The organism is Snodgrassella sp. B3088 (assembly GCF_026535815.1).
GTDB classification, from domain to species: domain Bacteria; phylum Pseudomonadota; class Gammaproteobacteria; order Burkholderiales; family Neisseriaceae; genus Snodgrassella; species Snodgrassella alvi_E.
Window position 1 is genome coordinate 115,344 of the sequence record NZ_JAFNPG010000004.1, and the last position, 57,671, is coordinate 173,014.

The 57,671-nt window shown below is 44.7% G+C and carries 55 protein-coding genes (1 of these 55 only partly in view); 8 read left to right on the forward strand and 47 right to left on the reverse strand.

What is annotated here, in order from left to right; genetic code table 11:
* Both hemN and J3U75_RS03745 read left to right on the forward strand, forming a co-directional pair.
* Positions 1–306, forward strand: partial view of an oxygen-independent coproporphyrinogen III oxidase gene (gene hemN / locus J3U75_RS03740; protein ID WP_267390590.1) — the 3' portion only. Its footprint begins 1,080 nt before the window's first position; 306 of the gene's 1,386 nt are visible here — the last part of the coding sequence; its start codon lies off the left edge, out of view; its stop codon occupies positions 304–306.
* Between the two features lie 441 nt (positions 307–747).
* On the forward strand, positions 748–1,383 hold the full coding sequence (locus tag J3U75_RS03745) for an NUDIX hydrolase (RefSeq protein WP_267390591.1): 636 nt from the start codon (positions 748–750) through the stop codon (positions 1,381–1,383).
* On the opposite strand, the gene J3U75_RS03750 is transcribed toward J3U75_RS03745, so the two are convergent.
* Both J3U75_RS03750 and folB read right to left on the reverse strand, forming a co-directional pair.
* On the reverse strand, positions 1,372–1,992 hold the full coding sequence (locus J3U75_RS03750) for an NAD(P)H-hydrate epimerase (RefSeq protein ID WP_267390593.1): 621 nt from the start codon (positions 1,990–1,992) through the stop codon (positions 1,372–1,374). The two genes, J3U75_RS03745 and J3U75_RS03750, sit on opposite strands and share 12 nt — an antisense overlap.
* Positions 1,993–2,032: 40 nt before the next feature.
* A complete protein-coding gene (gene folB, locus J3U75_RS03755) occupies positions 2,033–2,392 on the reverse strand; it encodes a dihydroneopterin aldolase (RefSeq protein ID WP_100151718.1) in 360 nt (119 codons plus the stop codon).
* A 58-nt stretch (positions 2,393–2,450) separates the two neighbouring features.
* Here folB and plsY point away from each other — a divergent pair, with 58 nt between their 5' ends.
* Entirely contained in the window at positions 2,451–3,053 is a 603-nt protein-coding gene (plsY, locus tag J3U75_RS03760) for a glycerol-3-phosphate 1-O-acyltransferase PlsY (RefSeq protein ID WP_267390595.1), read from the forward strand.
* A gap of 62 nt (positions 3,054–3,115) precedes the next feature.
* Here plsY and J3U75_RS03765 read toward each other — a convergent pair whose 3' ends face one another.
* The 5 genes from J3U75_RS03765 to J3U75_RS03785 form a co-directional block, all read right to left on the reverse strand.
* Positions 3,116–3,790, reverse strand: a complete 675-nt coding sequence (locus J3U75_RS03765; protein WP_267390596.1) for a DedA family protein — start codon at positions 3,788–3,790, stop codon at positions 3,116–3,118.
* A gap of 19 nt (positions 3,791–3,809) precedes the next feature.
* A complete protein-coding gene (glmM, locus tag J3U75_RS03770; RefSeq protein WP_267390597.1) occupies positions 3,810–5,171 on the reverse strand; it encodes a phosphoglucosamine mutase in 1,362 nt (453 codons plus the stop codon).
* A 299-nt stretch (positions 5,172–5,470) separates the two neighbouring features.
* Complete coding sequence (gene folP, locus J3U75_RS03775) at positions 5,471–6,331, reverse strand: dihydropteroate synthase (protein ID WP_267390599.1); 861 nt, start codon at positions 6,329–6,331, stop codon at positions 5,471–5,473.
* 379 nt (positions 6,332–6,710) lie between these two features.
* The gene (gene ftsH, locus J3U75_RS03780; RefSeq protein ID WP_267390600.1) at positions 6,711–8,687 is read right to left on the reverse strand and encodes an ATP-dependent zinc metalloprotease FtsH; all 1,977 of its coding nucleotides are present in this window, start codon (positions 8,685–8,687) and stop codon (positions 6,711–6,713) included.
* A 79-nt stretch (positions 8,688–8,766) separates the two neighbouring features.
* Positions 8,767–9,393, reverse strand: a complete 627-nt coding sequence (locus J3U75_RS03785) for an RlmE family RNA methyltransferase (protein WP_267390601.1) — start codon at positions 9,391–9,393, stop codon at positions 8,767–8,769.
* Between the two features lie 341 nt (positions 9,394–9,734).
* Between J3U75_RS03785 and yhbY the strand changes: the two genes are divergently transcribed.
* Positions 9,735–10,025, forward strand: a complete 291-nt coding sequence (gene yhbY, locus J3U75_RS03790; RefSeq protein ID WP_267390602.1) for a ribosome assembly RNA-binding protein YhbY — start codon at positions 9,735–9,737, stop codon at positions 10,023–10,025.
* 86 nt (positions 10,026–10,111) lie between these two features.
* Here the strand turns inward: yhbY and greA are convergent, their stop codons facing one another.
* The 13 genes from greA to J3U75_RS03855 form a co-directional block, all read right to left on the reverse strand.
* Positions 10,112–10,588, reverse strand: coding sequence for a transcription elongation factor GreA (gene greA / locus J3U75_RS03795; protein ID WP_267390775.1), 477 nt, complete (start codon positions 10,586–10,588; stop codon positions 10,112–10,114).
* A gap of 803 nt (positions 10,589–11,391) precedes the next feature.
* Entirely contained in the window at positions 11,392–11,922 is a 531-nt protein-coding gene (locus tag J3U75_RS03800) for a single-stranded DNA-binding protein (RefSeq protein WP_267390604.1), read from the reverse strand.
* Positions 11,923–12,003: 81 nt separating this feature from the next.
* On the reverse strand, positions 12,004–12,627 hold the full coding sequence (locus J3U75_RS03805) for a lytic transglycosylase domain-containing protein (protein ID WP_267390605.1): 624 nt from the start codon (positions 12,625–12,627) through the stop codon (positions 12,004–12,006).
* A gap of 231 nt (positions 12,628–12,858) precedes the next feature.
* On the reverse strand, positions 12,859–13,221 hold the full coding sequence (locus J3U75_RS03810; protein WP_267390606.1) for a VacJ: 363 nt from the start codon (positions 13,219–13,221) through the stop codon (positions 12,859–12,861).
* Positions 13,222–13,294: 73 nt separating this feature from the next.
* Complete coding sequence (locus J3U75_RS03815) at positions 13,295–14,224, reverse strand: VacJ family lipoprotein (RefSeq protein ID WP_267390607.1); 930 nt, start codon at positions 14,222–14,224, stop codon at positions 13,295–13,297.
* Complete coding sequence (locus J3U75_RS03820; RefSeq protein ID WP_267390608.1) at positions 14,221–14,505, reverse strand: STAS domain-containing protein; 285 nt, start codon at positions 14,503–14,505, stop codon at positions 14,221–14,223. Before J3U75_RS03820 ends, J3U75_RS03815 begins: the two co-directional genes overlap by 4 nt.
* Positions 14,506–14,507: 2 nt before the next feature.
* Positions 14,508–15,110 (reverse strand): MlaC/ttg2D family ABC transporter substrate-binding protein, encoded by a 603-nt coding sequence (locus J3U75_RS03825; RefSeq protein ID WP_267390609.1) that lies wholly within the window; start codon positions 15,108–15,110, stop codon positions 14,508–14,510.
* Positions 15,111–15,162: 52 nt separating this feature from the next.
* Positions 15,163–15,672 carry an outer membrane lipid asymmetry maintenance protein MlaD gene (gene mlaD, locus J3U75_RS03830; protein WP_267390610.1) on the reverse strand — a complete coding sequence of 170 codons (510 nt, stop codon included), beginning with the start codon at positions 15,670–15,672 and terminating at the stop codon, positions 15,163–15,165.
* A 24-nt stretch (positions 15,673–15,696) separates the two neighbouring features.
* Entirely contained in the window at positions 15,697–16,473 is a 777-nt protein-coding gene (gene mlaE / locus J3U75_RS03835; RefSeq protein ID WP_100157254.1) for a lipid asymmetry maintenance ABC transporter permease subunit MlaE, read from the reverse strand.
* Positions 16,473–17,273, reverse strand: a complete 801-nt coding sequence (locus J3U75_RS03840) for an ABC transporter ATP-binding protein (protein WP_100157255.1) — start codon at positions 17,271–17,273, stop codon at positions 16,473–16,475. Before J3U75_RS03840 ends, mlaE begins: the two co-directional genes overlap by 1 nt.
* A gap of 75 nt (positions 17,274–17,348) precedes the next feature.
* Positions 17,349–18,356, reverse strand: coding sequence for a 4-hydroxythreonine-4-phosphate dehydrogenase PdxA (pdxA, locus tag J3U75_RS03845; protein WP_267390611.1), 1,008 nt, complete (start codon positions 18,354–18,356; stop codon positions 17,349–17,351).
* A 2-nt stretch (positions 18,357–18,358) separates the two neighbouring features.
* Positions 18,359–19,318, reverse strand: a complete 960-nt coding sequence (locus J3U75_RS03850; RefSeq protein WP_267390612.1) for a peptidylprolyl isomerase — start codon at positions 19,316–19,318, stop codon at positions 18,359–18,361.
* The gene (locus tag J3U75_RS03855) at positions 19,318–21,651 is read right to left on the reverse strand and encodes an LPS-assembly protein LptD (protein WP_267390613.1); all 2,334 of its coding nucleotides are present in this window, start codon (positions 21,649–21,651) and stop codon (positions 19,318–19,320) included. The genes J3U75_RS03850 and J3U75_RS03855 overlap by 1 nt, the downstream gene beginning before the upstream one ends.
* Positions 21,652–21,710: 59 nt before the next feature.
* Here J3U75_RS03855 and amgK point away from each other — a divergent pair, with 59 nt between their 5' ends.
* Positions 21,711–22,715: an N-acetylmuramate/N-acetylglucosamine kinase AmgK gene (gene amgK / locus J3U75_RS03860; RefSeq protein WP_267390614.1), complete on the forward strand. Its 1,005-nt coding sequence runs from the start codon at positions 21,711–21,713 to the stop codon at positions 22,713–22,715.
* A 53-nt stretch (positions 22,716–22,768) separates the two neighbouring features.
* Here amgK and J3U75_RS03865 read toward each other — a convergent pair whose 3' ends face one another.
* The 20 genes from J3U75_RS03865 to mraZ all read right to left on the reverse strand — a co-directional run bounded on the left by J3U75_RS03865 (position 22,769) and on the right by mraZ (position 47,383).
* Positions 22,769–23,746 carry a hypothetical protein gene (locus J3U75_RS03865; RefSeq protein ID WP_267390615.1) on the reverse strand — a complete coding sequence of 326 codons (978 nt, stop codon included), beginning with the start codon at positions 23,744–23,746 and terminating at the stop codon, positions 22,769–22,771.
* A gap of 70 nt (positions 23,747–23,816) precedes the next feature.
* A complete protein-coding gene (locus J3U75_RS03870) occupies positions 23,817–24,578 on the reverse strand; it encodes a class I SAM-dependent methyltransferase (protein WP_267390616.1) in 762 nt (253 codons plus the stop codon).
* A complete protein-coding gene (locus J3U75_RS03875) occupies positions 24,578–26,050 on the reverse strand; it encodes a sigma-54-dependent transcriptional regulator (protein WP_267390617.1) in 1,473 nt (490 codons plus the stop codon). Before J3U75_RS03875 ends, J3U75_RS03870 begins: the two co-directional genes overlap by 1 nt.
* Positions 26,043–27,617: an ATP-binding protein gene (locus J3U75_RS03880; RefSeq protein WP_267390618.1), complete on the reverse strand. Its 1,575-nt coding sequence runs from the start codon at positions 27,615–27,617 to the stop codon at positions 26,043–26,045. Before J3U75_RS03880 ends, J3U75_RS03875 begins: the two co-directional genes overlap by 8 nt.
* Before the next feature lie 6 nt (positions 27,618–27,623).
* The gene (parC, locus tag J3U75_RS03885; RefSeq protein WP_267390620.1) at positions 27,624–29,942 is read right to left on the reverse strand and encodes a DNA topoisomerase IV subunit A; all 2,319 of its coding nucleotides are present in this window, start codon (positions 29,940–29,942) and stop codon (positions 27,624–27,626) included.
* A 317-nt stretch (positions 29,943–30,259) separates the two neighbouring features.
* Positions 30,260–31,438, reverse strand: a complete 1,179-nt coding sequence (gene ftsZ, locus J3U75_RS03890) for a cell division protein FtsZ (RefSeq protein WP_267390621.1) — start codon at positions 31,436–31,438, stop codon at positions 30,260–30,262.
* 114 nt (positions 31,439–31,552) lie between these two features.
* Positions 31,553–32,788: a cell division protein FtsA gene (ftsA, locus tag J3U75_RS03895; RefSeq protein ID WP_267390622.1), complete on the reverse strand. Its 1,236-nt coding sequence runs from the start codon at positions 32,786–32,788 to the stop codon at positions 31,553–31,555.
* 42 nt (positions 32,789–32,830) lie between these two features.
* Positions 32,831–33,610, reverse strand: coding sequence for a cell division protein FtsQ/DivIB (locus J3U75_RS03900; RefSeq protein WP_267390623.1), 780 nt, complete (start codon positions 33,608–33,610; stop codon positions 32,831–32,833).
* On the reverse strand, positions 33,594–34,505 hold the full coding sequence (locus J3U75_RS03905) for a D-alanine--D-alanine ligase (protein WP_267390624.1): 912 nt from the start codon (positions 34,503–34,505) through the stop codon (positions 33,594–33,596). Before J3U75_RS03905 ends, J3U75_RS03900 begins: the two co-directional genes overlap by 17 nt.
* 66 nt (positions 34,506–34,571) lie before the next feature.
* Complete coding sequence (gene murC / locus J3U75_RS03910) at positions 34,572–35,972, reverse strand: UDP-N-acetylmuramate--L-alanine ligase (protein WP_267390625.1); 1,401 nt, start codon at positions 35,970–35,972, stop codon at positions 34,572–34,574.
* 77 nt (positions 35,973–36,049) lie between these two features.
* Positions 36,050–37,117 carry an undecaprenyldiphospho-muramoylpentapeptide beta-N-acetylglucosaminyltransferase gene (murG, locus tag J3U75_RS03915; RefSeq protein WP_267390626.1) on the reverse strand — a complete coding sequence of 356 codons (1,068 nt, stop codon included), beginning with the start codon at positions 37,115–37,117 and terminating at the stop codon, positions 36,050–36,052.
* Between the two features lie 36 nt (positions 37,118–37,153).
* Entirely contained in the window at positions 37,154–38,308 is a 1,155-nt protein-coding gene (ftsW, locus tag J3U75_RS03920) for a putative lipid II flippase FtsW (protein WP_267390627.1), read from the reverse strand.
* Entirely contained in the window at positions 38,305–39,654 is a 1,350-nt protein-coding gene (gene murD, locus J3U75_RS03925) for a UDP-N-acetylmuramoyl-L-alanine--D-glutamate ligase (protein WP_267390628.1), read from the reverse strand. The genes ftsW and murD overlap by 4 nt, the downstream gene beginning before the upstream one ends.
* 64 nt (positions 39,655–39,718) lie before the next feature.
* A complete protein-coding gene (gene mraY, locus J3U75_RS03930) occupies positions 39,719–40,804 on the reverse strand; it encodes a phospho-N-acetylmuramoyl-pentapeptide-transferase (protein WP_100140389.1) in 1,086 nt (361 codons plus the stop codon).
* A 137-nt stretch (positions 40,805–40,941) separates the two neighbouring features.
* The gene (locus J3U75_RS03935; RefSeq protein ID WP_267390629.1) at positions 40,942–42,300 is read right to left on the reverse strand and encodes a UDP-N-acetylmuramoyl-tripeptide--D-alanyl-D-alanine ligase; all 1,359 of its coding nucleotides are present in this window, start codon (positions 42,298–42,300) and stop codon (positions 40,942–40,944) included.
* Between the two features lie 20 nt (positions 42,301–42,320).
* Positions 42,321–43,802 carry a UDP-N-acetylmuramoyl-L-alanyl-D-glutamate--2,6-diaminopimelate ligase gene (locus J3U75_RS03940; protein ID WP_267390630.1) on the reverse strand — a complete coding sequence of 494 codons (1,482 nt, stop codon included), beginning with the start codon at positions 43,800–43,802 and terminating at the stop codon, positions 42,321–42,323.
* A gap of 73 nt (positions 43,803–43,875) precedes the next feature.
* Positions 43,876–45,618: a peptidoglycan D,D-transpeptidase FtsI family protein gene (locus tag J3U75_RS03945; RefSeq protein WP_267390631.1), complete on the reverse strand. Its 1,743-nt coding sequence runs from the start codon at positions 45,616–45,618 to the stop codon at positions 43,876–43,878.
* A gap of 72 nt (positions 45,619–45,690) precedes the next feature.
* Positions 45,691–45,963 carry a cell division protein FtsL gene (gene ftsL / locus J3U75_RS03950; protein WP_100140393.1) on the reverse strand — a complete coding sequence of 91 codons (273 nt, stop codon included), beginning with the start codon at positions 45,961–45,963 and terminating at the stop codon, positions 45,691–45,693.
* Between the two features lie 26 nt (positions 45,964–45,989).
* On the reverse strand, positions 45,990–46,931 hold the full coding sequence (gene rsmH, locus J3U75_RS03955) for a 16S rRNA (cytosine(1402)-N(4))-methyltransferase RsmH (RefSeq protein WP_267390632.1): 942 nt from the start codon (positions 46,929–46,931) through the stop codon (positions 45,990–45,992).
* Positions 46,928–47,383 (reverse strand): division/cell wall cluster transcriptional repressor MraZ, encoded by a 456-nt coding sequence (gene mraZ / locus J3U75_RS03960; protein ID WP_037404983.1) that lies wholly within the window; start codon positions 47,381–47,383, stop codon positions 46,928–46,930. Before mraZ ends, rsmH begins: the two co-directional genes overlap by 4 nt.
* A gap of 286 nt (positions 47,384–47,669) precedes the next feature.
* Between mraZ and J3U75_RS03965 the strand changes: the two genes are divergently transcribed.
* Together J3U75_RS03965 and J3U75_RS03970 are read left to right on the forward strand one after the other, a co-directional pair.
* The gene (locus J3U75_RS03965; RefSeq protein WP_267390634.1) at positions 47,670–48,821 is read left to right on the forward strand and encodes a class I SAM-dependent methyltransferase; all 1,152 of its coding nucleotides are present in this window, start codon (positions 47,670–47,672) and stop codon (positions 48,819–48,821) included.
* Between the two features lie 240 nt (positions 48,822–49,061).
* Positions 49,062–50,099 (forward strand): oxidoreductase, encoded by a 1,038-nt coding sequence (locus tag J3U75_RS03970; protein WP_267390635.1) that lies wholly within the window; start codon positions 49,062–49,064, stop codon positions 50,097–50,099.
* 67 nt (positions 50,100–50,166) lie between these two features.
* Here J3U75_RS03970 and ybaK read toward each other — a convergent pair whose 3' ends face one another.
* Positions 50,167–50,655: a Cys-tRNA(Pro) deacylase gene (gene ybaK, locus J3U75_RS03975; protein ID WP_267390636.1), complete on the reverse strand. Its 489-nt coding sequence runs from the start codon at positions 50,653–50,655 to the stop codon at positions 50,167–50,169.
* Positions 50,656–50,728: 73 nt separating this feature from the next.
* On the opposite strand from ybaK, the gene J3U75_RS03980 reads away from it, so the two are divergent.
* Positions 50,729–51,079: a RidA family protein gene (locus J3U75_RS03980; RefSeq protein ID WP_267390637.1), complete on the forward strand. Its 351-nt coding sequence runs from the start codon at positions 50,729–50,731 to the stop codon at positions 51,077–51,079.
* Positions 51,080–51,141: 62 nt separating this feature from the next.
* On the opposite strand, the gene argJ is transcribed toward J3U75_RS03980, so the two are convergent.
* The 6 genes from argJ to J3U75_RS04010 all read right to left on the reverse strand — a co-directional run bounded on the left by argJ (position 51,142) and on the right by J3U75_RS04010 (position 57,551).
* Positions 51,142–52,359: a bifunctional glutamate N-acetyltransferase/amino-acid acetyltransferase ArgJ gene (argJ, locus tag J3U75_RS03985; RefSeq protein ID WP_267390638.1), complete on the reverse strand. Its 1,218-nt coding sequence runs from the start codon at positions 52,357–52,359 to the stop codon at positions 51,142–51,144.
* Between the two features lie 64 nt (positions 52,360–52,423).
* Complete coding sequence (pssA, locus tag J3U75_RS03990; protein ID WP_267390777.1) at positions 52,424–53,182, reverse strand: CDP-diacylglycerol--serine O-phosphatidyltransferase; 759 nt, start codon at positions 53,180–53,182, stop codon at positions 52,424–52,426.
* A gap of 4 nt (positions 53,183–53,186) precedes the next feature.
* The gene (gene hflX / locus J3U75_RS03995; protein ID WP_267390639.1) at positions 53,187–54,410 is read right to left on the reverse strand and encodes a GTPase HflX; all 1,224 of its coding nucleotides are present in this window, start codon (positions 54,408–54,410) and stop codon (positions 53,187–53,189) included.
* Positions 54,411–54,483: 73 nt separating this feature from the next.
* A complete protein-coding gene (locus J3U75_RS04000; protein ID WP_267390640.1) occupies positions 54,484–55,263 on the reverse strand; it encodes a phosphatidylserine decarboxylase in 780 nt (259 codons plus the stop codon).
* 162 nt (positions 55,264–55,425) lie between these two features.
* Entirely contained in the window at positions 55,426–56,955 is a 1,530-nt protein-coding gene (gene ubiB / locus J3U75_RS04005) for a ubiquinone biosynthesis regulatory protein kinase UbiB (protein WP_267390642.1), read from the reverse strand.
* An 86-nt stretch (positions 56,956–57,041) separates the two neighbouring features.
* Positions 57,042–57,551, reverse strand: a complete 510-nt coding sequence (locus tag J3U75_RS04010) for a HugZ family protein (protein WP_267390643.1) — start codon at positions 57,549–57,551, stop codon at positions 57,042–57,044.
* Between the last annotated feature and the right edge of the window lie 120 nt (positions 57,552–57,671).

Consider the following 57,671-nt stretch of genomic DNA (forward strand, 5'->3'; position numbering starts at 1 on the left):
GTAATGCGTGGATACCAGCTCAACGCTGATGATATTCTGCGCCGGCAAGTCATACAGGATTTAATGTGTCGCTTCCAGCTCAGTTTTCAAGATTACCGCGAAGCCATGCAGCAGCCTTTTCAAACCTATTTCGCAGCTGAACAGACTGATTTACAGAAACTTTCGCAATTAGGCCTGCTCAACCTCACCGATGAGCAACTTCAAGTTACCCCCAAAGGACGTCTGCTGATACGCAACATCGCCATGATATTTGACTACTACCTGCGACAAAAACGCACCGAAGCCCAATATTCGCGTACATTATAGCGAGTTGAAGCCATCAGCAAGCACTCGTTTACCCGTAGCAAAGCTAATGTTGCCAGAATTAATAAAAGCAACTGCAGCTAGGGTTTGCTTTTACTGAATAATAAATCATTTTAACTGTTAAAATTCATTCAGTTCTCAGGGCAAATCACGACGTTTGTAAACATGTTTTAACTTTTTTCATTGCGTAATTTCTGAGCTGCCTAACGTACATCATACTGCCACATATAATGCAAACTTCCTGATGCGTTTAATTCATGCTCATATTTATCTAATATATTAACATGTTATAGTTAAAGCCTTCTGGATCCAACTAAATTATTCAAAGCTACAATCAAATTTAATTTGATCATTTCGCTTTATCCATTGCTTATCTGCATCGCTTCTGGCTATTTAAGCACAAAACATATATATATTATATAAATACACATACTAGCCAATATTATGTTTCCCACAACAGACAGCCTCAACCAATTCTTGCATTACGCCAGTAATCATACATCTGCGCATACTCTACTAAACCAACCCCAGCAATCCTTGCGTCAGTTATCTGTTACCTATCGACAAGCTGCAGTGCTCATGCCCTTCGACTGGAACCAAGGCACGCCACAAATCTGGCTCAGTCAGCGCAGTCAGCAGTTGCGGCAGCATAGCGGACAAATTGCTTTTCCTGGTGGACAACTGGAAGCTAATGAAACCCCAATCTGCGCCGCACTGCGCGAAAGTAAAGAAGAAATCGGATTGAATTCCAGCCAGTGGCATCTGGCGGGCACACTACCACCTTGTTATCTACCCAGCAGATTCAAAGTCGTGCCAGTACTGGCCTGGAGTAAAGCACAATTACATTGGCAAGCCAATCAGGCTGAAGTTAGTGACATATTTGCTGTGCCCCTGTCCATTGTTCTGGATAGTAGTCTGTATCAGCAAAGCACTTTTCAATACCAACAACTTTGGTTTCCAGTTTATCATTTACACCATCAACAACGGCATATATGGGGAGCCACCGCAGCTATGTTACTGCACATGGCGCAATGTTATCAGGCATGGTGCAGCAGCAGGCCAGTGGCATCAGTCAGATAAGTCAATGCACTGTATCTCACCACATAAAGGCACTGCCTGTGCCAAGCAGTGAGCCGGTTTTAATGCCTGAAAAGCATAAGTCAGTTGTGCCTGAAAACTGCCAGCAGCTACTTTATCCCCATCTCCGGCCACACCACTGGGTATATCCAGTGTCACCCTGAATACACTGGCTTGCGCCACAGTAGCAAAACACTGCCTTACCACCTCAGGCAGCTCACCTCTGAATCCAGTTCCATACACCGCGTCCACTATCAGCTGCATTTCTGGCAACACTTTGTTTAACTGCATAAGCTCGGCATAAACCACCGCTGCAGGCAATCGAGCCCTATTTACCTCTGCCAGAGGTGACAATTGCTGCCCTTGCAACCACATAATTGTCACCGGCCAGTGGTGTTCGGACAATATACGAGCCAGCACCAGACCATCACCTGCATTATTACCTCTACCACAAAGTACCAGCGTATGCTGAGGATAAGAAAAACGGTTCATCAAATCAGCAGCAGCGCGACTGCCAGCATGTTCCATCATTCGGGCATAGCTCAGACCAGTTCGGTTTTGTTCATCTTCCCATGCCTTCATCTTTGCTACAGTCCATATCAGAGCAGACATATCTTTTCCTCAACAACACCTACCACTGGGTTCTGCCCGTTCAGACCGCCAGACGCGAGCGCTCAATTAATACACCAACCTCTTTAACACCAGCCAAAATACCCGGTTTTATCACTTTAACTCGTACCCACAAGGCACCAAATCGCGTCAGTATAAATTGCGCTACATATTCAGCCAGCGCTTCCAGCAATAGAAACTCCTCTTCAGCCAGTGCTTCGCGCAAATTTTCTACCACTTTGGCGTAATGAATTGTATCGTCAATATTATCGCTTTGTGCAGCCTGACGGAAATCAGTACCGATATCCAGATCCAACAGCAACGTCTGTCGCTGCTGGCGCTCCCACTGATAAACCCCAATCAGCGTCTGCGCAGTCATGCCATGTAAAAAGATAGTATCCATGTACAACCCTCTGAGCTAAAATGCAAACCCTCAGATTGTAGACTAAAGAAACCATTTTATGGCCAATTACTTTGCGATTATCGGAGCTTATTTGCTCGGTTCCCTGTCTTTTGCCGTGATTGTGTCGCGTTGCATGGGCATGCCTGACCCGCACAGCTACGGTTCCGGCAACCCTGGAGCCACCAATGTCTTGCGCAGTGGCAGAAAAAGTGCCGCTGCCCTGACCTTGCTTGGAGATGCACTGAAAGGATGGCTGGCTGTGTGGCTGGCCATCCATTTCCAGACAGCATGGCAATTAAGTAACAATACCATCGCTATCACAGCTATTGCAGTTCTACTCGGCCATATGTGGCCAGTATTTTTCAAATTCAAAGGTGGCAAGGGCGTGGCCACAGCATTGGGTATACTTCTTGCTCTATCATGGCCTACTGCCTTACTCTGTGCCGGTGTATGGCTCATTATGGCCTTTGGTTTCAAAGTTTCTTCACTGGCTGCGCTAATCGCTACCCTGATTAGCCCTTTTATCGCTTGGTGGCTGATACCACACACCAGCTGGGTATATGCAGTAGTGGTGATTGATTTACTTGTACTCTACCGTCACAAAAGCAACATAAAAAATCTGTTTAGCGGTCGTGAGAGCAAAATCGGTCAAAACAAATAAATCATTCAGCTGCAACCAATAAAAAAGACAGTTCGCAAACTGTCTTTTTTATACTATCAAACTTATTTCAAGTCTTGACGCTGCTGTTTACGCGTGCGCCTACGTTCACGAATTTCAGCAATTTTACGTTTAAAGAATTGAATACGCTGTCGTTTTTTCCACCAGTAATACATCAAAGCCAGCACACCTACAGCAATAAGCAAATATACCACAGCCTGAAACTGATGTACTTTATGCATTAGCCAATCAATATTCTCCGCACCATATTCACCTAAATATACCCATACCGGTACTGAAATCATCGCTGCCAGACCATCCATCAGTAAAAATTTCAGAATCGACACCTTACCACTGACACCTGCAGTGATATAAATCGGCGTGCGCAATCCGGGCAGAAAACGGGCAAAAAACAGCACTCGACTACCATATTTATCAAACTTATCCTGTACCTGAGCATAACGCTTTGGTGTCATCACCCGCTGTACGAAACGGAATTTCAGAATACGATGGCCAAACACCCGTCCGGCTGTAAACATCAAGCCGTCGCCCACCAGCACACCAGCCATACCCACCAAAAACATTGTGTGGACGTGTGCATGGCCTAGTCCTGCGATTACCCCTCCGGCAACCAGCGTTAGATCTTCCGGTACCGGCACACCGAAGCCACAGGCTACCAGCACCAGAAAGACCGCAGCATAGCCATACTCAGTAAAAAAAGCTTCCAGCAAAGCAAACATAAAATGTCCGTTCTTCCTTCTATCCGGCCGGACAGATTCTGTCAGCCGCACCTGCTTCAATCGCAGCAGCAATTTTTTCTGCAGCCTGCCGCGCAACTTCATTCTGGCGTGCTTCAACCATTACCCGCACCACCGGTTCCGTACCTGAAGGACGCAGAACTACCCGGCCATCTTCACCCAATTCTACTGATACCTCATCTGCCACGGGATTAGCCACACTCTGCCAGTCCTGCCCAGGCTCAATATGCACATTAATCATCGTTTGCGGAAAAGGCTGCCAATCCGTCAGTATACTGGCCAAATCCAGCTCCAATTCCTGCATGGCTGCAAAGACCTGTAAAGCTGCAATAATGCCATCACCAGTGTTATGTTTATCCAGACAAACGATATGGCCTGAGGCTTCTCCACCTAGCCACCATCGATGCTGATGCAGCTGCTCCAGAACATATCGGTCACCCACTTTAGCACGGACAAAATCTATTCCTTGCTTACTAAATGCCTGCTCCATCGCCAGATTCGTCATTGCGGTACCCACCACTCCGCCATGCAAACAACCAGAAGCCGCACGTGCCTTGGCAATAACATAGATTAGCGCATCACCATCGTAGACTTTGCCGGTTCTATCCACCATCATCAGACGATCACCATCTCCATCCAGCGCAACACCATAATCTGCTTCGTTTTGCAATACAGCTGCCTGAAGTGATTTTGTATAAGTAGCGCCGATTTTCTGATTAATATTATAACCATCCGGTTTATCACCGATGCACACCACATCGGCACCCAATTCATGGAAAACTTTCGGCGCCACATCATAAGCAGCACCATTGGCAGTATCAATCACCAACTTAAGGCCGCGCAGATTAAGATGGCTTGGAAAAGTGGACTTACAAAATTCAATATAACGATCAACAGCGCCATTAATACGCCGCGCACGGCCAAGCTGGCTGGATGGCACTGTCTGCATCGGTTTTTCCAACTCAGCTTCAATCTCCAGCTCCAGATGATCGCTCAGCTTTATTCCGCCCTCTGCAAAAAATTTAATACCATTATCATGGTAAGGATTGTGCGAAGCTGAAATCATCACCCCACAATCCAGACGTAAAGCACGAGTCAGATATGCTACACCTGGGGTAGGCAAAGGTCCGGTAAGCAGTACATTAACACCAGCTGCAGTAAAACCAGCCTCCATCGCAGCCTCGAGCATATAGCCAGAGATACGGGTATCCTTACCAATCAGTACAGTGGGTTGATGATCCGTTCCATGCTGCACCAGCACATGACCTGCCGCATAAGCCAATTTCAGTACAAATTCAGGCGTAATCGGAAACTTACCAACCTCACCTCGCACCCCGTCCGTACCGAAATATTTCTTTGCCATTACCTGCTCCGACCAAATAAAACAAAATTGTTATTGTAGAACAGGCACGCCTGTTCAGTCAGTAAATAAAATGGTATTTGAAACCTCAAAAACAAGCCATTTTATCTACAGCATACTATTTACCCAATCAATATTCGCCTTACAAATGTGCAGAATACTTATTCTGTAGATTGGTTCAGGAAATCTTGCGTACCAAATGCCAGCATAAAAAACCATTTTCTGCCAAACCTACGCTTATTCATTACCCAAATGTTTTAACAAAACATAAAAGCGGAACCATATTGATTAAAGTGGCTAAACTAAACACCAAAGCCCAAGGCAGACCATATCTGTAAACCCTGCCTTGTTTCGCGCACATCATGGACTCTCACAATAGCTGCTCCGCGTGCCACTGCGGCTACCGCAGCCACTACACTGCCTGCTACTCGCTGTTGCGGCTCGCTTTCAGCCGTCAGCAGACCAATCATCGTTTTACGCGATACACCAATCAAAGCCGGACAGCCGCTCATTTCCTGCCATGTAGCAAAATGCTGCATCAAAGCAATATTATGCTCCAGCGTTTTACCAAAACCAAAGCCAGGATCTATCGTCATCCGCTCACGGCTAATTCCTGCCTGTTCACATACTTGCACTCGTCGGTGTAGATAACTTCCCACTTCGGCCACCACATCTTCATATACCGGATTATGCTGCATATTTTCCGGTTTTCCCTGCATATGCATCAAACACACACCCACATCCGGCTGCTGAGACAGCACCGTCACCGCATCAGCATCTTCAAGTGCCTGAATATCATTGATACCATCAGCCAGTTGTGCTTCGAGTAATCGGCGCATCACCCATGCCCGCCGTGTATCCACCGTTACCGGCACATTCCATCTTCTTAATTCACGCAATAGTGGTTCAATCCGAGCCCATTCTTCCTCCGGGGAAACATAATCAGAACCCGGACGCGAGCTTTCGCCGCCAACATCTAAAATATCTGCCCCGTCTTTCAGTAATTGTTCCGCATGATTCAGAGCCACGGTCAGTGAAGTATTGTAACGACCACCATCAGAAAAAGAGTCCGGCGTTAAATTAACAATCCCCATGATTTTTGGCTGCTTCAAATCTATTTGAAATCGGCCACACTGCCAGTAAGCATGCTTCAAATTATTCATAACTAATTACTATCTTTCTGCACTAATTAATAACACTACACCTTAATTATTTTCTTACTAATACAGCTAAGCATCATTGCCGGTACATCAAACTTTTGTACTTAGTGTCCTTCTCATACTGAAAAAAGGCAATTCATTCTTACCCAAAGACCAGAAGCCTATCAATAGCCTGTGAATATAAATTAAATTACATATACTTATCACCTAGACGAATTTTCGTATTTCGCTCAATTAGCTTTTATTACCAGCTCATAACATCATCATTCACAAGGCTAAATATTGGAAAAATAACCAAATCTCATACTATGAAAAATGGTAAACAATACTACTTACAGATGTAAAAAACGGCAGCTTTGGCTGCCGTTGAAAAACAAATATATTATTGCTCTGACTTCTGCTCTGGTTCAGGCGCTTTCGAGCCAGCATCAGCTGTGTCCGCCGGTACATGCGCATTTTCACTAGCTGAAGCTTCTGCTACAGGCTGCTCGGTTTCAGCTTCTTTTACAACATTATCGCTGTAGTCCTTTGGTGGACTGGGCTGCTTACCAGCCATAATTTCCAGTACCTGATCACGATCAATGGTTTCCCACTCAATCAGAGCTTTAGCCATGGTATGCATCTTGTCACGGTTTTCATCCAAAATCTTATAAGCAACTTCATATTGCTCATCAAGAATACGCCGCACTTCAGCATCCACTTCCTGCATGGTTTTTTCAGAAATATTTTTCGACTGCGTTACGGAACGGCCAAGGAATACTTCATTCTCATTTTCACCATAAACCACCGGCCCCATCTTCTTCGACATCCCATAACGCGTCACCATTTCTCGCGCAATCTGAGTCGCCCGTTCGAAGTCGTTAGAAGCACCGGTAGACACGCGACCAATAAACAGCTGCTCCGCGATACGACCACCAAACAGAATGGAAATCTGATTCAACATCTGGTCTTCATACATACTGATACGGTCACGTTCCGGCAACTGCCAAGTCAGACCTAATGCACGACCGCGCGGCATAATCGTTACTTTATGCACAGGGTCAGTATAGTCCAGCGTTTCTGCAACCACTGCATGACCGGATTCATGGTAAGCAGTAGCTTTTTTCTCGTCCTCATGCATCACCATAGAGCGACGTTCCGGTCCCATATAAATTTTATCTTTAGCATCCTCAAAGTCGCTCATGTCTACTTTAGTTTTGTTGCGACGACCAGCAAACAGCGCAGCCTCATTCACCAAATTGGCCAGATCAGCACCGGAAAATCCAGGCGTACCACGTGCCAGAACCGGTAGATCCACTGATTGATCCAGCGGTACTTTATTAGCATGCACTTTTAGAATCTGTTCACGGCCACGAATATCAGGCAAAGGAACCACAACCTGACGGTCAAAGCGACCAGGACGCATCAGTGCCGGATCCAGCACATCCGGACGGTTAGTAGCAGCAATCACAATAACGGTTGTATTGCTTTCAAAACCATCCATTTCTACTAGCAGCTGATTTAATGTCTGCTCACGTTCATCATTACCACCACCTAGACCAGCACCGCGCTGGCGGCCGACTGCATCAATTTCATCGATGAAAATAATACACGGAGCATTTTTCTTTGCCTGTTCGAACATATCGCGCACACGTGAAGCACCCACACCAACAAACATTTCTACAAAATCAGAACCGGAAATACTGAAAAAAGGTACCTGAGCCTCTCCGGCAATTGCCTTAGCCAGCAAAGTTTTACCAGTACCAGGACTACCACACATCAGAATACCACGGGGCACACGGCCACCCAGCGTCTGATAGCGTTGCGGTGCACGCAGATAATCCACAATTTCCTGAACTTCTTCTTTGGCCTCATCACACCCGGCCACATCGGCAAAGGTAATTTTATTGGCTTCTTTATCCAGTAAACGGGCACGGCTTTTACCGAAAGAAAAGGCACCGCCTTTTCCGCCGCCGCCACCCTGCATAGAGCGCATAAAATAGAACCATACCCCGATCAGCAGCAATACTGGCAAAAGACTGAAAAATAGATTAGTCAGAAATCCCGGTTTTTCTTCCGGAATCACATTGACACGAATATTTTTCGCCATCAGATTACTAACAAAATTAGTTTCCAGCGGAGTCGGCGCATTAGTCGTAAAGGCTGATTTATCATTGCGCAAGCCTTTAACTTGGAAGCCATTAATCACCGAACCTTCAATATTTACGCTAGCAATCTCACCCTTGTTAACCTGCTGAATAAATTGAGAGTATTCAATCTGATGTTTACTCTCTTTTTTCTCAGTGATGGCATTGAATGCGGCCATAAGCACAAGCGCCAGCACCAGCCAGACCAAAAGATTCTTTACGGTATTCCGCACTGTCACAAACTCCTAAGGAGGTTAAATAATTGTTGTTTAGAATAGTGAATCTGACCCAAACCTACACAGGCACAGGCCGTCACAACTGTTTTTTACCGCGGCCAAGCAGATAAATCTCACTAGAGCGGTCTCGTGAAGCTTTAGGCTTACGAATCATAACCTGTGCAAAGCTGTTTTTCATTAGCCGCTGAAACTCTTGCAAACCACTGCCCTGAAACACCTTCACTAGGAAATCTCCATTTTGTTTCAGATGTGCCTGCGCAAACTCCAGACCCAGCTCAGCAAGATACAAACTGCGTGCCTGATCAGTAATGTTATTGCCTGACATATTGGGTGCCATATCACAAATTACAAGATCTAACGCACAGCCGGCTAGCAAACTTTCAAACTGCTGCAGAACATCATTATTCCGGAAATCACCTTGAATAAATTCCACCCCAGCCACCGGTTCCATGGGCAGAATATCCAACGCAAAAACCTTGCCCTGCTTCCCAGCCAGCTTCACGGCAACCTGCGACCAGCTACCTGGCGCACTGCCAAGGTCAGCCACTACCGCACCAGACTTTATCAGATGATCTTTTTCATTGATTTCCAGCAACTTATAGGCTGCACGAGCTCGATAGCCCTCTTTTTGTGCCAGATGAACATAATGATCATTTACATGCTCATTGAGCCATGCACTGGAAGATTTAGAACGAACACCCATGATACAAATTCTTGAAAAAACTCCATCATTGTATCGTGAAATCGCAACAGAATACAGAGCTTAGCCCGTGTAAAACCGCGAAATTAAGCACAATTAAAAACATGTAGGCTACATCAGCCAGCCTCAAATTATATAAATAACAAATTCTTTAATCTTACAAAAAACCCATGTTTTACCAATTACCCATTGCAAATCAGGACAGACCTACATTATCCTTTTTTCATAGAAAGAGATAGATATTAACTATAAAAATTTGTCCGCCTCAATTAGAATAGCTCAATCTGAACTTAACCTGTGTATCTGCTCAACCAATTAGCCGATACAGCGATATGGAAACTTAAATGGCAACTGACAAATTAAACAGCAAAGATAAAATGGCATTGAAAGCGCGTGCACATCAGCTACATGCAGTGGTACTGATTGGCCAGAACGGATTAACAGAAGAAATCATCACAGAAACCAGCCGCAATCTGGATGCACACGAACTGATTAAAGTACAAGTGGCAGGTGACGACCGCACAGCACGCATCGCTATTGCCGAAGCTTTGTGCTCTGCAACAGGCGCTGAACTGATACAACATATAGGCAAACAGCTGGTGTTATATCGACGCAAAACCGAAAAAAATGAATAAACAAAAAGCGATTCATTCTATGAATCGCTTAGTTATTTGAGCGGCGGCATTTAACCGGAAGAAAAAATCAGCGCTTAGCAGGCTGATTAAATATAGAAAACTTCCAGAATTTCGTATTCACGCACCCCACCCGGTGCCTGAACTTCAGCCACATCGCCTTCTTCCTTACCAATGAGTGCACGTGCTATCGGCGAACCAACAAAAATCTTAGCCTGTTTGATATCGGCTTCATCTTCTCCAACAATCTGATAACTCACCACTTCCTCAGTTTCCAGATCCTGCATTTTCACAGTAGCACCGAATACCACCTTACCATCGGCATTGGTTTCTTTCGGGTCGATAATATGTGCTAGAGACAACTTGTGCTCAATTTCTGCAATACGACCTTCAATAAAACCCTGTTTTTCCTTGGCCGCTTCATATTCTGCATTTTCGGACAAATCCCCATGCGAACGAGCTTCAGCAATCGCTTCAATTACCGCCGGACGAGCCACGCTCTTCAGTTCTTGTAGTTCCTGTTTCAGCAAATCAGCGCCCAATATGGTCAACGGAATTTTTTGCATCATATTTCTCCAAGATACCACAGCTAAATACACTTGCGGTATTTCGTATTAATAACAAAAAGCAAGCCGCCCGATTCTGGCGGCTTGCGCTGTTCCATGTATGCTATTTTAGCAGACCAGTATAAAAAATAGCAATGGTTACAACCAAGGCAGCCTGCACATCATAGTCATCGAGCTCACATTAGTATTTAAACTTAATTTAGTTATTTCTGACACATATTTAAGCAAAAATTAAACCCACATAGGCAAACTTCAACTTAATTATCTTAGACTAATACTCCCAAATACTTACTGTTTCTCTTGCTCTTTGAATTTCTTGGCTGAAGTGAATCAGTACAATACACTGCTGGTTAAAACAAATTGATACATAGGATTAAATTTACATTAACAGGCATGAATAAAATGATTAAGAAAATAAAAATTTTTATATAGAAATTTGCACTACTCAGTACAAAATCCCAAAAATTCGCTACCAATAATACTCGCTATATTTATTGAATAATTTATCGTCAATTTGGTTTGAGAGTAAAAAAATATTCATTTATTATAATGTTTTATAATTGTTAGGATAATTTCTCTACTATTAGCTAATATCGAATAGTGCAAAATTTGTATTTACAATACAAATATCAATAATTTATAGCTTAAATATACAATTTATCAACCGTATTTAATTTATAAATATCATTTTCAGCTGTGGTTAAACGAAATGCCTTTTGGACAATTCATCCAAAAGGCAAAATCTTCATAGATTTGAAATTTCAAATTGCTGATTCAGATAAGAGGCAACAAAAAAATCAAGATTAAAATGGGATATCATCATCAATATCATCTATTGGTGCCGGTGCAGGTGCTGGACGTGGAGCCTGACGACGTGGAGCAGCCGGTGGTGGGCTAGAGGCGGCAGGTGCAGCATCATAGCCAGCCTGACTAAAATTACCACCCTGAGCGTAATCAGCTCCGCCGCCCATCTGATCATAGCTGCCACTTGCAGCGCCTGTATCATTGCGGCTACCCAGCATTTTCATTTCACTTCCGATGATGTCATAAGCCGTTCGTTCGATTCCATCCTTACCACTATATTTACGGCTCTGGATTCGGCCTTCGATAAATACCTGACTTCCCTTGCGCAGATACTGGCTGGCAATTTCGCCCAGTTTGCCAAACAGCGTGATATTGTGCCATTCGGTTCGGGTCTGGCGCTCGCCATTACGGTCACGCCACTGTTCATCAGTAGCAATGGAAAAGTTGGTTACGGCATCGCCACTAGGCATATAACGCGTTTCAGGGTCTCGACCCAAACGGCCAACCAGGATGACTTTATTAACAGACATGGTGGTTTCCTAATAATAAGTGCAGGCTGTCTTGCAGGACAACCCATGTTAAAAGTAAATCTGTGCTATTGCAGAATGGGTTCACGCCCATTGCCAGTGCCGCTGCCAAGCGCTGATAACCGCATTTGAATAAGTAGTCCGGCCTAAACTACCATTATACCGCGCAAGTGCGCGAGCCATATTACCATTCTCACGATTGCGATAATATCGCAGAATGGTACAACCATAGCGTAAGTTAGTGCGAATATCGAATAAGTTATGTTCCGGCCGCCCAATCTGTCTGACCCAGAATGGCATAACCTGCATTAAACCGCGTGCGCCAACGCCGGAAATTGCATATTGTCGGAAACGGCTTTCTACTTCTATCAGACCGAGTATTACCTGCGTATCCAGACCGGCGCGCATGGATTCGTATTGAATATTAGTCAGTAAACGTTTGCGCGCATAATCATCTGGAACATATGGCGTCAGTCTTGTTGACATCGCGTTTAACCAACGATTTGCCTCTGCTGCAGAAGCAAATATAAGCCGTGGGGGATTAGCATTGCTGACCGCATTCCGCATTACAGAAGCCACATCATCAGAAAGAGTTTCCTCGCGTTGTGCACCAGCCATAGCAAAGCGAGGTAGAGTTGCTCCAAATACCGCTGCACTGCCTGCTAGAAGCAAATGTCGACGCGATATCGACTTACTACTGTACTGCATATGGATAAATTCCGAATCTATACGGTGGACAAACCGTTTTGAAATTTTGGGTATACATTAGGTGTGATATTTTAAATCATGTTATTAGGATTAAAGTATTGGTAAGAGAATATAGTTTAACAGATAAGCAAAAGGATTTTTCAATACAACAGAATAAGGGCTGAGAACAGTCAGGCAATGCAAAAAAGCCGATGCATAACATTGGCTTTTTTAATAAATGATTTCTCTAGTTTAATTCAAGGTAATTGGTACAAAAGCTTCTCGCGCCAGTTCTTCCTGTGCTAAATCAGTGACTACTGTGGAAATTTTTATTCCAAACCAGCTTTTAAATATCTCCAGATTTATGGCTGGCCAGAGATTTTCATCCTCACACCAGTCCGCCAGCTCTGCAGCAAAGATATCCTGATAACGTTCTTCTATTTCCACCCACAAGTCATCTATATCTTCACAGGCAGAAGTCAGATAAGCATTTGCGTCCTGCTGTAATATTTCAAGTGACAATTCATCCAGATCTATATTCGGCAGATTTTGCAGCCATATCCAAAAAGGATCAAGCGGTACAAGCAAAAATACACTGCGGTTAACTTCATACATATTTGTATTCCTGTTGTGCTATAAGCTGAATTTCAATTAATAACTGGCGTTTTAAAAAGACATTAACACAGATTTAGTGCATATCCCAGTAAGATGAAACAGATGTCGCTGCACTATCTGGTTGAGTTTTATCGGCTGATTCATCTGAAATAGTTTCAGCCTTATCAGCAGCAGTGTTGTCAGTAGAAACAGCTGCTTTATCGGCTTTCACAACCGGAGCTTGGTCAACCTGTTTTGCAGATTGCGGCTGAGTATTAGCTGCATCACTGTCAGGAGCCACCAGAGTATCGATATCATCATCGTCGTCATCGTCATCATCTGGAAACAGTGTTCCTCCTACCTGCTTATTGCGTAATTTCATATACACATCACGCATATAAGTGTAACGATCCAACGCAGCATCATTCAAACTGTCAGTTACATCCAGTAAGCTTTCACGAGTGGCAACACCATTCAATCCGGCCAGACTCCAACGTACAGCATCATCCTTAAAAATGGCATTTTCAACAGGAAAGGCGTCTGTAATAGTGCTGCCAATACTATCGCGCACAGTAGACGGTCCAAATATCGGATAAACAAAATAATTACTGTTTTTCCAGCCCCAAGAAGCAAATGTGTCACCAAGAGTATTTTTATTATTTGGAATTTGGCCTGCGTCAGCAATATCCAATAATCCACCCAAACCAAAAGTAGTATTGATCCCTACCCGAACAAAATCTGTACTGGCTTTCTCAATATCCAGTCGCAGCAGATTACTGCCGAAACTAACTACATCTCGCAGATTATTGAAAAAGTTGTTCACTCCGGTTCGTACCGGAGAAGGTGTAACTTTACGATATCCACGTGCAACAGGTGTCATGATATATTGATCCAAGTGATCGTTGATATTAAACATCACCCGGTTATAACCTTCATACGGATCTTTATAGGGCTGATCTTCAGCCCAGCCCGCCTGACACAGAAACAACAACAGTGTGGTAGCCAGTAATTTTTTTTTACTCATTGTAACGATTCCTCTACACCGTACAGTGCCATTAGGGTAATCAGCCCTGCCGGTACACCTGCGATGTGCAACATAAATTTCTGTCTGTGTGCCAATCTTTTAGCAGCCACGAGTAAAGCTACACAGGCTGAATCGGCTTCGGTCACCCCACTGACATCCACTTTTTCAACTTTACCACTGCGGATACAGTCACTGAACTGCTTATAATCGTTCTCTCCTACTGTACTCATGGTGACTTTGTCATGAATCATCAGGGTTTTTCCCTGCACAGTGGTTTGCATAATTATCTACCGTTTTTAGCGCGTAACTCAGCTACCAGACCGTCAATACCTTTCTGGCTGATGGTCTGATTAAATTGGTTACGGTATACAGTAACCAGGCTGGCTCCTTCTACAGCAACATTATAAATCCGGTACATATTGCCAGACTGATACATTGTGTAATCCATACGTACTGGCTTACTGTTAGGAGTAGTGACATCCACACGTACAATAATTTCACGCCCTTTTTTATTAACAACAGGATTGTTGTAAACATTCGCTTTTGCGTTTCTGAATTTGAGCATGGTACCGGAATAGGTACGAATCAGTAGTGTTTTAAATTCTTTTGTCAGATCCTGTTGCTGGGCAGGTGTAGCAGTACGCCAAGGTGCTCCGACAGCCAGAGCAGTCATGCGTTCAAAATCAAAATAAGGAATGGCATAATTTTCCGCCTGACGCCGTACCTGCTCGTCATTTTTACCATTAGCGGCCCCCAGTATATTCAGTACTTGAGTAGCATTCTCCTTTAGCTGGCCTACAGCCTGTTGTGGCGAAGCAATAGCCATGCTGATACTCATGATACAAATGCTTAATGCACCCAAAAATTTAGATTTGTTTAGTTTCATTATAAATAAGCCTTAAAATTAAATTTTATTAGTTTTACAACTTCAATTGCTTTTATTCACTGGCAGCAGTGCTGTCAGCCGTTTTTTTGTGATCATCTTTAGCGTTGCCTTCAGCAAAGTTGGTCATAAATTTCCCAATAAGCTGTTCCAGTACCAAAGCAGAGCTAGTAATGGTAATGGTATCTCCGTCGGCAAGATTATCTGGATCTCCACCCTGCTCCAACCCCACATACTGATCACCGAGTAATCCGGATGTCAGAATTTGCGCAGAAGTATCTGTGCTAAATTGGTACTGTTTATCAATTTTTAAAGTTACTTTTGCCCAATAGGTTTTTGGATCAAGTACTATTTTGTCTACCCGTCCTACCACTACACCAGCAGCTTTAACTGGGGCCTGTGCTTTGAGCCCTCCAATATCACTGAATGATGCAGATAAAGTATAAGTAGGCTGTGAAGAACCGATACCATTTCCGCCTGCTACACGAAAAGATAAAAACAATATTGCCACGATGCCTATTAAGACAAATAGACCAACCAGCATTTCTAGACTGTTTTTTTTCATATCATTATCCTGTTAATCCATATCTTATTTGGTAAACATCAGTGCGGTCAGCATAAAATCCACTGCCAGAATGGTCAGGGAGCTGGATACCACGGTTCGTGTATTGGCACGCAGAATACCTTCTGAAGTAGGTTGTGCATAAAAACCCTGATAAACTGCAATCAGTGTGACGATCACACCAAATACCAGCGATTTAATCAGGCCGTTTACCACATCATAATAGAAATCCAGATTATTCTGCATCTGCCCCCAAAATACACCGTCATCCATACCAAAATATTTTACGCCGATCAGATAAGCACCATAGACACCGGCCACATTAAAGATGGAAGCCAACAAAGGCATGGAGAGCACACCTGCCCAAAACCGTGGTGCCACAACTCTAGCCACTGGATCAATGGCCATAACATTCATGGCTTCAAGCTGCTCTGTTGTTTTCATTAGCCCGATTTCACTGGTCATGGCACCTCCTGCGCTGCTAGCAAATAGAATAGCTGCCAGTACAGGTCCCAGTTCGCGCAGCATAGCAGCAGCCACCATATATCCCAATATATCAGCCGATTTAAATTTCGCCAGCTGTGTATAAGCTTGTAATCCCAGCACCATACCGACAAACAGGCCAGATACGGCAATGATGATAATGGAAAGTACCCCAGAAAAATACATTTGCCTTATCATCAGTCCCGGCCGGCGTAACACTGTTCCGCTGCGCAATAACGCAGCAAACAGAAATAAAGTGGCGCGCCCAAGGTGCTGGACAAAACTGAGGGTTTTTGCACCCAGTTCTTCTATAGCTTTCATCACGCGATGTCTAAATCCTGTTGTAAGGTAGTGGTTGCCGGATAGCGAAATGCCACCGGCCCGTCAGCCTGACCATGTATAAACTGATTTACCCATGGTGAATCCAGTTCACGCATTTGGTGTGGTGAACCGGAAAAAATAATTTCCCCATGTGCCAGAAAAACCACATGGCTGGCTATATCCAGTGATTGCTGTATATCGTGTGTCACCATTACACTCGTGGTTTGCAAAGCTTTGTTTACTTTACTTACCAAGCCTGCTATCACACCCAGCGAAATTGGATCCAGACCGGTAAATGGCTCATCATATAGCAATAAGGCCGGATCAAGTGCAATAGTGCGTGCTAGTGCCACTCGGCGGGACATACCGCCGGAAAGTTCGGACGGCATTAATTTTTCTACGCCACGCAAACCTACCGCATTCAGCTTCATGATTACCAGATCATGAATCATGCTTTCTGGTAAATCAGTGTGTTCGCGCATCGGAAAAGCCACATTATCGAAAACCGACAAATCTGTAAACAGCGCACCAAACTGAAACAGAACACCCATATTGCGGCGATGATGATACAACTCTTCGCGGCTGAATTTAGCAATATCGCGGCCATTAATCAGCACCTGTCCCTGCTGCGCGGTAATCTGACCAGTAATCAAGCGTAGCAAGGTGGTCTTACCGCTACCAGAACTGCCCATGATTGCGGTAAAACTGCCTTGCTCCAGCTTAAAATTTATGTTTTTAAGAATGGGTCGATCGCCATAGGCAAAAACCACATCCTTCATTTCAATAAACGGCGTAGCCATATCAGTATTTTCCATGCCGTACGTTAATCTGATTTTATGATGTCTGCCCGTATTTATCAATTACGGGTAAGTGCATTATTCGAACTTACTTCTGTGACACATTTCAATCGCACTGCTGACCGCCGCAAATAAACTGCTGCTGCTGGCTTTCCCCGTCCCGGCAAGGTCCAGAGCAGTACCATGATCTACTGAAGTACGTATAAATGGTAATCCCAGAGTGATATTCACTCCTTCGCCAAAACTGGCATATTTTAATACAGGCAGTCCCTGATCATGATACATAGCCAAAACCGCGTCTGCTTCTTTAAGCATAAATGGCTGAAATAGTGTATCTGCTGGAAAAGGGCCGCTGACTTGCATATTTTGCTGTTGCAACTTCTTAATCACAGGAGTGATAATAGTATTTTCTTCATGTCCCAAATGTCCGTTTTCTCCGGCATGCGGATTGAGTCCGGCAACAAGAATGCGTGGCTGTGACAGACCAAATTTATGCTGTAAGTCACGATGCAGGATAATAAGAACTTCTGTCAATAATTCAGCCGTCAGCGCATCAGCTACTTTTCGCAATGGTAAATGAGTTGTAGCCAGAGCTACTTTCAAACCGCCTCCAGCCAGCATCATAACCACTAAGGGCGTATCACTTTTTGCTGCCAAATATTCGGTATGTCCACTGAAAGGTATACCGCTATCATTGATGATACCTTTGTGTACAGGTGCAGTGACCATGGCCGCAAATTCACCCTGTTCAATACCTGCATATGCTCTATTTAGCAACTGCAAAACATAATCTGCATTGTGAACATCCAATAAACCGGCCTGCACTGGTACTTGTACGGGAATATGACAAACTTCCAGCATTCCTTTTATCGGCTGAGTATCTCGCTGATAAGACTGAATAAAAATATGTTTACCCAATAATGCAGCCCGCTGCTCCAACAGCCGTTTATCACCCAGAACCACAATGCGTACCGGCAAATCAGCGCCAGCCAGATCCAAACAGATATCCGGACCAATTCCTGAAGGCTCGCCACTGGTAATGGCAATCACAGGCTGCTGATGAGAAAAATTCACCCCTCTCACCATTTTCAGTCCTGAGGTCGAACATTGATATATGCCTGATCCTCCAATTGCTTCAGGAAATTCTGTAATAATAGTTCTCGTTTTTCCTGCACCAGCACTGCACGCATGCCATTACGCTGACGTTCTGCTGGAGTGTCATTGCTTCTGACATCAATCAATCGAATTACATGCCATCCGAATTGAGTACGAACTGGCATCGATATCTGTCCCGGCTGTAAAGATTTAACAGCCGCCTCAAACGGCGGGACAGTTTCACCATCTATAATCCATCCCAAATCACCACCATTTTGAGCACTGCCATCTTGAGAATACTGGCGAGCTAACTGTTCAAACGATGCACCAGAACGTGCCTGCTGGGCAATCTGCTCAATCAGTTTGCGAGTAATATCATTATCATTTTTCAAAAGAATATGTTGCACATGATAAGAATATGCTGTGATAGGAGGTGGTAAAGGACGACCATCCTGCTGAGCACGGGCAATGGCATCATCAATTTCAGCATCACTTACCTGACTTTTACCCATCACTTCACTCTGCTCTATTTTTTGAGCTAAAAGATTTTCAGTCATGGTGCGTCGCAGTTGATTTTCACTGATACCTTCTTTGGCAATACGCTGAATTAGCTCTTTAGCCGTCATATGGCGCTGAGCGGCAAATTGTTCAATTGCTTCATTTACATCGGCATTACTCAAACGAATATTGGCACGTTTGGCCGCTTGTACCAATAAATCTTTGCGTATCAATTGTGCCAGTGCCTGCTGCTCTAAATCAGCTGCACTAACTGATTTGCCTTTAGGCAGTTGTGAACGCATCTGATTAGTCACCAAATCCAGCTCTTGCTTAGTTATTACATCATCATTGACGACAGCAACAATGTTATCAACCGGTTTGATATCTAGTGCCAGTGCAGAAGGAATGGCCACGGCCATTATGCTTGTTGCCAACCATTTATGTATGCGCTTCATTAATGTTTTACCTCGTAAGTATTGCTGTAACCGGGAATTTGTGAACCAAGCTGGCTAAGAGGACCATTACCCACTCCGGTCAGGTCTCGCAACTGTAATTGAAATAATACGGCGGTTTTACGTTTTTTATAGTCATCTGTATAGCGTGCACCGACTAGGCCCGCACTCCAGCAGTGGCAAGGACTCTGATATTCCAGACCAATGGTCTGATTAAGGGTGACACTGTGAGCAAAATCATAATTTTGACGCGCAACAAGATAATAATTGCGGCTTACCGGCCACTGGACTCCTACATCAATAGAACGCATTTTGCCATAAACATCATCATAGAGATTTTCATCACGACCATATTTGTAACGAACACTAATGGTTTTACCAGGTTTTGGCGTGTAGCGGATGCCAAAATTATAACTTTCAGATGTTTTCAGATCCTGATTGTAATGCCATTTGGATTCAGCAGTAATGTGATTACTCAGAGCCGCACGACCAAAAGCCACCATGTCTGAGCGTTTGCGTTCTTTGTTTTTCGGAGTGTTTTCATTCAGTTTAACATTATCATCCTGAAAATAAAAACGCTGGCCAATACCGGCCGCAAATCGTTCAATGCCAGTAGTACTATCATATACACGTGATTGCAATGCAGTAGTCAGAAAATTAGCCGCATTGATTCTATCCTGACCGGAATACCGGTTTTCACGGAACAACTGATCATAAGTAAAACTGTTTTCAGCTGTATCAAATAAGGGCATATCTTCTTGATTGCGTCGTGGTATATATGTATAGAACAAGCGTGGTTCCAGTGTCTGAATAAACCCTTTATGCATGTTTTTAGTTTTCCACAACCGCTCAAACGTCATACCTGAATCTACGCTGAGCAAAGGAACTGCACGATCCATGCTGCGTTTATCCTGATTATTCTGTTTGCTCATATCGTAATGTGTGGCATGGAAACTCAGCTTAGGCCGTACATATCCCCATGTGGTAGAGTAATCAGCGGTCAAAGATGGAAATAATACCAGCCGCGTACCATTCGGATATTTATTCAGCCAATCTTTATGACCCGTTTCTTTGCCTTCAAATCGGGTAGCTTCTGCATATACATTTACGGCGTAATGGTTGCCAAAGTAACGGTTCCATGTGGCAGACAGGCGTGGCAGGCGTGAATAAGGTTGATCTTTATAGCCACTGGTAGAAGCCAATGTCTGATATTTTTGCACCATCAGGTTACCGTCAAATGTACCACCCCATATATCTTGATGATAATTTAGCCAAGCCTGTCGGTTCAGATTTACACTACCACTATCACCGCTCCAGAAATCTCGGCGGTAATCATCATCAGAAACCTGATGATAATCAATGCCACCGCTTAAGCCTTTTGCTAGCTGTTGTGTGTGGGTGAAATCTACTTCAGCACGATTTTTGTGGCTACTCTTCTGGTCACTGGGTACCCAGTCAGCACTAAGCTGTCCCTGATATTTCGGTTGTAGATAGCGAAAATCACCTCCGAGTTGGATGCCGCGGCTACTGATTAAATGGGGTCGGATAGTAGCATCATAATTCGGAGCCAGATTCAGATAATAGGGGGTCATCAGCTCAAAACCATCAGAACCGCCCTTAATGGTTGGAGCAAGAAAACCGCTCTTACGGCTGCCATTTAGTGGAAAATCAATCCATGGTGTATAGAATAGAGGCACTCCGCCAAAAACCAGTGTTGCATTACGAGCCACACCAACGTTTTTATCGTAATCCAAATCAATACTACCGGAACGAATATACCAGCTGTCATCACCTGGATTACAGGTATTGAACTTGGCACTTTGCAAACGATAGCGATTTTTACCGCCCATCTGTATTTCGTCACCAACGCCTTGTAGACGACGGTTGTCCTTTTCCATTTCAAAGCGGCCGGCATCACCCACTCCGGTACTTTTAGCCATGTCATAAGTTACATGCTCGCCGCTGACGCGGCTTTCACCATTATCCAGTGTAAAATGGTCTCCAGCTTTGATAATCTGGCTTTGCTGATCATAATCAGCCCAGTCTGAGTTCAGGGTGACATCATTACGTTCAATAATCACATTGCCTTTGGCATGCACTTGCACTTGTGATTGTCCATTGACGTCATCAGCCACAACCCGCGTTACGTCTGTACCCGGATTGGATTCACCACTGCTTTGCACAGGTTTGACAAAGTGTTTCGGACGCTGAGGTGCGGTACAGACATTACCCTCACCCATAGAAAGAGGAGAAGCAGCCAAAGCTAGTGCTGGAAAAGCACAAAACACAGTTGTTAAGGCCAATGCCAATGGTTTGGGGGAAAATATGTAGGACAAAGTATCACCTAAACGGCTTTGCCAGTTAAAATAGTGTTTATTTTAACCTGAAAAATGCCATGCAACGAGAATCCGAACTAAAAAAATGGTTACATACATGTTATCCGCAACAGGATTTTGTTCTTAGCTTTGCTGCTGCTGATGCTGATTTCCGCCGTTATTTCCGAGCTGTTTTCAAGGATAACCACAGTGTAATCTGTATGGATGCGCCACCTGATAAAATGAGCATTCAGCCTTATATCAAGGTCCAGCACCTTTTTCAGGCCATAAATGTACCCAAAATCTATCATGCAGACGCGCAAAAAGGATTTATGGCATTGGAGGATTTCGGCCATACGCCCTATCTGGCAGCACTATTGCAAGATAAACGTCCAGAAGTGCATAAAATACTATTACTGGAAGCAGTTGATGAGTTAATTACCCTGCAAAAGGCTAGTCTACCAGATCAACTACCAATATATGATGAAACGGTCATGACACGAGAAATGCAACTGTTTCCAGAATGGTATGTACAAAAAGAACTTGGCTTATCTCTGACTGAAAAACAGAAACATCTGTGGCAACAGGCTGTATCTGCCGTTTTACCGGTCATTCTGGCTCAACCACAGGTTTATGTACACCGTGACTACATTGTACGTAATATTATGCTTACTCGTGGCCGCCCCGGTATTCTGGATTTTCAGGATGCATTATACGGTCCAATTACTTATGATTTAGTCTCGTTGCTTCGCGATGCTTTTATTGAATGGGATGAAGAATTTGTACTGGACATCGTTATTCGATACTGGGAGAAGGCTCGGGCTGCCGGACTACCGGTTCATAATGATTTTGACCATTTCTACCGTGATTTTGAATTGATGGGCGTGCAGCGTCATCTGAAAGTAGCCGGTATTTTTGCCCGATTGTATTATCGTGATGGTAAAGACAAATACCGTAGTGAAATTCATCGCTTCCTAAAATATTTACGTAAGACTAGCCGACGTTATCATGAATTGCGCCCATTATTACAATTAATCACTGAATTGATCGGAGCTGAAGAAATTCAGACCGGCTATACTTTCTGAAAATATTTTGCAATAATCAAGCAAGCTGCTAAATGATTAGCAGCTTTTATTAATTATTCAATGGGTATTTGTAACAAAAACTTTAGTCTCTGCCAAAACCCCATATTCAAATAATGATTTAAACGGGTATTCAAACTCCATTCTCTTTGCTGCATATTACTCATCATTTGATACAAATTAGACACATTGGCTTGCAATTTTTCATATTCCTGATTCAGCTGTACATATTGATCAAATAGCTGAATATTATTCAGATGTTTTAACTGTTCTAGTTCAAGTAAAGTCTGTTCATATAAAATTTCAAGATTGTTTATTTCATTTTGATGATATTTTTTTGATACAGGATCCGAACGGATTTTGCCATACACTTTTTTTGCAAATATTTGTTTCAGCGCATAGTAATATTTTTTAACTTCATCAACTGTAAAATTTATTTCTCCACAAAATTCTGTATCAAGTTTTAGTTTTTTTGAGATGCTGACTTCGATAATGGGAATATGATTTTTCTCAAATGATTTTATTTTTTTCTGATAACAGGGATTAGTAAAAACTACTTCAATCGCCAGACATCCATTCCATTTATCGTATAATTCACAGTCTTCACTAAAATAACCGACTAAATCCGGATAATATTTTTCTTCATTTTTATCAAAATGTTGAAATTTCAGGCATGGTTCAACTAGGAATTTTGAAAAACTAAAATGATAATTATCATTATCAATTGTGAAGTTTATTTCAGACATTTCCTGCAAAACCAACATTGCTGTTGAATGATATATTGATTCTTGCTTGTTCTTATCAACTTCATCCGATTGATATCTGAAAAATCCATATTCTGTTGGTATTAATTCCTGCCGGTTGATTTCATCAAATTCGGTTGAATAAAACTTGAGTCCTGAATAGGCTTCAGGGTGTTGCTGTTTTAATTTCAGCACATCCCAGATATAAAAGATTTCAAGCTTTTCCAATTGCTTGTTGTAAACAAATTTCTCATGTTCATCTTTGGCGTAGGCCCATATTTTTCTGGCCATTTAATATTCTCCCCTATGCTACAAATTGCTATATTAGTGACTCTTTTCTAAAAAATGCTGCCTAAATAAATTATAATGGAATATACCCATCAAAACGCGTGGTTTTGCCTAAATACTGAAAAGCTGGCTGTTTTTCTGCCAAAAATCTACCATTAGCTGGCCGTTTCACAATCACTCGTTTACAAGCAAGTTGTTGTGCTGCCAGTAATAAATCCATGTCGTTATTCTCATCAGCGGTTCCCAGCAGCTCATGGAAATAAGCCATTTCCTTTTTTACCGCCGCTGATTTCTGCTTCTGGGGATACATTGGATCCAGATATATCACATCTGGCAAGGAATCCGTTTTTTGCATTGCCGCTTTACAAGTAATACTGCCATATTTCAAATCAATCCGCTGTGCTATCTGAGCTGTATGATGATCTGCTAGTGCTCTTTGCAAACCGTCTGCCAACAAAGCATAGACATAAGGATTGCGTTCAAATACCACCACCTTTAATCCCATAGAAGCTATTACAAACGCATCCCGACCCAGCCCACCAGTAGCATCCCAGACCAGCGGCTGAGTTTTAGCCTGTACGGCACGAGCCAGCAGCTCACCACCACCAAACAGGCGCCGGTGCCTAGCTGTTCCCTGCACGAAATCCACACGTACAACACCCTTATTTCCGGCTTTAGCCAGAGCAAGGCCGTAATCATCATAATATAAGTACAAACCATGCTCAGGTGGCTGCGGCTGATAGTGCAGTTTTTCTGTCTCTAATAGATTTTGCAGAGGCATGCACAACTTACTCAGGTTTACAATCTGCCCAGTTAAAACCATTGCTTGTATCATTAGGCAATACCCAATCGTTCCATCCGATAACGCATTGATCTAAAGCTGATTCCCAATAGTTTTGCCGCTTGTGTACGGTTATAACGGGTTTGTGCCAGCGCCTGCTGCAGAATATGACGTTCTACATCGTCGAGATAGTCCTGAATCTGGGTGTGACCAAACTGAAAATCTGTCCTTGCGGGATTTTCCCCGGCAGAATTACGGACACTATCTACTGATAAATTACGCTGATTATCAAATGAGAGACTTTGAATCTGTAAATCATCAACTTCGATAATATGATTTTTTGATAAAGCAATTGCTCGTTCTAATATATTTTCCAGCTCGCGGAAATTGCCGGGATAGCTATATTGCAATAAAGCTTGCTCAGCTGCCGGGCTCAGGGTCATGGTTTCATCACGTAGAATACGTTGCAACAAAACCTGAATCAGTTCTGGTAAATCATCACGTAATTCACGTAAGGGGGGCATGGTTATAGAAACCACATTTAGACGGTAAAACAAATCCTGCCGAAATTGTCCCGATTCTACCAAAGCATTCAGGTCTTTATGAGTAGCACAGATAAGACGGACATCAACCTGCTTTTCTTCCATTTCACCAATCCGGCGAACAGCTCGTTCCTGAATGGCACGCAAAAGCTTTACCTGCATGGATAATGGCAAATCAGCCACTTCATCCAAAAATAATGTTCCACCGTCTGCATGCTGAAAAAATCCTGCTCTGTCACTGTCTGCGCCGGTAAAACTCCCTTTTTTATAACCAAAAAACTCACTTTCCATCAATGCTTCAGGAATCGCCCCGCAATTGACTGCAACAAATGCTTTATCTTTACGAGCTGATTGTTCATGAATACTGCGTGCTGCTTGCTCTTTTCCACTACCGGATTCCCCAGCAATATAGACGGGTACATTGGATTTAGCCAGTTTGCTTATTAATTGTCGCACTTCAGCAATTAAAGGGGAGTGACCAAGCAGTCGCTCTTGAGCAGCACTTTGGTTCCCTCTACCGGGCTCAGAAACATTCTGGGATTTCACTTCAGTTTGTTTAGTGGTTGTAGCTGCTTTAGTGATGGTGTCGGTATCAGAGCTATGGTTGATTGTCAGCACAGATTTAACTAATGTGCGTAGTTGTGCCAGAGTAATGGGTTTTTGCAGATAATCAAAAGCACCATTTTTTAGTGCCTGCACTGCTTGCACTGCATTACCGTAAGCAGTAATCACAGCAATCGGAATATCCAGATTGTGTTCGGTTATATAATCTACAATTTCCAGACCAGATCCGTCTGGCATGCGCATATCAGTAAGTACCAAAGAGAAAGCATGATTACGTAATGCTTTTTTGGCTTCAGCCACTCCGGCAGCGGTCTGGACAGATAAACCCATTTTTATCAGGGTTAATTCCATTAAATCACGAATATCAGCTTCATCATCTATTACCAGCACTGGCTTTTTTAATTCTACCTGACTATTCATCAACCATCCTTGGCAAAGTCAATTCAAATCCATTTAATTGCGGACTGTAATTTAACTGTCCGTGATTGGCTAAAGCCAGTTCACGCGCCACATACAGCCCCAGCCCCGTACCACTGGGCTCAGTAGTAAAAAATGGCTCAAATAGATGTAACTGATTCTCTGCACTCACACCCGCACCATTATCTATCACTATAATTGAAATTTTCTGCTGCAATTCTTTGCGCATGACAACCCGAATAGCCTCTTTATTCTGCCGGCTGTGTCGCCAAGCATTATTCATTAGATTCCACATTATCTGTTGCAAATGTATTGAGTCACAACTGACTACCAAAGGTTCACTGTCGGCTTCAAGCTGAATACAATGCAAAGCCTGAGGTTTAATCAGTATGAATTCCTGTACAAACGCAGACCAGAAAACGCGCAAATCAATAACCTGCCTGTTTTTTTTATCACGTTTATTTAAGACGCCGATGTCTTCAAGCATTTTATCAATTCGACTGATATTATTGTCCACAATATGAAACAGTTTCAGCCGTGCCGGATCGTTTTCTTCCTCCTGCAATAGTTCATTGGCCTGACGTACAGCGGACATCGGATTGCGTATTTCATGCGCCAGATTAGCGGTTAATTGCCCTAGAGATGCCAGTTTAAGAGCCATAGCCTCCTGATCTATTTCAGTACGGGCACGCATAGACAACATCAATAAAGGCGTATTGGCCTCCTGTAGCAGTCGCGCATGTACCCGCATCGGCAAACCATTGAGAGTACAGTTGATTTCAAATATATTTTTCTGCTCTGTGTGCCAGTAATGCATAATCTGACGAAAAATAACTGTGCGAGTATCCACTACCAGCGTAGGAAAATATTTCTGTGCTTTACGGTTAATTAACCATATCATGCCACTTTCATCTAATACCACTACCCCTTCCTGCACATAATTAAAAGCACGATCCAGCAGGTGGCGATAACTGTCGAGCATCTTTGATTGCTGATATTGTAGATTTTGCGAGCGGGCTAGTGAAGTGGCCACATAAGCGGTCAGCCCAGCCACAAGGTAAACAGCTGCAATCAGCATGAACGCGATGGTACAAATCCGCATACTGATATTTTCAAAACCATTACGGCTAATTTGCAACCAAGTAATGATCACAATCAGTAAGGTGACATATCCTGCATATATTAGCGGATAACGACCACGGCTAAACAAGCAAGCGGCAGCCACAAATGGCAACAACAAAATACCAAAGCCGCTGTCCACACCACCAGCCATACTCATCAGCCATGCAATCATGGTGATGTCTACAGCCGCATTAACATTGGGTAGAGCGTCCGGCTGATTTTGCCAACGCGGTACCAGCATCGAAAACAAAATCAGAAAACCGTAAAGTGCCGCCCAGCTGTAGAGCTCAGGTTTATTGAATATTGGTACGCTTAGTCCCGGTTCATCCATGTTTCGGGTCAGAACGTAAAAAGTCATGATGGAAAACAACAGGCTCATGCGGGCAATATTAAGTAAGGCAGAAAGCCTGTCCAGATATTGCGGCCAGCCATGAATACGGGTTTTCATACCGGCTTAATTTCCATTATTCAAAGTACCGTATATAGCCAGAATTGTGCCCGAAACGTTTAATTCTTTACCTTTGTGTCCTCTCCTGTTACTTATATCCTGTACACGCAGTGTTTCCTGATGACGGCCACCTCGTTTACCTTGAGTTTCCAACGTAAATTCTGGTGAGTCTGACAGCACAATGAAATTTAATGTCTCATCAGACGGCAAACTCATGATTTGCAGACCGCGCCCTTTAGCCATCACCTTAAGTTCAAGTAAAGGAAAAGCAAGCAGACGGTTAGCACTGGAAACAGCAATCAGCTCGGTTTGGCTACCGGCAGACAAGGATTTGGCCGGCACTGGCAGAGGTGGCAATAATGTTTCATTATCATTAACCGTCATCACCACTTTGCCGTTTTTAGTACGGCTAACCAAATCTTTGAAGGCAATCACAAAACCATAGCCACCACTGTTGGCCAAAAGGTAATGCTGCTGAGGTAAGGCAGTGAGCATTGCGACGATTGTGGCTCCTTGATCAAGCTCAACTAGCGAACCGGCCGGCACGCCATCACCGCGACCACCAGGAATGCTGGCTGCATCAACGCTGTAGGCACGTCCGTGCGAGTCCAGCAGGATAACCGGCCATACCGTACGACCTTCCACGGCCTGCATTAGTCCATCGCCCTCTTTAAAGGTGGTCTGGCTCAAATCCAAATTATGCCCAACCCGCGTTTTCAGCCAGCCTTTCTTCGATAATACCAGCGTAACCGGCTCATCAGCTGTCATCTGAGTAAGTGTAGCGCGCTCTGCCGGCTGAATCAGAGTGCGGCGGTTATCGCCATAAAGTTTGGTATCAACCTCAATTTCCTTAATTACTAAATTTTTCTTGGCAATTTCATTTTCAAGTAACGAAACTAATTGCTCACGCTCCTGCTGCAGTTTATTCAATTCTGTTTCTAGTTTAATCCATTCCAATCTGGCCAACTGACGCAAACGAATTTCCAGAATATCATCCGCCTGTATCTCACTTAAGCCGAATGCCGATATCAATTCTTGTTTTGGTTCATCTGATTCACGGATAACGCGAATAACTTCATCTATATGCAGAAATACATTCTGCCTGCCTTGCAAAATATGAATACGTTTCTCTACCTGCTCTAACCGATACTGTAAACGTCGTGTAACAGTCAGAATACGAAAATCAAGCCACTCACGCAGAATCTGAACAAGGTTCTTTTGCGCAGGTTTATTATCCTGCCCCATCATTACCAGATTAATCGCTACATTTCCCTCAAGACTGGTTTGAGCCAGTAATGTATTCATGAATTCATCCGGCTGAATGCGACTGGATTTCGGTTCGAATACCAGCCGCACCGGAGCCTGTCCATCTGATTCATCTCGCACCCTTTCCAGCAGCGAAAGCATCAGTGTGCGCGTATTCATTTGCTCCTGAGTCAGATTTTTTTTACCGGTTTTAGGTTTAGGATTAGTCTGTTCTTCTATCTCTGCCAAAATTTTTTGCGCAGACGTACCCGGAGGTAGCTCGGTTACTATTGCCCGCCAGTGTCCACGCGCCAGCTTTTCTATTTCGTACCGTGCCCGTACTCGAATACTGCCTTTACCCTGAGCATAAATAACCTGAATATCCTCCGGTGAAGTAATAATCTGCCCGCCGCCAGCGAAATCAGGGCCAGGTAGATGCTGCATTAAAGCTGCAGTATCTAAAGTAGGTTGTTTTAATAATGCTATAGCTGCCGCGCTAACTTCACGTAGATTATGTGAAGGAATTTCTGTGGCCAGACCAACTGCAATACCAGAAGCGCCATTCAACAAAATCATCGGCAGTCGAGCTGGCAAAACTGTAGGTTCAACAAAGGCACCATCATAATTGGGAATGAAATCCACCGTACCCATGTCGATTTCGGACAGCAGCAATTCAGCAATCGGAGTTAAACGTGCTTCTGTATAACGCATGGCTGCAGCACTATCGCCATCGCGTGATCCGAAATTACCGATACCGTCAATCAATGGATAGCGTAAAGTAAAATCCTGAGCCATGCGTACCATCGCATCATAGGCAGATGCATCACCATGCGGATGATATTTACCCAGAATTTCACCCACTACGCGCGCCGATTTCACTGGCTTGGAGCCATGTACCAAGCCCATATCTTTCATGGCATACAGAATGCGCCGCTGTACCGGTTTTTGACCGTCTGCCACATCCGGCAATGCCCGACCTTTCACCACACTCATAGCATAGGCTAGATAAGCACGTTCAGCATACTGCCCTAAAAGGAGATAATCTTCACCGTGGTCTGATTGTTGGATTACGTCACTCATATTATTCTGACTTTACTAATTTTTATCTGAAACAGATTAATTTAGCTATCTATTGTAAGGGATTTCAGGTTTCCAGCCCAACCTACACATTTCTGACTATATAATTTAAAACTCTTGAATTTCCTTACAAATAAATTATTGCTTTGTTTCGTAGTTTTAGATCACACCCTACAAATTATGTCTGCGATCAAAAACATTTTCGCAATAAATTTTTTCGGTTTATTTAGCTAGAATCAAAAATAGCGTTTCTTTGAATTCAAGAAAACAAAAAGCCGTCCAGAATTTCATTCTGGACAGCTTTAATATTTTTATAAATATTAATCTGCCTGTCGACGAATCACAGCCGGAATTTCAAAATCATCCAGAACGGACTGATTAGAAAAATCAGCAGCAGCCAGATTCATACTACGTGCACTGCGGCCAGAGCGTACAACGCTACCAATATCCGGATAGGCATCTTCGGTACCAGTAGCCTGTACCGTTTGCAAAACACGCAGATTGCTTTGCTGCTGATGATGCAAAACTTTCTGTTCTTGTAATCCAGTAGCAATAATGGTAACGCGTATTTCGCCTTCTTCCATGCTGGCATCTTCAGAAGTGCCATATTTCAACGCAGCTTCGTCATGAGCATATTCATCAATCATGCTCATGATTTCTTTATATTCTGACATTTTCAGACAACCTGGAGCAGTAGTAATGTTTACCAGCACTCCCTGCGCACCATCCAGTGTCACGTCATCAAGCAGCGGGCTGGCAATAGCCTGCTCAGTAGCAATACGGGCACGATCAACACCATGAGCACTGCCTGAACCCATCATTGCCATACCCATGATGCTCATAACGTTTTTCACATCAGCAAAGTCAAGATTGATGATACCCGGATTGGTAATAACCTCAGCAATACCAGCCACCGCATTGCGTAATACATTATCTGCGGCACGGAACGCTTCACGCATGCTGACATCTTCGCCCAATGCTGACATCAGTTTATCATTCGGAATCACAATCAGGGAATCAACGGTATTTTTCAGAATTTCTATGCCGTTGTTCGCCACCTGAATACGCTTACCTTCATATTCAAACGGGCGGGTCACCACTGCAACGGTCAGAATACCCATTTCCTTGGCCAGCTCAGCCACAACAGGTGCTGCGCCTGTACCAGTACCGCCACCCATACCAGTAGTGATAAACAACATGTTGGCACCGCGGATAGCATCTGACAATGCTTCACGGTCTTCCATGGCTGCATTACGACCAATTTCTGGATCAGCGCCAGCTCCGAGACCCCGGGTTAGATTGTTACCCAGTTGAATGCGTTTTGAGGCTTTACTGTTTTGTAAAGACTGTGCGTCAGTATTAGCACTGATAAACTCAATACCGGCAACCGCATTTTCAACCATATTGTTAATAGCATTACAGCCACCACCGCCAATACCAATGACTTTGATAACGGCAGCACCGACTACTGTCTCCACAACATCATATACCAATTGCATTTATGTCTCCTGACAAAACATGCGCATAATCATTTTAAACCCTTGTATAACTATCATTATATCGACAGTTATACACAATGCGCAAAAGTTCTGTCATTTATTGTGTTGGATAAGTTAAAAATTGTTTTTAAACCAAGCTTGTAATTTGGAAAGCCATGACTCTTTCGGTTCGGCAGCAGTGGCAACAGGCAGGTCATTTTTACTGTCATCTTCACATGCTGCCTGCAATAGGCCAATTGCGGTGGCATAACGCGGGTTGCGAATCCGCTCGGATACACCGCCCATTTCCTGTGGAACGCCAATACGCGCAGGCAGATTGAATACATCTTCAGCCAGCTCTACCATGCCGGGTAATAATGACGCACCACCAGTTAAAACCACACCGGACGTGAGCACATCTTCCGGAAAGCCAGAACGACGTAATTCGTTTAATGTCAGCTCCAGAATTTCTTCCACACGCGGACCAATAACACTGGCCAATGTCCGGCGTGAAATCTGACGTGGATTGCGATCTCCAACGCTGGGCACTTCAATCATGTCATCCAGTCCATCCATTGTAGCCAGCGCTACGCCATGGTTGATTTTGATGTATTCAGCAGCACTGTGCGGTGTGCGTAATGCCTGAGCCAAATCCTTGGTAATCAAGTCTCCCGCAACAGGAATGACAGCTGTATGCCGGATAGCTCCGTTGGTGTAAACAGCAATATCAGTGGTACCTCCGCCGATATCAATTACACAGACGCCAAGATCCTTTTCATCTTCAGTCAACACCGCTTGTCCGCTCGCCAACGGCTGAAGAATCATTTTGCTGATTTGCAAACCGCAACGATTGACGCATTTCTGAATATTCTGCATGGCAGTGACTGCACCAGTGATAATGTGAATGCGTGTATCCAGACGCACGCCGCTCATACCGATCGGTTCGCGTACACCGGGCTGATTATCAATAATAAATTCCTGTACCACTGTATGCAGAATATCGTGGTCAGGCGGAATATTCACTGCTTTAGCGGTTTCAATCGCACGGTCGATATCGGCCTGACTAACTTCACCATCCTTGATTTTTACCACACCCTGCGAATTGAAACTACGGATATGATTGCCCGCAATGCCGGTGGTAACGCTTTCTACCGGTACATCAGCCATCATCTGTGCTTCTTCCATGGCCTGCTTGATAGCCTGTGCTGTGGTTTCGATATTGGTCACCATCCCTGCCTTCAAACCGCGAGATGGCGCTTGTCCCAGACCAACAATGTGGATTTGGTTGTCTTCCTGTACTTCACCAATCAGGGCGATTACTTTTGACGTGCCGATATCCAACGCACTGATGTATTTTTTACCTTTAACCATGGTCATCACTTTAAATTCAAATTATCAATCGGTCTGTCCGGATCAATCCAACTGTGCTTCCTGCTGATCCATTGTTGCAGCATCTTCTGAAAGATTAACGTCAGCAGAAGCTGATACAGCTTTGTTTTTATAACGTATTGCAAAACCATCTGGATAACGCAAATCCACATAGTCAATAGCAGCGGCCTGATTGTGCAATACCTGAGGCCATGCCCAGACAAAATGCGACAGACGCTGCTGTACTTTTTCCCGCCCCAGTCGCAGTGTCATACCATTAGTCAGTTTCAACTGCCAGGCAGAACGGTCACTCAGCTGTAATTGCTGAATATGCAAGCCGGTTGGTTGTAGCAAACTTTCGAATGTTAGCAAATGTACAGTCATGTAGCGAGCGGAACTGTTGGTTCCAGTAAATAATGGCAACTGTTGCTGACTGGTTGCAGTAAATATTTGTCCATCGTTGTCCACCAGTTGCTGAGCATTCCAACGTGCCACAGGTACCCGCTCTTTAATCTCCAGCTGTACAGTATCAGGCCATATCCGCTTTACCTGAACTTTGGCGACCCATGGCAGTTTAGCTAAAGCCGCCTGTGCAGCACTAACATTCACGGTAAAAATATTACCACGCAAATACTGCTTACTGATTTCTTCAATTTCGGAAGACTGCAAATTTTTCAACGGCTGTAACACTTTTATTTGCCGTACCGGAAAGTAAGGTGAGTGAACCAGCCACGTTCCGCCTGCACCAAGCAGACAGAACAATACACAAACATATAACCAGCGATAAAGCCGTTTTAAGGCCTGCGCATTATCCCAAAGTCGCATGACTTAAAATTTCAACACACAAATCTTCAAAACTCAAGCCAATTTCACGTGCCGCTTTAGGCACCAGACTGTGACCTGTCATGCCTGGCACAGTATTGACTTCCAGAATATAAATCGTTCCGTCTGCATCACGGAGAAAATCTACTCTTCCCCAGCCGCGACCCCCCAGAGCTTTAAATGCTCGGGCTGTCAGATCCCGCATGTGCTGCTCATCTGGGGGTGTCAGATCTGCGGGACACAAATAAACGGTATCATCACGGTGGTATTTGGCCTCATAATCATAAAAGTCAGTTGCCGGAAGAATACGTATACTGGGCAACACCTTCTCACCCAAAATAGCACAGGTATATTCTCCACCCTCAATAGCACGTTCTGCCAGAATTTCACCGTGATATTGTTTAAGCTCCTGATAAGCCTTAGCCAGTTCACCCGTCTGTCTGATTTTCATCACACCTACACTACTGCCTTCGGCTGCCGGTTTAACAAACAGAGGCAAACCCAGTTTTGCTTCTACATCAGCAAAATCACTATCGTCATGTAATACAATAAAGGGGACACAGGGTAAACCAACACCCTGCCAGATAAGACGGCTGCGAAATTTGTCCATACCTATAGCACTAGCAGCTACGCCGCAACCCGTATAAGGTATACCCAAGGCTTCTAGTGCGCCTTGCACCACACCGTCTTCCCCAAAGGAACCATGCAAAATATTGAAAGCATGTTTAAACTTTTCACTGACCAAGTCAGACAAGGGTCGCTCAGCTGGGTCAAAAGCATGTGCATCCACACCTCGGCTTTTGAGCGCTGTTAAAATTGCCGCGCCACTGGCCAGTGACACCTCACGTTCACTGGAGAAGCCACCCATCAGTACGGCGACTTTACCAAAATTATTCATTACTTTATTTTTTCCTGTATTTCTTTCAATTATTACTATTTTTGCACACGATATAGATTGCCATACCTAAATAGCTGCGGCCATTTCTGTAATCATGGCTGGTACTTTATTGATACTACCAGCACCCATATTGAGCAAAACATCACCATCTTGCAACACATTTAATAAAGTGGGTGCCATTTCATCCACGTTTGCTACATAAATCGGTTCAACTTTGCCTAAAACCCGAATAGCTCGCATTAATGCTTTACTGTCTGCGGCCACAATTGGATCCTCACCTGCTGCGTATACTTCCGTTAACACTACGCCATCAGCTTTAGTCAGTACCTGTACAAAATCTTCAAAAAGGTCACGGGTTCGGGTATAGCGATGCGGCTGAAAAGCCACTACCAGCCGGCGGTCTGGATAGGCACCACGCGCCGCAGCAATAGTAGCAGACATTTCCACCGGATGATGTCCATAATCATCAATAAGTAATGCTTTACCGCCATCCGGCAAAGAAATATCACCGTATTGCTGAAAACGGCGACCAACACCGGCAAAGCTTTCTAGCCCAATCTGTATTGCGGAAACAGAAACACCGATTTCCAGTGCCACACCGATTACAGCAAGTGCATTTAAAACATTATGCTGTCCCGGCATATTGACCGTTACACTAAATGGATTAATACCTTTTTTGCGCGTATGAACATCAAAACGCATCTGCGCACCGCAGGCTTCTATATTGCTAGCATATAAATCGGCACTGTCATCCAGTCCGTAAGTAACAAAGGGTTTCTGAATAAGCGGCAATATCTGACGCACATGTTCACTGTCAATACATAAGAAGGCTTTGCCGTAAAATGGCATTCGATGCACAAAGTCAACAAAGGCCTGATGCAGTTTTTCAACATCATGGTCATAAGTATCCATGTGATCAGTATCTATATTGGTCACAACTGTGAATAGAGGAGTCAGATATAGAAAAGATGCGTCGGATTCATCAGCTTCAGCAACAATATATTCCCCTTTACCCAGCTTGGCATTGCTGCCGGCAGCAGTTAAGCGTCCGCCGATAACGAAAGTCGGATCCAGTCCGGCAGCGGCGAGCACAGAAGCAGTTAGGCTGGTAGTTGTCGTTTTTCCATGTGTACCGGCAATCGCAATACCCCGTCCAAAACGCATGATTTCAGCCAACATCATGGCACGAGGGATAACCGGAATTTTTTGTTCCAGTGCAGCCACCACTTCCGGATTGTCTTTCTTTACCGCGGTTGAGGTCACAACCACATCAGCACCACAAATATTATCTGCACTGTGACCACAGCTAATCTGCACGCCGATAGCACGCAAATGTTGAGTAGCGGCATTATCAGCTAAATCAGAACCACTAATCTGATAGCCTTCATTATGTAAAACTTCAGCAATACCGCACATACCCGTACCGCCGATACCCACAAAATGTATGTGACGGATCCGGTCTTTCATATTTTCTTTCATACTATATTTACTTTTCCGGCCGGCTCAGGCTATACAACATCTTCCGGCCATTCTTTAATCATTGTTCAAAGCACACTAGCCACTGCCGCCGCTGCGACCTTAGCCGCACTATCCGGCTGAGCCAATGCCCGAGCTTTCTCTGCCATCTGCAAACATTGTTCGCGTGATAAATCAGCCAGTACTGTTTGCAGGGACTGAGCATTTAGGCTAGTTTGAGGCATTAGCACGGCCGCGCCATCCTTAACCATATACTGTGCATTAGCAGTCTGATGGTCGTCAACAGCATGCGGATAAGGCACCAAAATCGCGCCTAAGCCAGCAGCGGTTAGTTCAGCTATAGTCAGTGCACCAGCACGGCATATCACTAGATCAGCTTCACGGTATGCAGAAACCATATCGGTGATAAATTCCACACATTCTGCTTTAACACCACACTCAGCATATTGATGCTGTAACTGTGCCAATTTATTGCGACCAGACTGATGCAGCAGATTCGGACGCTGCGATTCCGGCAATAAAGCCATAGCCTGTGGGACAACTTTATTTAATATATCGGCTCCCAGACTACCGCCCACCACCAAAATATTCAGCACGCCCTGCCTACCAGCAAAGCGTTGTGCTGGTGGGGTTAATGATGCAATATCTGCTCGAACAGGATTACCCACCAGCCCGTTTTGGTTGGTAAAAACCTGCGGGAATGCATACATTACCTGACTAGCAAAATGAGACAGCACTTTATTAGATAAACCGGCAATAGCATTTTGCTCATGTACAATCAACGGCAAGCCACATAATCTGGCAGCGATGCCGCCGGGAAAAGAGACAAATCCCCCAAAACCGATAACCGCATCAACATTGTACCTACGGATAATTCTCCGTGCGGCAGCAATGGTTTTTACTAAAGTAAACGGCAACAGTAATTTTCTCTTAATTCCGTTACCGCGAATGCCTTTAATAGAGAGAGTTTCCAACGGAATGTTGTATTGTGGTACCAGACGCGTTTCCATTGCACCTTCACTACCTAGCCAGACGATACGGTGTCCCTGCGCCTGCAACTCCTGAGCAACAGCAAGTGCAGGAAATATATGCCCGCCTGTACCGCCTGCCATAACCATAAAGGTTTTTACATTCATTGAATATCCGCTTTACTCATTATGTTTGAGGATAAATTAAACTTTAAAACCACGCATGACCCGTCGGTTTTCATAATCAACTCGTAATAGCAAGCCCACGCAAATAAGAATAATCATCACCGCAGAACCACCATAGGAAAGCAAAGGCAAAGTTAAGCCTTTAGTTGGTAGAAGTCCAATATTGACACCAATATTAAAAAAGCTCTGGATACCCAACCAAATACCAATACCTTTGGCAACAAATGAACCATAAAACAGCTCTAGATCACGTGCCTGCTTGCCAATTGAAAAAGCTCTGATCACTAACCAAATATAACAAAACATTAGTACCAGAATACCAGCAAAACCGAATTCTTCTCCAATTACCGCGAGAATAAAGTCGGTATGAGCTTCAGGTAAATAAAAACGTTTTTCCAAACTGGCGCCAAGCCCGACGCCAAACCAGCCACCACGACCGATGGCCATTAATGAATGGGTCAACTGATAGCCTTTACCAAGCGGATCAGCCCACGGGTCAAGAAAACCGGCCACGCGCGCCATACGGTAAGGTTCAAACAGTACCAGCAAAATCATGGCCAGCAAACCGAAACCAACAACCGCCATAAACCAACGAAAAGGTAAACCAGCCAGAAACAGCAGGCCGACAGCAATAACGGATACCACAACAAATGATCCAAAATCGGGCTCCAGCATAATCAGCCCAAGACCAAGACCGACCGGAATACCAGCAAACCAAACCTTTTTAAATTCTTTTAATATTTCTGCTCGGCGGGTAAAGAAACTAGACAGATACAGAATAATAGCCAGCTTGAACACTTCTGTAGGCTGAATATTGACCATACCTACATTAATCCAGCGGCGGGCACCGTTAATTTCACGCCCCATCACTAGTACCAATATCAACAACAGAATACTGAGCAGTAATACTAGTGGTGTAAGTTTTTTCCATGTACGTAGTGGAATACGCGCGGCAATACAACCAAGCAGCCCGCCGCACAGCAGAAAAACTGCCTGACGTACTAGATAAAAATAAGTACTGCCGCCATCATGTCTTGCATAAGCAATAGAAGCCGAATAGACCATAATCAGGCTAAAACTGGCCATCAGCACCACCATCCACAGCAGTGACTGGTCGAATGTATCGCCGCGGCGTAATAATTTACGGTCGAGCAAACGTGATTCGGTAATCATGCTTGGCTACCCTGCAACTGTCGCACACTGGCAATAAATACTTCACTACGGTGCGCATATCCTTTAAACATATCATAACTGGCACATGCCGGACTCAGTAGCACGATATCACCCGCTTTAGCCAGTGCAAAGGCACGCTGAGTAGCCTGAGGTAAATCATCACAATATTCTACCGGATAATTTTCTCCATCCAGAACAGATCCTAGCTGCTGTGCATCTACGCCAATCAGCAGAACTGCCCGAGCCTTATCACGTAAAGCTGTTTGCAACGGCGAAAAATCCTGTCCCTTCCCTTGTCCGCCCGCTATCAACACGATTGGTTTATCCAGCCCAAACAGTGCTGCACAAGTTGCACCGACATTGGTTCCTTTTGAATCATCAATAAATGTGACACCATTGACTTCAGCCACCTTTTCAACCCGATGCGGCAACCCCTTGAAATCACCAACATGGCCCAGCAGTTGCGCTCGCGATAAACCTATGGCTTCACATAAAGCAAACGCAGCCAGCACATTGGCAGCGTTATGTTTGCCTTGCAGAGGTAGTGCATCAAAGGATAGTAAAGCTTCATTACCAGCAGAGAGAACACCTTGATTCAGCCAGTAGTCGGTATTTTTTTGTAAAGAAAACCATTTCATATTATGTTCGTGGCGCAGCATGGCACAACAGAATGTGTCATCAGCATTCAATACCTGAATGGCATGACCACGAAAAATCCGGTCTTTACTGTGTGCATAATCAAGTAAATCATCATAGCGATTCAAATGATCTTCAGACACATTCAGCACTGTAGCCACAGTGGCATTGAGACACGGAGTGGTTTCCAGCTGAAAACTGGAAAGTTCCAGCACCCACACATCGGCGGTTTTACCGTCGCGTGCTAGATAAGCTTCAAGAACCGGTGTGCCTATATTGCCTGCAACAACGGTATCCAGACCACACTTTTCACATAAAAATCCTACCAGACTGGTGGTAGTGGTTTTGCCATTTGATCCGGTAATTGCAATTACTTTGCTACCGCTACCAGCCAGTAGTTCAGCTAAAATAGCTACATCACCAACTACTTGTCCACCAGCACGTTTAAAAGCAACAATTGCTGCATCACGTTGACTTATACCTGGGCTTAACGCCAGCACATCAAAATGATGCTGATTCAACACTGCCGCCAATTCACCCGTATGAATGTCAACCTGATAATGATTGAGAACTGACTGACGCGTTGCTTCATCCAACTGCATATCATATGCGGCCACTTTAGCGCCAGCTTGAGTCAAAAATGCCAGCATTGAAACACCGGTACGTCCCAACCCTGCAACCAAAACTTTTTTATCACGCCAGTCAGTCATGGCTTAGTCCTACATTTATTTTTCAGTTACACATTCAAGGCCTGAAACTAATATTTTAAGGCCATTACCGTATTTTCAGAGAAGAAAGTCCCACCAGCACCAAAATCATGGTGATAATCCAGAAACGTACTACTACCTGCGTCTCTTTCCAGCCTTTCTGCTCAAAATGATGGTGAATCGGTGCCATCAGAAAAATACGTTTACGCCGTAATTTATATGAACCTACCTGTAGCATCACTGACAAAGCTTCTACAACAAATAAGCCGCCCATAATCACCAGCACAATTTCCTGACGCACTATCACCGCTATCGTACCCAAGGCGGCACCCAGAGCCAATGCACCGACATCTCCCATAAATACCTGTGCTGGATAAGCATTAAACCATAGGAAACCCAGACACGAACCACAAATGGCTGCACCAAATATCATGACTTCATTGGCGCCGGGCACATGAGGCAACTGCAAATAATGTGCAAATTCTGCATGTCCACTCACATAGGCAAAAATAGACAAGCCCGCAGCCACCAGCACTACTGGAAAAGCCGCCAACCCATCCAAACCATCCGTCAAATTAACCGCATTGGATGTGCCAACAATCACAAAGTAAGTCAGCACCACAAAGCCTATACCACCTAAAGGATAAGCAATTTCCTTGAAAAACGGCACAATAAACGTAGTTGTTGAACTTAAATGCGCAGCATAAAACAGCACCACTCCAGCAATTAGCGCTACGGTAGATTGCCATATCATCTTGAATTTGGCCGATACACCATGCGGGTCTTTGTAAACGACCTTTTTCCAGTCATCATAAAAGCCCAGCGCTCCGGTACTGAGCATTACTAGCAACAGCACCCAAATATAAGGATTAGCCAGATTGGCCCATAATAATGTTGTAACCGTAATTGCCAATAAAATCAGCGTTCCGCCCATTGTGGGAGTACCGCTTTTAATTAGATGGGTTTTGGGTCCATCATCTCGAACGGCCTGTCCGACCTTGAGTTGAGTTAATTTGCGGATCATCCATGGCCCAAATGCAAGACTTAGTCCCATAGACGTAAGCGCAGCCATTACAGCACGGAAAGTAGTGTATTGAAATAAATGAAAACCACTTATCCAATAATGAAAAAGTTCAGCTAACCACAAAAGCATGGTTGTTTTTCCTTGCCACAGCTCAGGCCATGACGGTTAATCAAATAATCACTGCTGACGGAAATAATTGTTCCGACAACCTAAACCGGTAACGAAAGCATCAAACAATCAAACCGGCAATCAATGGTTACCGCATTTTATTCTTGCGTTAAAGCCGCAACCACATCTTCCATGTGCATAAAACGTGAACCTTTCACCAGAATAGTCGCCGTTTGCTGATCCCAGGCGCGTAAATCCTCAATAAGCCGGTTTCTGTCCTGATAAAACGCTTCTTTAGCGCCATAAGCTTCGGCAGCATATTGGCTGTTATCACCGATAAAAAACGCAGCCTCAATACCTCGTTCACGCATGTAGGCACCAACTTCAGCATGCAAAGCAGGAGCATTATTGCCAAGCTCACCGATGGCACCCATAACAATGACCCGTGGTGCCGGAAAAGCCGCCAGTACATCAATCGCAGCCTTGAATGCATCAGGATTGGCATTATAAGTGTCATCAATAACCAGCGCACCATTCAAACTGTGCTTCTGCTGCAAGCGGCCTTTGGCATTTTGAAATGCATTCAGTCCATGCAAAGCTGACAAAGGTAAACCAGCTGCCAGCGCCATCGCGCAGGCAGCTACAGCATTGTGTACCATATGCAATCCGGGCACGGGTATATTTATATGAGTCTCAACTTGCAGGCTGTGCAGGTCAAAAGCAATGCCTAATGGCTGCAAAACAATATTTTCAGCATGCACATCACCCAGCTTTGTACCAAAGCGGACACATCTTTTACCATGCAAAGCTTTGATATAAACCTCAGACTGTCCGTCATCAGTTGGAACAAAGCCAATTCCATCAGCATTTAAACCTTGGTAGATTTCACTTTTAGCACATGCAATATCGGCCACATCTGCAAAACCGCAGCCAATGTGAGCACGCAAAGCATTATTAACCAGAGCAAAATCTGGACGCGCCAAACCAGTTAAATAACTCAGTTCGCCGGCATGATTCATGCCCATCTCAATTACGGCGTAGCGATGCTGCGGTTTTAATTGCAGCAATGTTAATGGCAACCCTATGTGGTTATTAAAATTACCAGCAGTTGCCAAAATCGCATCTTTACCCGCGTGGCAACGCAGAATAGTAGCCAGCATTTCCTTTACAGTAGTTTTGCCAGCCGAACCAGTCACACCGAAAACCTGCAATTGCGGATTAACAACCATACGCCATGCATGAGCCAGCTGGCCTAAAGCCTGTTGTGTATCGGCAACCACTAAACAACGTGCATTAGTCTTCCAGTCAGAGCAGCTGACAATGCACAACGCTGCTCCTTTTGCCAGCACTTCATCAATAAAATCATGGCCATCAAAATGTTCTCCCTGAATGGCCACAAACACATCACCCTGCTGAATCAGGCGGCTATCGATAATCACCCTATTTACCGGCTGGTTATGGCTTGGTAATACCTGTCCAAAAGTCTGATAAATAAAATTTAGATCTAAATTCGACATGTTATTTCTATATATGCATTTCAGCAGCCACGTTGCTGTAAGGCTGCCTGCGCTACTTCAAAATCAGAAAAATGATGCTTGTGGCCACCGATATCCTGATAGGTTTCATGCCCCTTACCAGCAATCAGTACAATATCGCCTATGGCAGCATGCTTTACTGCATAATCAATTGCCTTGCAGCGGTCGATTTCCACCAAAGCCGGTTCAGCCACTGCCGGTAAAATATCATTGATAATCGCCTCTGGATTCTCAGTACGCGGATTATCACTGGTTACCACCACATAATCTGCTCCTGCTGCTGCAGCCGCGCCCATTAGTGGTCTTTTACCTGCGTCACGGTCGCCGCCACAGCCGAATACACACCATAAATGTGAACCTGCCGGTTTAATTTCTTGTAAGGTAGCCAACGCCTTTTCCAACGCATCTGGCGTATGTGCATAATCCACCACTACTAATGGCTGTTTATCGCCCATCAAGCAATCCATGCGTCCGGTAGCTGGCCGAATATGCGGCCAGACCGCCAGTACATCTGCAAAAGTAAAACCGTTGGCACACAATACTCCGACACATGCTGCCAGATTCTGTGCATTGAAACGCCCGAGTAAATGGGTATGCACAATACCTTCTCCCCATGGGGTGCATAATTGTACTTGCATACCATTAGCTGAGGCCTGAAAGTGAGAGATGTGAATATCAGCTTGTGCATGAAAACCATAAGACAGTACAGTTAGCTGCGAACAATCACGATGCAGTTGCTGCCATAACTGAAAGCCGAATTCATCATCAATATTAATAATGGCGTGTTTTAGACCCTGCCAGTAGAAAAGTGAAGTTTTACAAGCACCGTAATTCTGCATGCTATGATGATAATCAAGATGATCACGGGTTAGATTAGTAAAGACTGCGCTGGTAAAAGGCACACCCACTACACGATCTTGATCCAAGCCATGACTGGATACTTCCATGGCCACTGCAGCGGCATTTTCTTGAACAAAGCGGCGTAACCAAGTCTGATTGGTTACCGCGTCCATGGTGGTATTGACAGTATCATGTAGCTGCTGCCAATACCCATTGCCTACCGTACCCATAATGGCACATTTCTTACCCAGAATATCTGATGCCTGCGCCAGCCATTGTGATACCGAGGTTTTACCATTGGTACCGGTCACCCCCCAGATAGTTAGTTTGCTGCCCGGATTATCATAGCAGGCAGCTGCTACCAGACCGGCACGCTGGTGTAAATTTGCTACCGGCTCATTTTTTACTTTCCAGCTTTCCTGCCACTGAAAATGGCCATCATCGTCCCAGAAAACAAATTCTGCCCCATTATCGATAGCAGACTGAATAAAATCGCGACCATCGGAATACTCTCCCTGACAGGCCACAAACACATCGCCTGGCTGAACCTGTCGACTGTCCGCACGCAAGTTTCTACCTGCAACTATAGCGTGTGTTTCAGCCGCTAAATGATACTCAGGCAAAGGCTTTTTCAGGGAAAACATAATACTGCCGTTTCAAATATTTTTATCAGTTATAAACAGAAGACAATCTGTGATGACACAGATTGTCTGAAGATTAATGTTTTTCAGTATGCACACTTGTCTTAACTGGTCTTGTAGGTGAAACACCAAGCACATTCAATGTGCCGACCATCACATCATGGAATACCGGACCGGAAACCGGACCACCATAATAGCCATTGGCAGTAGGATTCTGGATATTCACTGCTACAATTACTCGCGGATTGTCTGCCGGTGCAAAACCAATGAATGTAGCCATGTGCTTGGAATCTGAGTAATGACCATCAACAAGCATACGTGCAGTACCAGTTTTAGCTGCAACATCATAGCCATCAATCGCACCTTGCAGGCCGGTACCACCTGGTTGGGTAACGGCAATCATCATATGCCGTACTTCCTGCGCCGTTTTCGGCTGGATGATGCGCTCACCCTGCGGTGCTTTGTCCAGTTTCAGAAAACTTACCGGCAATAGTACACCATCATTAGTAAATATGGTGTATGCACGTGCCAACTGGAGCAAACTCATCTGAATGCCGTATCCAAAAGACATGGTTGCCTGCTCAATAGGGCGCCAGCTATGCCAGTCGCGCACGACCCCTGGTGTTTCACCGGGAAAACCAGAATGCATGCGATGGCCAAAACCGATAGAAGTATACATGTTGTACATTTCTTCCGGCGTAAACATAGCAGAAATTTTACTTGTACCTACATTAGACGACTTCTGAATAATGCCGCGGACATCTAGGTAAGGGTAATTATGTGTATCCCGCACTGTGGCCGGACCAATTTTATACGGTAGAGTATTGAAACCGCTGCTAGGTCTGATTTTACCGCTATCCAGCCCTTTAGCAATGGTAAACGGTTTCATCGCACTACCCGGCTCAATCATATCGGTTACCGCACGGTTACGGCGGGCATCACTCTCTGTGGCTCCAGGATTATTAGGGTCATATCCCGGTGAATTTACCAGTGCAAGAATTTCCCCTGTTTTACCATCCAGTACCACTACCGAACCTGCTGAAGCTTGATGGAATTGCATTGCTTTATTTAAAGACTCATAAGCAATAGACTGAATACGCTGATCAACGGACAGTACCATATTGGTACCATTTCTGGGCGGCTGGTTACGTGGTGAATCCAGACTGTCAACTATGTTGCCTTTGTTATCGCGTAATACCACTTTAGCACCGTCTACACCGTGCAGAACACTTTCGCGGGACAGCTCCAAGCCTTCCTGTCCTTTGCCGTCAATATTAGTGAAACCAATAATATGGGAAAAAATCGGCCCCATAGGATAATGACGCTTACTTTCATGTTGAAATGCCAGGCCTTTTATATTAAGCGCAGCAACTTTTTCGGCAACTTCTGGTGGCAGCTGACGTTTCAGATAGATAAAGTCTTTATTACGGCTGAGACGGCTTTTGATCGTTGCCAATGGCACATCTATCAAAGCTGACAATTGCTGTAGTTGCGCATCGGTCGGCATCTGCTCCATGGCTGAAGGCACTGCATACAAAGAATCAGCCGGCGCACTGATAGCCAGTGCTGCGCCATTACGGTCAGTAATTGTGCCGCGTGTGGCCACCAATGGCAGAGTACGCACAAATCTCTGGTCGCCTTGTTCTTTTAAAAATTCGTGTTTTTCAGTCTGTAAATACACACCGCGTCCGATCAGCATGGCGAAGGCCACAGCCAGAGCACCCAGCACCAATACTATTCTTCCGTTCGTGGTCACAGGTTTTACCTGCTGCACTTCGCGGGTAAGCATGCGTGGCTTATAATCGTTTTTAATTAACATAGTAGTTTGTTCCACTGCTGGATAGTGCTGCCAGTTAGCAGCGTTTCCATTAATCTGTGACCTTTTATTTCATCATTTAACAGGCCGCGGAGCAGCCAGCATCCGTGTCTCGGCCAATGATGGTGAATGCAGATTCTGGCGTGCTGAAGCGTCCTGAATCAGCTGATGATTGGATAGCCGCGCCTGTGCCAATTTCAGCCGGCTGAAATCTTCATTTAAAAGACTCTCCCCTTTTTGAGCCTTATCCAACGCTATAAAAAACTGGCGCGAACGATCTTGTACTGTTACAACAGCAAAAGCTGAAGCCAGTACTAATACCAGCAAAATAATGTTGATTTTATTCATAGCCAATCAACCATAAATCTTTTCCATCAACTACGTTCTGCTACACGCAATACTGCCGAACGGGCGCGTGGATTAGCTGCAATTTCAGCAGCAGCAGGCTTCTGCGCTTTACCAATCAGACGTAGCGGAGGCTGTTCACGCTCCGCTTCCTTAAGCACAGCCCAGCGTGGCAGAGGCGCTGGCCGACTATTTTGTTGCATAAAATGTTTTACAATTCTATCTTCAAGTGAATGGAATGAAATCACTGCCAGCCGGCCACCAGTATTCAGGCGTTCCATTGCCTGTGGCAGCACCCCGCTTATTTCTTCCAGTTCACGGTTAATAAAGATGCGAATGGCCTGGAAGGTACGTGTGGCCGGATCCTGTGCGCGCTCACGAGTACGGACGACTTGTGCGACGAGACGCGCCAGCTGGCCGGTTGTGGTAATTGGCTTCTCTTCTCTCTGTGCCACAATTGCCCGTGCAATCTGGCGACTAAACCGTTCTTCACCATAATTTTTAATTACCTCGTGTATCGCCTGCTCCTCAGCCACCTCCAGCCATTCTGCAGCCGATTGCCCGCGTGTGGTATCCATGCGCATATCCAACGGTGCATCGAAGCGAAAACTAAAGCCTCTCTCTGCTTCATCAATTTGCGGGGATGAAATCCCCAAATCAAACAGCGCTCCGTTAATCTTGTCGATACCCAACTGCTTCAGTGAGCTGTTTAACGCTGAAAAGCCTTCATGTACTACCTGTACCCGATTATCCTGCTGTGCCAGCTGCCTCGCCACAGCTATTGCCTGTGGATCCTTGTCAAACACCACCAGCCTGCCATTATTTCCCAGCTGCGACAGTATCTGGCGCGAATGGCCGCCACGGCCAAAAGTTCCGTCAACATAGACACCGTTAGGTTTCACATGTAAAGCAGCAACTGCTTCATTCAGCAGCACTGTTATGTGGCCGCCATTACTCATTGATTTATTCATAATTGCAGCTGGGTCTTGCCCAGCTCTGCTGCCAGCATGTCTTCATCCATATCCAATGCGGCATTATTTTGTTCTTCCCACAGTGCCCTACCCCATACTTCGATGCGATTAGCACGACCTACAACATATACTTCACGCTCAAAATTCACCAACCGACGCAGATGCGCCGGCAACAAAACTCTGCCTGCACTATCCAGTTCCATAGTGTCTGCATTATGCAAGAGCAAATTCTGATAAGCCTGCAATACCCTGTTACCCGCCACCGGTAGCTGCAAAAGCTGCGCCTCTACACTTCGCCATGATGATTCAGGATAAAGTAATAAATGTGTGCGCTTTTCAAGCGTAGCCACCAGTACTGGAGTGAAATGACGCGCCAGCAAGTCGCGAAACTTAGCTGGTATTGCCAGTCGCCCTTTGCTGTCTATACTTAATTCATACGCGCCGCCAAACATTATTAGCTCCAGTTGAGTGATTCGGGATTATCCCCCACTTTGCCACACCTTTACACACTTATTCACACTATAAGTCAATTTTGCTTGCAGGGTCAATGCAATCAAGTCAAATTTTAGCCACTCAGAAAAACCACTATTTATTGAAAAAATCATCTAATTCAATACATTAATTAACTATTCTTCTAAACCCTAACCATTGTGCCGTTTAAGCATATTGATGCAAGACAGCACAGGCTGAAGGGAGCGTTTATAATGCTCTTATGTTTACATATTCACCATATAACCTATGGATAATTTACCTATCCCGGATAAAGTTGCTGCAGCTAGCTCTGCAACACTTACTTCTCTAATTCAGCAGAAAATAAACCAGCAGGGTGGTTGGCTGTCTTTTGCTGATTACATGCAGATGGCACTGTACACACCGGCTTATGGTTATTACACCGGCGGTGCACAGAAATTTGGACAAGATGGCGATTTTATTACTGCTCCCATACTGACTCCGCTTTTTGGTCATACACTAGCACAGCAATTAAATGCACTATTGCCACAAACGGCTGGCAATATTTACGAATTTGGAGCTGGTACTGGCCATCTAGCTACTTCTGTACTGACTGCATTAGATAGTGGACAACTTAAGCATTACTACATCATTGAACTATCCGCCGAGCTGGCCGAGCGTCAGCGCACATATATTCGGACCCATATCCCTGATTTGGCCGATAAAGTTGTTCATTTAAGCTGTTTACCGGCACAGTTTGATGGCATTTTGCTCGGCAATGAGGTATTAGATGCCATGCCGGTACCGATATATCAGCGTGTGGGAAATCAAATAGAAGAAATGGGCGTGAGCTGGCAGGATAACCGTTTGTGCTGGTCTCTTCAGCCCGTCAAAAATCAGCAGATAAAGCAACAGGTAATGGAAACTTTTCCTGTCACTAGCGAAATGTATCAGTCTGAACTGCATCCGCAACAACATGCTTTTGTGATCACTCTGGCGCAGAAACTGCACCGTGGCGCCATGATTTGGATAGATTATGGTTTCGATGCGGCGCAGTATTACCATCCGCAGCGACGGCAAGGCACTTTAATCGGCCATTATCGCCATCACACCATCCATGATCCTTTTTATTATCCCGGCCTAACTGATCTAACCGCGCATGTTAATTTCACCCACATAGCCGATGCTGGGGTAGAAAATAAGCTCGATTTAATTGGCTATACCACTCAGGCAACTTTTCTGCTGAATCTAGGTATTACCGAACTTTTAGCACAAACAGGCCTGCCGGATGAAACAGCGTATATAAAGGCAGCAGCGGCCTGTCATACCCTTCTTGATACACAGGAAATGGGCGAATTATTTAAAGTGATTGCTTTTGGAAAAAATATTGATGTTGACTGGCTCGGTTTTAGATATGGCGATTTGTGCCATAAATTATAGCAATAAATAATTTAAGCATTCTTAGCAAGCACGAATTGGAAAAATACTGTATTAGGAAAATTTTTTATTAAATTATATCAATTACTTAAATCATAACTCTGATAAAACAGATACATCAATTAATAAGCTGTGATTTTTATAACCATTTATAAACTGGATTTTAACCCTATCTAAATATGGCTACAGACAAACAGTTCCAGAAAATCACGCTCATGTAAGAACTTAAAAAAGGAAAACATAATGTCAATCTTGTTATCCCCTATTACCATTGGCCAATTGTCGCTGAAAAACCGCGTTGTTATGGCACCAATGTGCATGTATGAAGTTAAAAAAGAAGATGGCATTGTCACGCCGTTTCATTTTGCTCATTATGGAGCACGAGCCATTGCTAATGTAGGCCTGATTATGATTGAAGCCACTGCAGTACAGCCTGAAGGACGTATCACCAAACATGATTTAGGTTTGTGGGATGATAAGCAGACTGAAAAATTCACTCATTTGGTGGATTCGTTACATTATCTGGGCAGTAAAGTTGGTGTACAGCTGGCTCATGCCGGACGCAAAGCCGAAGATGCACTCCAGCCACTTGCACCCAGTCCCATTGCCTTTAATTCTAGCTCCAAAATTCCAAAGGCAATTACTCAGGACGAAATCAAACAAATCCGTACTGACTTTATTGCATCAGCTCGGCGAGCACTGCAAGCCGGCGTAGATGTGATTGAAATCCATGCCGCACATGGCTATCTAATCAGTGAATTTCTATCGCCATTGAGTAATCATCGAAGCGATGACTATGGTGGTTCTTTAGCCAATCGATATCGTTTATTGCATGAAATTGTTACCGATATCCGTGCGCATTTTTCTGGTTCACTATGGGTACGTCTGTCTTTATCAGACTACGACCAAAGTGGTCAGCAAAACACAATTGCCGACTGGCAGCAAATAGGCCAGTGGTTAGAACGTGACGGCATAGATGTAATTGATGTATCTACCGGTGGTGTAATGGATTACGCTCCTGATTTACCTTTACACGGCGGCTATCAAACACCGTTTGCTACCGCTATGAAGCAAGTAGTTGGAATCCCAGTGGCAACAGTGGGCTTACTGGATAGTCCGGATTTAGCAGAATATATATTGCAAACCAAACAGGCCGACCTGATTATGGAGGGAAGGGTATTGCTCCGCAATACAAACTGGTTGGCTGATGCTGCTCAGAAACTTCACGACCACAACTTCAAGCCTTTTAATGATTCTTATCAGCGTGGACAACTGAAATAAATGTTCACTTGTAGTAGAACGCACAGGCCAGACCATTATTCGGTTTGGCCCGTATACTAATTAATATTTATTCTGTTTCTGTAGCCACGTGCACCGATTGTGGTTGCAGACAAGCCAAATACTGTGGCTGTATTTTTACAAGAAATCCGCGTTTGCCGCCATTTATATAAATCAGTGGCAAAGCATAGATACTCTCTTCAACATATATCGGTAAACCCGCCTTATTACCAAACGGACTGGTACCACCTACCAGATATCCAGTCCATTTACTGGCCTGCTGGGGACTGGCCGGTTCGATATGTTTCATGCTGAGCTCTCGTGCCAGCTGACGTGTAGAAATATGCCGGTCACCATGCATCAGTACAATCAGTCCCTGTTTCTGCTCATTTTGCAGAACAATGGTTTTAATTACTGCATGCTCGTCCACATTAAGCGCCAAAGCAGATTGTGCTGTCCCTCCATGCTCAACGTAAGCATACTCCATTGGTTCATATGGTATCTGATGGTCGCGCAGAAAACGAATTGCAGGCGTGACTGGAAATTTACTTTTACTCATCCGTACACCGCATCCTTTCAGACCAAAATAACTGTGCTAACATCATTTATTTACCTTCATCAGGAACCTGTATATGAGTATCAAATTTTACCAGAGCGGTGACCGCCTTGCTGAAGCTACCATTGCCAATGGTCTGATATTTCTGGCCGGACAAGTACCCACGAATGAAGAAGCAGATATCACCGCCCAGACTGCCAACGTACTGGCACAGATTGACAGTATCCTTGCCGCCTGTGGCAGCGACAAACAACATATATGTGAAGCCGTGATCTACTTGAATGATTTACAGGATTATGCAGGTATGAATCAAGCATGGGATAAATGGGTGGTCCCTGGCCACACACCGGCACGAGCCTGTGTGCAGGCCGCACTGGCCAATACGCAATGGAAAGTAGAAATCAAAATTACTGCCGTACAAAAATAAATAAACAGCCATCAAGCTGATGTTATATCGGCTTGATGGCTAGAATATTACATACATTATATTTAACTGCGGTAATCCGCATTAATGGCCACATACTCTTTAGATAAATCACAAGTATAAATCTTAGCTTGAGCTTCACCACGAGCCAAATCAATTGTTACCGTTATTTCGTCCTGTGCCATAACTTGTTGTCCGGCTTCTTCAGTGTAGCTTGAGGCGCGCCCACCTTTTTCGGCTACCAATACATCACCTAAATACACTTTAATAGCGCTAACATCAAGATCAGTAATACCGGCATAACCAATGGCACACAAGATACGACCAAGATTAGGATCACTGGCGTAAAAGGCTGTTTTTACCAGCGGTGAACGGGCTACTGCATAACCCACCTGACGGGCTTCATCCTCCGTTAACGCATGACGCACATCAATAGTAATAAATTTGGATGCACCCTCACCATCACGTACGATAGCCTGCGCCAGCTCCAGTGCTACATCAGCCAGTACCGTTTTAATTGCAGCATAATCCTTGCTGGCTTCAGAGTCGATCCGGCCAAGTTCAGTTTTTCCGGTAGCTACCACCACAAAACTATCATTGGTAGAAGTATCTCCATCTACCGTTATGGCATTAAAAGAAGTATTTGCTACTTCAGCCACCATCTGCTGCAACAATGGCTGAGCGATATCAGCATCGGTAAACACAAATCCCAGCATTGTAGCCATGTTCGGATGAATCATGCCCGAACCTTTGGCAATGCCGGTGAAATGTACTTTATGTCCATCTATAGAGACTGTACGGCTGGCCATTTTGGGAACGGTATCGGTGGTCATAATCGCCGCTGCTGCCTGCGGCCAGTGTACAACTTTCACTTTAGGTAGTGCCGCCACGATCCTGTCTACCGGTAATGGTTCTAGAATCACGCCAGTTGAAAACGGCAGCACTTGTGCTGCTGCACAGCCAATTTGTTGAGCCACTTTTTCACAGATAAATTCAGCATCGGCCAAACCCTGCCGGCCAGTGCCTGCATTGGCATTACCCGTATTAATCACCAGCGCACGCACACCTGTATCCGTAGCCAGATGCTGCTTAGCAATTTGTACCGGTGCAGCACAGAAACGGTTTTGAGTGAAAACAGCGCCGATGCTGTTGACGCCATTCAGTACTATCAGGGTTAAATCATCATGATCGGGCTTTTTAACACCCGCTTGTCCCACAAAGACCTGTACACCATCAATGGCTAGAACCTGCCTATCATTTGGCACGGCCAGATTAACAGCCATAGCTATCCTCCTTTATTTCGAATACACCAAGCTTATTGTTGTTCCCTTAGTAAATTATTTTTTATCACGATTCAGGCTGAATCTTGCGTTTCGTCAGTAAGCGCCAGATAAACATCACATAACCAGACAAACTATAAAGCAAGAAAAAGGCAAACAGCACTACTGATGGTTCCCACGTCACTACCAGCAATGCAATCACCGCCAAAATCATTACAAAAAAGGGTACCTTACGATAGGCATTAATTTCTTTAAACGACCAAAAAGGAATCTGCGCCACCATGGATAAACCGCCAAACAAAGTAATAATCAGACATAACCAGTCCAAATGAGGCAGTCCTTGAAAAGTATGACTTACCCAAATCAGGCCAATTACTAGTGCAGCAGCCGTCGGACTAGGGATTCCGATAAACCACTTCTTGCTCACTTTACCTATCAATGTATTAAATAAAGCCAAACGCAAAGCAGCGCAGGCACAATAGATAAATGCTACCGAATAGCCAATTTTACCAAAATGGAATAATTGCCATTTATAAGCAATAAGTGCTGGAGCCACACCAAAACTCACCATATCGGCCAGACTGTCTAGTTGTTCGCCAAATGCACTCTGGCTATTGGTGAGACGCGCTACCCGTCCATCCATACCGTCCAGCAGCATGGAAATAAAAACAGCAATCGCTGCAATTTCATAATGCCCATGCATAGACTGAGTAATCGCGTAAAAAGCGGCAAACAGTGCGGCTAAAGTAAACGCATTGGGCAATAGATAAATGCTATTATCACGCAGGCGGCGTCGGTACGGCCGATTTGGACGGTTAGATTTCATTACATCAGCTTGTTGTGTCATATTTAGTTATATCCTCGACAGGCTTCATTAACCCGTCCTGTTCATGATGTGGTGTATGCTTCAGACTAGCCAGTTCTATCATAGCCATACGCAAATCAACTAATCCGCTACCATCCTGTACCGAAATATATACAGCCTGAGGGCGCCCGCGAATGTCGCGTACTATTCCCTTCGGCCGCTGTTCTGCAGCCAGTCTGTCAATTTTATTATAAATAATCAATTGTGGTATGTTTGCTGCATCAATTTCCGTCAATACAGTATTTACATCGTCGATTTGGCGTTCGAACTCAGGATGCGTTACATCCACCACATGCAGCAGCACATCAGCCAGAGCTGTTTCTTCAAGCGTTGCCGCAAATGCAGCCACCAGACCATGTGGCAAATCGCGAACAAAACCAACAGTATCCGATAAAAGCACACTGATCTGCTCATTCAGATACAAGCGACGCACCGTATTATCCAGCGTCGCAAACAACTGATCCTCTGCCACCACTTGCGCTTTAGTTAGACGGTTAAATAAGCTGGACTTGCCCACATTTGTATAACCGACCAACGCAAAAAGCGGTAATTTTCCTTGATTCCGACTTTTACGTTGCGTAGCCCGCTGCTGTCGAACTCGCTGCAACTCATGGCGCAAGCGCGTGATTTTCTGCCTAATCAGGCGTCGGTCTGTTTCCAGACGAGTTTCCCCCGGCCCGCGCAGTCCTATACCACCACGCTGACTCTGCAAATGTCCGTAACCACGTACCAGCCTGCTGGATAAATGCACCAGCTGCGCCAGCTCAACCTGCAGGCGCCCTTCTTGACTTTGTGCCCGTCGAGCAAAAATAGCCAGAATCAAACCAACGCGATCTAACACCCGACATTGCAGCAATCTTTCCAGATTACGCTCCTGTGTCGGTGTCAGAGCATGATTAAAGACAACCAGATTAGCTTCCGTCTCAACTACCTGCTGAGCCAGTTCTTCTGCCTTGCCTTTACCTACAAACAATGCAGCATTTGCATGCTGACGTCTGCATGGCACCACAGCCACCAGTTCTGCTCCGGTAGCTCGTACCAACTCCTGCGCCTCATCTAGCGCTGCTTCAAAGAGACTGGTTCGGCGCTCAGCCGTAACCGGAAAATCTTTGTCCAGCAACATACCCACCAGCAGCACTCGTTCAGGTTCTAGTCGAGCAGATAAACTGGCTTTAGATAATTCTTTCATAGACTAGCGTTTGTACAACAACAGGCTGCCTGAACCCGTAAAGAACAGACAGCCTGTCTAACCATTAATAACATCATTCCTGAGACAAAACATGCTGTGCTGCCGCAGCAGCCTTAGTGGTCGCATCTTTCACCATATCAGCCTGCTCTCCCGTATTTTGTTCAGCACCCTGTCTTTCTGCTACATCCGAACCTTCCTCAGGTGCCGCTAACGGCAACTTAGCCAATACTGTACTGCTGGCACGAACCTTATCCCCGATGGCCACCAGCGGTGTAGCATCTTCGGGCAGATACACATCCACACGCGAACCAAAGCGGATAAAACCATAACGGTCGCCACGGTGCAATAAATCATGGGCATGCACATAACACAGAATACGCCGTGCTACCAGCCCAGCCACCTGCACAAAAGTTACCGGCCGGCCTGTCTTTGTGACCGCCAGTACCGCATTACGCTCATTCTGCACACTGGCTTTATCCACTGCCGCATTCAGAAAACTACCTTTGAAATAATCAACCCGTTCTACCTTGCCATCAATCGGACTGCGATTGGAGTGGACATTAAATACATTCATAAACACACTGATTTTCAGCGCATTCACTTCTCGATACGGATCAGAGGTTTTTTCTACCACAACAATACGTCCATCCGCCGGACTCAGCACATCTTCAGGATCTGCAGGAATATCACGTGCCGGATCTCGAAAAAACTGCACCACAAATACTGTGATTACCCATAATGGCAGCGACCACCAGCCGCACCAGACAACTGTTAATATGCTCAGCACGAGACTGCCGATAATAAACGGCCAGCCTTCCTTTGCAATCAAAGGATAAGGATACATACGCGACACAAGGCTACTCCTTTACAGATAATCTACTGCGGACAGGTCGCAGCGAAAAACAAACAGAATACTTTGCTGAAATCCACACCATCAAGTCCTATAACTATAAGCAGATTTCACAATCTCAACAATATAAAAACTGCACCAACAATTAATTGAGGCGCACACAAATCACTTAAACACAAACACAGCCAGCAGAACCAACGCAATCACTGCAAGCCAGAAGTTCTGCTGCCGCTGCGTGCGCAGCAGATGAACATAAGCATCACGCCATTCCAACTGGCGCTTTTCATCCACCAACGCATTCAGCTTGCGCGGTAGCGCCGGCAGCATCTGTGCCCAATCCGGGGCTTCCTGTCGCAGCGTTTTCCACAAAGCCTTTATACCAATCTGATTATGCATCCAACGTGTCAGAAAAGGTTTAGCAGTTGCCCATAAATCTAACTCTGGATCAAGCTGCCGTCCCAAGCCCTCAATATTCAGTAAAGTCTTTTGTAGTAACACCAGTTGCGGCTGAATCTCCACATTAAAGCGGCGGCTGGTCTCAAATAGGCGCATCAGCACCATCCCAAAAGAAATCTCAGCCAGCGGCTTATTAAAAATCGGTTCACATACCGCACGTACCGCTGCTTCCAGCTCTTCCACTCTGGTGTCAGGCGGTACCCAACCGGATTCCACATGCGCTGTTGCCACACGATGATAATCCCGATTAAAAAAAGCAAGAAAATTAATCGCCAGATAGCGTTTATCGTAATCAGTCAGCGTACCGACAATACCAAAGTCCAAAGCGATGTAACGACCATCATCCGCCACCATAATATTACCCGGATGCATATCTGCATGAAAAAAGCCGTTATCAAAAACTTGAGTAAAGAAAATTTCCACACCATAACGGGCAAGCTGATGTAAATCAATATTTTTTTCACGCAACCTGTCTAAACACGCTACCGGAATACCATCCATCCACTCAATAGTTAGGACACGGCGGGCACAATAATCATAATAAACTGCAGGGATAATCAGCATCGAACTGTCAGTAAACTGGCGCCCGAGCAGACTGGCATTAGCAGCCTCGCGCATCAGATCCAACTCATCATGCAGATAATTTTGAAATTCTGCCACCACCTCCCGAGGTTTCAATCGCTTGCCATCAGCAAACAACCACTCTACCCAGCGTGCGCCCACTGCCATTAGGGCTAAATCCTGATCAATTACTGGCGCTATGTTCGGACGTAATACTTTAACTGCCACTTTCTGGCCTACCCCGCCATCAGCAGCAAACAAATTAGCCTCATGCACCTGCGCAATAGAAGCACTGGCAACTGGCTGCGGATTGAAGCGGGCATAAATTGCATCCAGTGGCTTACCCAGTTCTGCTTCAATCACTTTAATGGCCACATCACTGTCAAAAGGCGGCACTCGATCCTGCAATAATGACAGCTCACGCGCGTAATCAGCAGGTAGCAAATCCGGACGAGTTGATAAAACCTGCCCAAACTTTACAAATATTGGCCCCAGACTCTCCAGCGCCAAACGCAATCTTACCGCAGGCAACTCTTGCCGGTACTGGCGTCCGCGCGGAAACCAGCGTGCCAGTTTTTGCAACCATAACGGTCGAATATGTGGCTGCACCAAATCCAGCAAACCAAATACGTATACCGTATGAATAATTACCCATATTCGTTTAGGCCAACACCACATGCACGCAGCTCCGGTATATCCGCAGAAAACAGCTATTGTACGGGATTTTATCTTTCTTTACCGGCCAATAGCCACGTACAAAAGTATCACACTGTTTTCGCATTCTTTTCCGTTAACTGCACGGCACCAGCCACATCACCTGGCGTAAACACAAAAGCACGTCCAAAACCAGTTACCAGCCGTGCCTTTTCCAGCCGCAACCGGAACAGCATAAAATCTGGCAGCCCACTAAGCACATCAACAGTATTGCCCAGCTTGGTCTTCATTGCCTCCAAAGCGGCAATACCCTCAGTAGTATCTTTTTCAACAGTCGTCACAGCGGCAGCATAATTCATACGTGCACGTGCAAAAATATTGCGCGCAGAAGCTTCATCTTCTATTAGCAGAACATTTGCCTGCTGTTGCTGTTGCAAATTCTGTGTATGCAAAGCCAGACCGGACAACAGAACATACAGATAGCCATCATGCTCGGCAAAAGGTGCATAACTTGCATGCGGTTCACCATCCTGCCCTACCGTAGCCAGTACCAGAGAATCCAGTTGCTGTAGCCGCGTGACTGCTGCCTGAAGTTCAGCTACATCGTATTGTTCACTCATATATTGCCCTAAAAAAAATTATCCAAAATTAATGATAATAATTTTCATGTTAAAACTCAAATACCCTTTATACTCATAATTACAAAAGCAGCAAGCTACCATTACCCCAAAAAGTACCGT

Excerpts from the sequence above, each read along its gene's own strand:
- J3U75_RS03745 (WP_267390591.1), top strand. The coding sequence starts at position 748 with ATGTTTCCCACAACAGACAGCCTCAACCAATTCTTGCATTACGCCAGT.
- J3U75_RS03750 (WP_267390593.1), bottom strand. The coding sequence starts at position 1,992 with ATGTCTGCTCTGATATGGACTGTAGCAAAGATGAAGGCATGGGAAGAT.
- folB (WP_100151718.1), bottom strand. The coding sequence starts at position 2,392 with ATGGATACTATCTTTTTACATGGCATGACTGCGCAGACGCTGATTGGG.
- plsY (WP_267390595.1), top strand. The coding sequence starts at position 2,451 with ATGGCCAATTACTTTGCGATTATCGGAGCTTATTTGCTCGGTTCCCTG.
- J3U75_RS03765 (WP_267390596.1), bottom strand. The coding sequence starts at position 3,790 with ATGTTTGCTTTGCTGGAAGCTTTTTTTACTGAGTATGGCTATGCTGCG.
- glmM (WP_267390597.1), bottom strand. The coding sequence starts at position 5,171 with ATGGCAAAGAAATATTTCGGTACGGACGGGGTGCGAGGTGAGGTTGGT.
- folP (WP_267390599.1), bottom strand. The coding sequence starts at position 6,331 with ATGAATAATTTGAAGCATGCTTACTGGCAGTGTGGCCGATTTCAAATA.
- J3U75_RS03785 (WP_267390601.1), bottom strand. The coding sequence starts at position 9,393 with ATGGGTGTTCGTTCTAAATCTTCCAGTGCATGGCTCAATGAGCATGTA.
- yhbY (WP_267390602.1), top strand. The coding sequence starts at position 9,735 with ATGGCAACTGACAAATTAAACAGCAAAGATAAAATGGCATTGAAAGCG.
- greA (WP_267390775.1), bottom strand. The coding sequence starts at position 10,588 with ATGCAAAAAATTCCGTTGACCATATTGGGCGCTGATTTGCTGAAACAG.
- J3U75_RS03800 (WP_267390604.1), bottom strand. The coding sequence starts at position 11,922 with ATGTCTGTTAATAAAGTCATCCTGGTTGGCCGTTTGGGTCGAGACCCT.
- J3U75_RS03805 (WP_267390605.1), bottom strand. The coding sequence starts at position 12,627 with ATGCAGTACAGTAGTAAGTCGATATCGCGTCGACATTTGCTTCTAGCA.
- J3U75_RS03810 (WP_267390606.1), bottom strand. The coding sequence starts at position 13,221 with ATGTATGAAGTTAACCGCAGTGTATTTTTGCTTGTACCGCTTGATCCT.
- J3U75_RS03815 (WP_267390607.1), bottom strand. The coding sequence starts at position 14,224 with ATGAGTAAAAAAAAATTACTGGCTACCACACTGTTGTTGTTTCTGTGT.
- J3U75_RS03820 (WP_267390608.1), bottom strand. The coding sequence starts at position 14,505 with ATGCAAACCACTGTGCAGGGAAAAACCCTGATGATTCATGACAAAGTC.
- J3U75_RS03825 (WP_267390609.1), bottom strand. The coding sequence starts at position 15,110 with ATGAAACTAAACAAATCTAAATTTTTGGGTGCATTAAGCATTTGTATC.
- mlaD (WP_267390610.1), bottom strand. The coding sequence starts at position 15,672 with ATGAAAAAAAACAGTCTAGAAATGCTGGTTGGTCTATTTGTCTTAATA.
- mlaE (WP_100157254.1), bottom strand. The coding sequence starts at position 16,473 with ATGAAAGCTATAGAAGAACTGGGTGCAAAAACCCTCAGTTTTGTCCAG.
- J3U75_RS03840 (WP_100157255.1), bottom strand. The coding sequence starts at position 17,273 with ATGGCTACGCCGTTTATTGAAATGAAGGATGTGGTTTTTGCCTATGGC.
- pdxA (WP_267390611.1), bottom strand. The coding sequence starts at position 18,356 with ATGGTGAGAGGGGTGAATTTTTCTCATCAGCAGCCTGTGATTGCCATT.
- J3U75_RS03850 (WP_267390612.1), bottom strand. The coding sequence starts at position 19,318 with ATGAAGCGCATACATAAATGGTTGGCAACAAGCATAATGGCCGTGGCC.
- amgK (WP_267390614.1), top strand. The coding sequence starts at position 21,711 with ATGCAACGAGAATCCGAACTAAAAAAATGGTTACATACATGTTATCCG.
- J3U75_RS03865 (WP_267390615.1), bottom strand. The coding sequence starts at position 23,746 with ATGGCCAGAAAAATATGGGCCTACGCCAAAGATGAACATGAGAAATTT.
- J3U75_RS03870 (WP_267390616.1), bottom strand. The coding sequence starts at position 24,578 with ATGATACAAGCAATGGTTTTAACTGGGCAGATTGTAAACCTGAGTAAG.
- J3U75_RS03875 (WP_267390617.1), bottom strand. The coding sequence starts at position 26,050 with ATGAATAGTCAGGTAGAATTAAAAAAGCCAGTGCTGGTAATAGATGAT.
- J3U75_RS03880 (WP_267390618.1), bottom strand. The coding sequence starts at position 27,617 with ATGAAAACCCGTATTCATGGCTGGCCGCAATATCTGGACAGGCTTTCT.
- parC (WP_267390620.1), bottom strand. The coding sequence starts at position 29,942 with ATGAGTGACGTAATCCAACAATCAGACCACGGTGAAGATTATCTCCTT.
- ftsZ (WP_267390621.1), bottom strand. The coding sequence starts at position 31,438 with ATGCAATTGGTATATGATGTTGTGGAGACAGTAGTCGGTGCTGCCGTT.
- ftsA (WP_267390622.1), bottom strand. The coding sequence starts at position 32,788 with ATGGTTAAAGGTAAAAAATACATCAGTGCGTTGGATATCGGCACGTCA.
- J3U75_RS03900 (WP_267390623.1), bottom strand. The coding sequence starts at position 33,610 with ATGCGACTTTGGGATAATGCGCAGGCCTTAAAACGGCTTTATCGCTGG.
- J3U75_RS03905 (WP_267390624.1), bottom strand. The coding sequence starts at position 34,505 with ATGAATAATTTTGGTAAAGTCGCCGTACTGATGGGTGGCTTCTCCAGT.
- murC (WP_267390625.1), bottom strand. The coding sequence starts at position 35,972 with ATGAAAGACCGGATCCGTCACATACATTTTGTGGGTATCGGCGGTACG.
- murG (WP_267390626.1), bottom strand. The coding sequence starts at position 37,117 with ATGAATGTAAAAACCTTTATGGTTATGGCAGGCGGTACAGGCGGGCAT.
- ftsW (WP_267390627.1), bottom strand. The coding sequence starts at position 38,308 with ATGATTACCGAATCACGTTTGCTCGACCGTAAATTATTACGCCGCGGC.
- murD (WP_267390628.1), bottom strand. The coding sequence starts at position 39,654 with ATGACTGACTGGCGTGATAAAAAAGTTTTGGTTGCAGGGTTGGGACGT.
- mraY (WP_100140389.1), bottom strand. The coding sequence starts at position 40,804 with ATGCTTTTGTGGTTAGCTGAACTTTTTCATTATTGGATAAGTGGTTTT.
- J3U75_RS03935 (WP_267390629.1), bottom strand. The coding sequence starts at position 42,300 with ATGTCGAATTTAGATCTAAATTTTATTTATCAGACTTTTGGACAGGTA.
- J3U75_RS03940 (WP_267390630.1), bottom strand. The coding sequence starts at position 43,802 with ATGTTTTCCCTGAAAAAGCCTTTGCCTGAGTATCATTTAGCGGCTGAA.
- J3U75_RS03945 (WP_267390631.1), bottom strand. The coding sequence starts at position 45,618 with ATGTTAATTAAAAACGATTATAAGCCACGCATGCTTACCCGCGAAGTG.
- ftsL (WP_100140393.1), bottom strand. The coding sequence starts at position 45,963 with ATGAATAAAATCAACATTATTTTGCTGGTATTAGTACTGGCTTCAGCT.
- rsmH (WP_267390632.1), bottom strand. The coding sequence starts at position 46,931 with ATGAATAAATCAATGAGTAATGGCGGCCACATAACAGTGCTGCTGAAT.
- mraZ (WP_037404983.1), bottom strand. The coding sequence starts at position 47,383 with ATGTTTGGCGGCGCGTATGAATTAAGTATAGACAGCAAAGGGCGACTG.
- J3U75_RS03965 (WP_267390634.1), top strand. The coding sequence starts at position 47,670 with ATGGATAATTTACCTATCCCGGATAAAGTTGCTGCAGCTAGCTCTGCA.
- J3U75_RS03970 (WP_267390635.1), top strand. The coding sequence starts at position 49,062 with ATGTCAATCTTGTTATCCCCTATTACCATTGGCCAATTGTCGCTGAAA.
- ybaK (WP_267390636.1), bottom strand. The coding sequence starts at position 50,655 with ATGAGTAAAAGTAAATTTCCAGTCACGCCTGCAATTCGTTTTCTGCGC.
- J3U75_RS03980 (WP_267390637.1), top strand. The coding sequence starts at position 50,729 with ATGAGTATCAAATTTTACCAGAGCGGTGACCGCCTTGCTGAAGCTACC.
- argJ (WP_267390638.1), bottom strand. The coding sequence starts at position 52,359 with ATGGCTGTTAATCTGGCCGTGCCAAATGATAGGCAGGTTCTAGCCATT.
- pssA (WP_267390777.1), bottom strand. The coding sequence starts at position 53,182 with ATGAAATCTAACCGTCCAAATCGGCCGTACCGACGCCGCCTGCGTGAT.
- hflX (WP_267390639.1), bottom strand. The coding sequence starts at position 54,410 with ATGAAAGAATTATCTAAAGCCAGTTTATCTGCTCGACTAGAACCTGAA.
- ubiB (WP_267390642.1), bottom strand. The coding sequence starts at position 56,955 with ATGTGGTGTTGGCCTAAACGAATATGGGTAATTATTCATACGGTATAC.
- J3U75_RS04010 (WP_267390643.1), bottom strand. The coding sequence starts at position 57,551 with ATGAGTGAACAATACGATGTAGCTGAACTTCAGGCAGCAGTCACGCGG.